The organism is Streptomyces sp. NPDC051567, assembly GCF_044454165.1.
Classification (GTDB): domain Bacteria; phylum Actinomycetota; class Actinomycetes; order Streptomycetales; family Streptomycetaceae; genus Streptomyces.
Genome location: NZ_JBITDK010000024.1, coordinates 1 through 54,891, shown reverse-complemented (window position 1 = coordinate 54,891; position 54,891 = coordinate 1). Strand labels below are relative to the sequence as shown.

Below are 54,891 nucleotides of genomic sequence, written 5' to 3'. Positions count from 1 at the left end.
CGGGTGGCAAGGGCGGCAAGGTCGTCCTGAAGTCCGCCGAGGGCGCGGGCAAGATCACCGTGCCGGCCGGCGGCTCCGTCGTGATCGGCGGCAAGGGCAACGCCTCCGCCGTCATCGAGGGCGGCCGTACGGCCGTCGAGGACGGCAACGTGCAGGAGGTCGTCTTCCAGCTCAGCAGCGCCGGCGCCGTCCCGCTGGGGGCGTTCGTGGTCCCGGCCACCGGCATGTTCGCGGACTTCGGCCCGAGCGCGGCCCCGGGGACCGGCGCGACCCCTTCCGGGGCGCCCACGCCCTCGCCGGGCAGCACCTCCGGGACGCCGTCGGGTTCCTCCTCGCAGAGCACGGGTCACTGAACCGCCGGGCGGCCCGACCGCTCGCCGGACGTACGGGAAGGGCCCCGGCCGCATCACAGCGGCCGGGGCCCTTCCCGTACGTCCGTGGCGGCCCTCCACGGGCCCGCCGGGGGCCGGGCCGTACCGGCCTACGGCTCGAACTTGTAGCCGAGGCCGCGGACGGTGACCAGGTGGCGCGGGGCGCCCGGGTCCGGCTCGATCTTGGCGCGCAGTCGCTTGACGTGCACGTCGAGGGTCTTGGTGTCACCGACGTAGTCGGCCCCCCAGACCCGGTCGATCAGCTGCATCCGGGTGAGCACCCGGCCCGCGTTGCGCAGCAACATCTCCAGCAGGTCGAACTCCTTGAGCGGGAGGTCCACCTTGCCGCCGGAGACGGTGACGACGTGCCGGTCCACGTCCATCCGTACCGGACCGGCCTCCAGGGCCGCCGGGGTGACCTCCTCCGGCTCGCCGCGGCGGCGCAGGACCGCGCGGATGCGGGCGACCAGCTCCCGCGAGGAGAAGGGCTTGGTGACGTAGTCGTCGGCTCCTATTTCCAGCCCGACGACCTTGTCGATCTCGCTGTCCTTGGCGGTCACCATGATCACGGGGACGTTGGAGCGGCCCCGCAGCTGCCGGCAGACCTCGGTGCCGGGCAGGCCGGGGAGCATCAGGTCGAGCAGGACGAGGTCGGCGCCGTTGCGCTCGAACTCTTCGAGCCCCTCGGGGCCGGTCGCGGCGACGGCGACCTCGAAGCCCTCCTTGCGGAGCATGTAGGACAGGGCGTCGCTGAAGGATTCCTCATCCTCGACGACGAGCACTCGGGTCACGGAAGGACCTCCGGGGCAGGGATGGCTGGTTCGGTGTGGAGCAGGGGCCGTGCGGGTGCGTGGGCCGTCGCCGGGCCCGGAGCGGCGGCTTCGGGGAGCCGCAGCGTGAAGGTGGAGCCCTGGCCCTCCGAACTCCATACCGACACCTCCCCGCCGTGCGAGGCCGCCACGTGCTTGACGATCGCCAGGCCGAGGCCGGTTCCTCCCGTGGCACGGGAGCGGGCCGGGTCCACGCGGTAGAAACGTTCGAAGATGCGCTCGCGGTCCTTCTCCGGGATGCCGATGCCCTGGTCGGTCACGGCGATCTCGATCAAGTCTCCCCCAGGTGCCGCCACCCTGCGTCCGGCGATGCCGACGCGGGTGCGGGCGGGGCTGTAGTTGACGGCGTTCTCCACCAGATTCCCCAGGGCCGCCGCGAGCTGGCCCCGGTGACCCCATACCCGCAGGTCGGCGGTGCCTCCGGCGGCCATGACGATCTGCTTGGAGGAGGCGGTGTGACGGCAGCGGTCGATGGCCTCGGCCACCAGGGTGTCCACCCGTACGGGCTCCGCGTCCTCCAGCGGGTCGTCGTTCTGGACCCGGGAGAGGTCGATGAGCTCCTGGACGAGGTTGATCAGCCGGGTGGACTCGATCTGCATCCGGCCCGCGAAGCGGCTGACCGCCTCGGGGTCGTCCGCCGCGTCCATGACGGCCTCGGAGAGCAGGGAGATCGCGCCGACCGGCGTCTTCAGCTCGTGCGACACGTTGGCCACGAAGTCACGCCGCACGGCCTCTATCCGGCGGGCCTCCGTGAGGTCCTCGACCAGGAGCAGGACCAGGCGGGAGCCGAGCGGGGCGACGCGCGCCGAGACCGCGAGGGCCTCGCCGCGCCCGGTGCCCCGCCGGGGCAGATCCAGCTCGACCTGACGTATCTCCCCGTCCCGGCGGGTGTCGCGGGCCATGTGGAGCATGGGCTCCACCGCGAGCTTGCCGCCGCGGACCAGACCGAGGGCGTACGCCGCCGAGCTGGCCTTGACGACCACGTCGCCCTCGTCCAGGACGACGGCGGAGGAGCGGAGCACGGAAAGGACGGTGTCCACGCCGGGCGGGAGCACCGCGTTGATGTCGGGGCGCATGGAGCTCCGGGTGGGGCGGGCCTGGTCGCGCTCGCTCCAGCGGAACGCCAGCATCGCGATCACACCGGTACAGAGACCGGCGATCGCGGCAGCTGCGGCGACCGCCGCGTTCACATCCATGCATCCAGGTTAAGCAGGCACGACGACACTTCCACAGCCGTACGGGTGGTGGCTCGAACACTCGTCGCCCAGAGTTCACCCTGACGACGGGGTCGATTCACTTGGCGGGCCGGAGTCGGACGCGTTGGCGGCCCACGGTGTGAGCGTGGGGCACGTGAGCGCCCCCGGCCCCTTCCGGGCAGGCCGTAGGCGAGAGAGGGACACCCATGCGGGACGCGTACCACGAGGAACTGGACTCGATCGGAGAGGGCCTGGTCGAGATGGCCCGGCTGGTCGGTTCCGCGATCGGGCGGGCCACGACGTCCATGCTCGACGCCGATCTGAAGCTCGCCGAGAGCGTCATCGCCGCCGACCAGAAGGTCGACGACCTCCAGCACGACCTGGAGGCCCGCGCCATCGCCCTGCTGGCCCGCCAGCAGCCCGTCGCCACCGACCTGCGCATCGTGGTGACCTCACTGCGGATGAGCGCCGACCTGGAGCGCAGCGGGGACCTGGCGCAGCACGTGGCGAAGCTGGCCCGGCTGCGTTTCCCGGACACGGCGGTCCCGCGCGACCTGCACGCCACGATGCTGGAGATGGGGCAGCTGGCGCAGCGGCTGATGGCGAAGGCGGCCGAGGTCATCATCACCAAGGACGTCGACCTGGCGCTCCAGCTGGAGCAGGACGACGACGAGATGGACCAGCTGCACCGCACGCTGTTCCAGCACCTGATGGACGACCGCTGGAAGCACGGCATCGAGACGGCGGTGGACGTGACGCTGCTGGGCCGCTACTACGAGCGCTTCGCGGACCACGCGGTGTCGGTGGCCAAGCGCGTCGTCTACCTGGTGACGGGCGAACACGCCGACGAGCTCCAGCCCCCGGCCGCCGCCCCGGCGCCGGCCGCGTCCGAGGGCGCCTGACCGCACGCGCGGCCGGGGGCGGGCCGTGGGCGGTGGACGGCGAGCCTCGGTGCGCCGTTGACGCGCCGGTACCGCTGGGCATGAATGGGGCGAAGGCAGTACGGGGCCCCGTACTGCGCCCGCGAGGAGGAAGCATGTCCGATTCCCCCGTTCCCATCACCCCGGAGCAGGAACAGCCGTCCAGGCCGGAGCCCCTGCGCCTCCCGCTGCTCGCGGCCTGCGGCTGCGGCTCGGGCTGCGGCTGCGGCTGCCAGTCCGGCGCCCCCTGCCAGTGCGGCTGACCCCGGCCACGAAGCCCGAAGGGCCCCGTCCACACCCTCCGGACGGGGCCCTTCGCACGCGTGCGCACCGTGCGTGAGCGTGCGTGACGTGCGTGCGTACTACTTCTTGCCCTGGTTCTTGCCGACGCTCTCAGCGGCCTCGGCACTTCCTTCGTCACCTGCGGCTGAGCCTCGCCGGAGTGGTCGCCATTGGCCGTCATCGGTCACCCTCGGCGGGCCTTTGACGGCCCACAGACGGCCCGGCCCGGAGGTCTGAGGGTAAGGGCGACAAGACAAGGGCGGGAAGGAGCGCCCTTCGGGCGCCGACCTCCAGGCGCCCACGCTGAGAGCCGCTTCTGAGGGACAGCGACAACCGCCGGCCGGACCATCACGGCCGGTCGGGATCGTCCCGCCTCGCCATCGCCTGACGCCTGACACCCCCTGACACCGTCAGGCCCCCTGACACCCAAACCCTTAGGCAGACCCGCTGTCAGAAACCCGTGACGCCGCTGCCTGACACCGCCTGACACCCGTTCCAGGTGTCAGGCTCATCAGCCCTGACATCCCTCTGGCCTCTGTTCTGTGCGACGCGATCCTTTACCTTCGGGCGGCCCGGGGACCCGGTCGACCTCCGGTCGGAACGCAATATGCCCCGGTTTGACACCCGGTCGAGAAAGGCCCCAGGGTGGTCGGCCGACCACCCTGACCCTCCATTCGACCACCCACCAGACCGGGGCAAACTGGACAGCGACCGGGGTGGACACCCCCCAGACAGGTGCCCGGAATGCCCCGGACAGTCCCCCGGACGGGGGGTGGACACGTCTGGGTCACGTCCACCCCCCGTCCACCCTCCCGTCCACCGCCTGCACCTGCTCCCCTTGGAAGGCCCCTCCTCGTCGCGGGACGTCCAGGACGGCTCTTCAAGGGAGGGGCGGGGGCCCCGTCTCCCTGAAGAGCCGCCGTGCGCCACAGGAGAGGGGCCTTCCAAGGGGCAGGTCCGTACGCGGAAGGCGGTCGGGCCACCCTCCCTCCGTACGCATCGGAGGAGGCTTTTAGCCGGGGCAGGGGCCCGCCCCTATGCCGTCCTAGAGAGTTGAGAGAAGACAGTGTCCGCAGCGTCCGCACGGCCGTCTCCGCCCCTTCTGACCTGCGGGAACAGTGCGGACGCTGAACAGAACGGCTAGCGTCCGCCAGTGTCCACAGCGTCCGCAGCCACCGCCCCCTGCTAAGAGAATCACCGCAGGTGAGAGCGCTGCCGAGGGCGAAGGCCATGCGGACGCTACGATCCGCCGGGAACTCCGGACCCGGGACATCCCGGACCGCTGGCACAGGCAAGAGGAGCACGCCGCGCAGGGTGCTCCTCTTGCCTGTCCGGCGACCCGGCAGCTCCGGAACCGGGTCCGTCCCTGGCCGACGCCCCGTGACGACCTGCGTCACGCCCCCTGTGACGCCGGGGGTCGCACCACCCGCGATCCCCGGTTCCACCAGTACGGGACGGCCCAGGCGTCACGCCCCCGTGACACGGAGACACGCAGGTCAGCACCACGGGGTGGGATTTCCGTCACGCGCCACAAGGGCCGTGACGTGACGGCGTCACGGCCGTGACGCACCACCTGCGGACACCACCCTGGCCCGACCACGTGACGCAGCCACAGGACGCGGAAACCAGGGGCTCGGCCCGCGAACCTCCGCACGGGTCAGCGTGAGGGAAGAGACCACCCCCGCCCCGGGGGAGGGTGGTCTCTTCCCCACCACGCCGCAGGGCCCTTTACCCGTAAGGGATGCGACCCCTTTAGGGCACGGCCAAGGACGGCCGTCCGGCGCTGGACTACGGGACGATTCCCGGGCGGTAGCGAGCACGAGCGAAGCGAGCTGCCAAGGATCGACGGCCGAAGGCCGGTCCTTCTCATGCACGAACCCCCGGAATCCAACTGGACTCCGGGGGTTCGGCGGTCCGCCATCGCTGGCTAGCCAGGCAGGAAGCCAGGCTTCTCCTGGCCAAGGGCCCGCAGGCTGGCGAGGTAATCCAGGGCGGCGGGTTCGGCGCTGTACCGGTTCTTCATCTCGGCCGCCAGCTCACGGCTGGTCATGATGAGAGACGGCACCGACTGACGGTCTCCCTGGAGCGCACGCTCGCCCATGATGAGGGCCTGTTCGAGGTCACCCGCCCGGGCGGCCGTCACCCCGAGCGTGACGCGCGCTTCCGCGTTCCGCATCGGCGCCCGCTCCGTCCCGTCGAAGTCCGTTCCGGCCCGCAAGACCTCTTCGGCGAGGGTGCTCGCAAGCTTGTCCTCGCCCACCAGGCGGTAACAGTCCATCGCGTAGAAGTCGAACTTGGCCGGGTCCACGACGAAGTGGTTGTCGAGGTTCTGCGGGTGCGGCATTCCTTCAAGCAAGCGCCGGCCACGGTCGAGCGCCACCTCCACCTGCCTCCGGTCCCCGAGCCGAGCCCACGCCTTTGCCTCCTGCGCGGCGAGCTGGACGGCGACGCCGTGGTGCTCCGCGACTTCCGTCCCGGCCTGGGCCGCCGTAATGACGCTGCGGTAGTCGCCTGTCGTCAGGGCGAACCAGGCGCGCATCTCGTGCGCCCAACCCGCGATCTCCCCGTGCTCCGACTCGGTCGCGAGGGAAAGTGCTGCCCGCCGGGTGGACTCAGCGGCATGCCGGTCACCAGAGTCGTACTCGACACAGCCAACCAGCAAGGCGAGCCAGCCGGAGAGGGCGAGAACCTCACGGTGCTGTGCGAGCGTGAGGCTCTTGGAGTGCAGCTCGACCACCCGACGGAGCCACTGGCGCCCCTCGATCAGGAGTTGCTCACTGGGCATGAAGGGGTACTCCGAGCACAGCCGATCGGTGGTGATGCGCAGTGCGTCCAACGTCGCGTTGTCGACGTCCGACCGGTTGAGACGGCTCACGATCTCCAGCGTTTCCATGCCGCTCGCCTCCAGGATCTCCCGGCCCCCGTCCCGTCGGCCGGGCACGGGGAAGAGTGCGTTCGTCACGGTGCCGAACACCGCCGCGATGATCGGGCGGTAGAAGTCGCTCGGGCTGGCACCGGACTCCCAGCGCTTCCACTGACGGATCAGGCTGTCATCGGATGGCAGCTCAGTCGGTGCGTGGGCTCGGAGCGCCCGTACCGCCTCACGCTGAGACCAGTCGCGTGCCGCTCTCTCAGCCGCGATCCTCCGTGCCCATGCAGGTCGGTCGTCGCCCATATGCCCTCTCTTCCGAGTGCTTACCGCGAGTCTCGCCGAAGGGCCGGGGGGACACACAAGAGGACACCCAGGGGACTTCGGGGATGTCCCCAGCTCTCGACCAGCGCCACCAGGGGTGTCACTTACCGATCACCTCCCTGCGCCTCCAAGGTGTTCACAGATCACCCACCACTTACGCCGCAGCGCGATTCCAGCTCTGCGACACGTTCTGTCAACGCCTGAATCTGGGAGCGGATTTCCTTGATCTCGTCCTGCTTATCGCCCTGCTCCTCGCCACCGGCGGCGAAGTTCCCCAGGTTGCCCGCAGACACGATCACCCCTTCGGCCCGCAGGACGGCCAGACCGTTCTGGATGGTCTGGCCCGCGTACCCGAACCGCTCGACCAGCTCTCGCTGCGTGGGAAGCCGCTCGCCCGGCTTCATCGCCTTCACTTCGGCGCGCAGGACGTCGGCCACCTGCGCCGCCTTCGACTTGGGTCCTCCTGTGATTGCCATGCCCTGAGCCTACCCACCAGAGCGAACTAGTGCACGCCACTCCATGTCTTGACTACTAGCGTGGACTAGTGCACGCTAGTTCATAGCTGAGGCACCGAGAAGGTGACCAAAAGCCAAAAAGCCCTGGTCATAGCCAGGGCTTCAACAGGGAGCGGCCACCTACCGCCAAGCAGTCAGCCGCTCCCCGACCCTCTAGGGGTACATCCATGATGCACGGAATGATCCCGGTGCAGCGTGTTTCCGGGGCACTGGTTCCCTCCCGTACCGACTTGTTCGGGGACCCGTACCCCGACGAGGACGTGCGGGTTCCGATCCAGCTCACGGTGTGCGTGTCCTTCGCTGAGATCCTGGGCCTGTTGGCCTACTCGGGTGGCCTGGCCATCACGTACGGCGACCTGGAGAACGACGACTTCCTGCGGGAGACGCTGCGGTTCGCGCTGGTCATGTCCGACCAGCGCGCCATCGAGTACGGCGCCGCACGGGCCATGGCCGTCCTGGACGGCGCCAGCGGGACGCCCGCCGAGTTCGAGTTCGCCGTCTGCCTGGGCGCGGCTGTGACGCGGGTCTTCGGGGTGAGGGCATGACCGCGTTGATGCCTGAGCGCCGGTGGATGAGCCCTGAGCCCGTCCGTAGTGTGGCGGTGTCGTTCGAGGGGGAGGCACCGGCTCAGCCCCTGCCCCTGCGGGCGCCGGACACCCCCCTGGGCAGGGCGAGGCTGGCGCGTGGCTGGTCGCGGGAGCGGACTGTGCGGGCCCTGCTGGCCCTGGCGGAGCGCTGGGGGTGGCAGGTGGCCGCCGAAAGCTCTCTGAAAGTCCAGCTTCACCGCTGGGAACACCAGCAGGGACTGCCGGGTGAGACGTACCGCGTTCTGCTGTGCGCCCTGTTCCAGGCGCCCCCGGCGGAGCTGGGCTTCACACAGGCCCCTGCCCCTGCTCCTGGGGCAACGGCGCCCAAGGACAGCTCTGCGGAGCTGAGTGCGCGCGTGGATCATCTGGAGTCGCTGCTGGGGCGTCTGACCGATGCCCTTACCCGGTCCCTGGGGGTCGGCGCGTGAGCTACCAGCACCTGAACTCCCGGCGGCGGCGGGCCCGCAAGTACCAGCTCGCCGTCCGTGACGGGGCCTACTGCGCTTACTGCGGGTGCCCGTTCACCAGCCTGAGGCACGCCACCCTCGACCACGTGGCGCCGGTCTCGGTGTTCCGGACGTGGTCTGCCGATCACCTCGTACTGGCCTGCGGGGCCTGCAACCACGCCAAGGCCGACCGGTTCCCCCTTCTGCTGGCCCTCCTGCTGATCGGGGCGATGGTCGGGGCGGAAGTCCAGGACGTTCAGCAGACGTCCGCCCTTGATCGATCGACCACCCCGGCTGTGGGAGATCGGCCGATCGAGCCGGGTGGACGCACGGCGGATCGGGCCGATGTTCACCCGTTCACCGACGCGTTCACGGTGTTCACCGGCGGGTGCCCGCCGGTCGACGTGCGGCTGCTGGCCCGGCTGGCACACGCCCGCCGGTCGGCCGACCGCACGGCCTGCGAGTCGGGGGGACAGTTGGGTGTTCACCAGCGCGTTCACCGCGTTCACGAGCACACCCGCGCGGCTGTTCATCGCAGCTCAAGCGGTGGACGGGAAGTCGATCGACCCGCCCGCACAGGGCTGGGCGCCGACCTGCACGGGTCCGTCCGTACGGCCCCGGGGGAGGCGGCGTGAACACTGCCGTGAACGCCGTGAACAGCCACGTCCGTACGCCCGGTCCGCAGGCACCCGTACTTGCCCGCACTCCTGATCCGCGCACCCCGTCCGGGCCCCGGAAGACGGTCCGGTCGGCTCCAGCTGAATCGGCCGGCGGGGAGGGGAAGAAGCCCTCGGCCGCCGCCCGGCTCGTCGCGCTGGCACGGGAGAGGTACGAGTTCGTCACCTCGACGGACGGCCGCCCGTACGCGGTCGCCCTGGACGGGCCGAACATCGCGCTCCCCCTGCGGGGCCGGGCCGGACTGCGCCAGCGGCTGGCCCGGCAGTACGCGGAGACCTTCGAAGGGGATGTGGCCTCGCAGTCCGCGCTGGCCGATGCCATGACCGTGCTGGAAGGGATCGCCGAGAGCGACGACCCCGTCCTTGTAGACCTGCGGGTCGGGGGCGGCCCCAAAGGCATCGTGGTGGACCTGGGCACCGCCGACGGCCGGGCCGTGACGGTCTCGCCCGGCGGCTGGCACATCGTGGCCCGCTCCCCGGTCCTGTTCCGCCGGTCCGGGGCGATGTCGCCCATGCCCGCACCCGTCCTGGACGGTGACGGACTCGCCAAGCTGCACGCCCTGCTGAACATGGACGAGCCGACCTTCCACCAACTCGTCGGGTGGCTGGTCGCGGCCTGGATTCCGCACATCCCGCACCCGATCCTGACCTTCAAGGGTGAGCAGGGAACGGGGAAGTCCGCCGCCGCGCAGATGATGGTGAACCTGGTCGACCCCTCCCCCGCGGCAAGGCGCTCACAGCCCCGGGACATCAAGGCGTGGTCGGCCCAAGCCTTCAACTCGTGGGCCCTGTGCCTGGACAACATCAGCACGATCCCACCGTGGCTGTCCGACACCCTGTGCAAGGCCGTGACCGGGGACGGGATCGTGGACCGCGCCCTGTACACCGACGACGACGTGGTGGTGCTCTCCTTCCGCCGGGTCCTCGCGATGACCACCATCGACGCCGGGGCCCTGGCCGGGGACCTCGCCGAACGCCTCCTCATGCTCGATCTGCAGCTCATCGAGGAGGACCGACGCCGCACGGAGGAGGAACTCGACGCCGCGTTCGAGGCGGTAAGGCCGTCCGTCCTGGGCGCCCTGTTCGACCTCCTCGCCGCCGTCCTCGCCGTCCTGCCCGGCATCCGGCTGGATTCCATGCCGCGCATGGCGGACTTCGCCCGGGTCCTGGCCGCCGTGGACCAGGTCCAGGAGTGGCGCACCCTGGACTCCTACCTGGCCACCTCCGCCAACGTCGCAGGCGATGCACTCGAAGGAGACCCCTTCGGAACCGCCGTCGCCACCCTGGTCGAGGAGACCGGGACCTGGCGCGGGACCGCCGCACAGCTCCTGGAACAGCTCCCCGTCCCCGGAGGCTTCCGGCCCCAGGGCTGGCCCAAGGACGCCACCCGCGCCAGCGGACGCATCAAACGGCTCGCACCCCTGCTCCGGTCGATCGGGGTGACCGTGGACGACACCCAGCGCAGTCAGGACAGGCACCGCAGCCGCCTCCTCGTCCTCTCCCGCACCGACACCACACCGCCCGCAGCGTCCGCACCTCCACAGGACCCCTTGTGGCCCGACGTGGCCCCGATCGCGCAGGGCCGCACCACCGCTGACCAGGACTGACATCGCCGGACACCCTCCGGGCCGGGCCGCAGACCAGCGGCCCGGACACGTCAGCCCTGCGGACGCTAACCCCTCCCAGCGTCCGCAGCGTCCAACCCAGCGTCCGCACCCTTCACCGCCACTGACCTGCCCATTTTCCTGGGTGCGGACGCTGGGGCGCTGCGGACGCTGCGATACGGCAACTCTCTAGGACCGCGACGGCACGACCCTCCCGACCCTGCTCCACGGACACGAGGAGTCACCCAAGCCATGCCCCGCAGCACGCCGAGCGGCGACCCGCGCGACATCCTCCGCGCCGGACTCCCCGACCGCTACCTCACGCCCGAAGACCTCGCCGCCATGTTCGTGGTCCCCCTCGAAACCGTCTACGGCTGGCGCAAGAAACGGACCGGCCCGCCCGGATTCCGCGTCGGCCGCCACATCCGCTACGACCCCGCCGCCGTCCGCACCTGGACCGAGCAGCAGACCGACCGCGACGCCGCCTGACACCCCTGACAGGTATCTGACGCGTCAGACACCCCCAGCACCGGAACAGCCCCAAACCCAGGTCATACGCGTGCGCGAGGGGTGTCAGACGCGTCAGACACCCCGTCTGACACCCGGACCTGACACCCCTGACACCCGCCCCGCGACCGGCGGTCGGCCCAGGGAAGCGCCCCGGGAACCGCCAGGGAGGCAGGGAGGTACCCCGCCAACCACCCCCAGAAGCCCCCTGGAACACTGCCCGGCCGACCCCGCCCGGCCTCCCTGCCCCACCCAACCGAGAGGACTCGGCCCACATGGCTGGCCACATCCAGGACCGCTGGTACAAGACCCAGCCCGACGCCGACGGCAAGCCCGTCCGCACCAAGACCAGCCGCCACGGCACCGGCCTGCGCTACCGCGCCCGCTACATCGGCCCCGACGGCACCGAGAAGAGCAAGTCCTTCCGCGACCGCGAAAAGCGTCTCGCCGAGAACTGGCTCACGAACATCGAGACAGACATGTCACGCGGCGCCTACATCGACCCGCAGGCCAGCCGAACCACGTTCCAGCAGTACGCCGAGAAGTGGCTCAGCCACCACGGCGCGGACCCCAACACCGGCTTCTCCATGGAATCGCAGCTCCGGCTGCACGCGTTCCCGTACATCGGCGCGCGGCCCCTCGGCTCCTTTCAGCCCGCGCACATCCGCGACTGGCTGAAGCAGCTGGACACGGCCGGGGTTCGCGGTTCGTACGCCCGCGTCATCTACTCCAACGTGCGCAGCGTGCTGAGCGCGGCCATGGACGACACGCTCCTTGCCCGGAACCCCTGCGCGGCCCGGTCGGTCCGTCCGCCGACCGTGGACATCAAGCGGGTGGAGCCGTGGCCGGCGGAACGCGTCTTCGCCGTCCAGGCCGAGTTGCCCGAGCGCTACCGCGCGATGGTCGACCTGGGCGCCGGGTGCGGGATGCGACAGGGCGAGATCCTGGGGATCGACGTGGACGGAATCGACTTCACGGCCGAGACGGTCCACATCGTCCAACAGCTCAAGCTGAGCCGGAGCAAGGCCGTGTTCGCACCGCCGAAGGGCGGGAAGCTGAGGGACGTGCCGTTGCCGGGCCCCGTGGCCAACGCGTTGCGCGCCCACATCAAGCTGTTCCCGCCTGTGACCATCGCCCTCCCTTGGAAGACGGCCACCGGGCCGCTGGTGACGCGACGGATCATCTTTACCGGGCCCCAGGGTGGGCACGTCTGGCGCAGCTCGTTCAACCCGGACTCCTGGAAGCCCGCGCTCGCAGCCGCAGGCATCATCCCTGAGCCCGAGGAAGGCGAGCACTACGCCGCCGCCCGTGAACACGGGATGCACGCGCTCCGGCACTTCTACGCGTCGGTGCTCCTGGACGCCGGAGAGAACGTCAAGGCCCTCGCCGAGTACCTCGGGCACTCCGACCCCGGTCTCACCCTGCGGGTGTACGCCCACCTGATGCCCACCAGCCAGGAGCGCACCCGGAAGGCCGTGGCATCGGTTTATCCGGGCCCAAAAGAGCCCCCCGCCACGGCCTGACGGCCCACAGACGGCCCCAGGACGACGGACAGCCCCTCACCAGCGGAGAAACCGCAGGTGAGGGGCTGTTCCGTACGTGAGTACTACTTCTTGCCCTGGTTCTTGACCGCCTCGATGGCCGCCGCGGCGGCGTCCGGGTCGAGGTAGGTGCCGCCCGGGTTGAGGGGCTTGAAGTCGGCGTCGAGCTCGTAGGAGAGCGGGATGCCGGTCGGGATGTTCAGGCCGGCGATGGCCTCGTCGGAGACGCCGTCCAGGTGCTTGACCAGGGCGCGCAGGGAGTTGCCGTGCGCGGCGACCAGGACGGTGCGGCCGTCCAGCAGGTCCGGGACGATGCTGTCGTACCAGTACGGCAGCATGCGGACGACGACGTCCTTGAGGCACTCGGTGCGCGGGCGCAGCTCCGGCGGGATCGACGCGTAGCGCGGGTCGCCGGACTGGGAGAACTCCGTGCCGTCCTGGAGCGGCGGCGGCGGGGTGTCGTACGAGCGGCGCCACAGCATGAACTGCTCCTCGCCGAACTCGGCGAGGGTCTGGGCCTTGTCCTTGCCCTGGAGGGCGCCGTAGTGGCGCTCGTTCAGGCGCCAGGAGCGGTGGACCGGAATCCAGTGACGGTCGGCGGCCTCAAGAGCCAGCTGCGCGGTGCGGATCGCGCGCTTCTGGAGCGAGGTGTGCACGACGTCGGGAAGCAGGCCGGCGGACGCGAGCAGCTCGCCGCCGCGGACGGCCTCCTTCTCCCCCTTCTCGTTGAGGTTGACGTCCACCCAGCCGGTGAACAGGTTCTTCGCGTTCCACTCGCTCTCGCCGTGGCGGAGGAGGATCAGCTTGTACGGTGCGTCGGCCATGCGTACGAGCCTAATGGACGCGCGGGCCCCCTCGCGCGCGGTGCGCGGGCCCGCCGATTGACGCCGGGCGTCAATCGGGTGGCGGCGGACAGCCCTCACTCGTAATGTGCGGAAAGCCAAGGCAGTGCTTACATTTCCGGGGGGATTCCTTATGTCCGTTGCCAGTCTGAGACGGGCCGCCCGGGAGAGCGTCGGCGGCCTGCCGCGCGCGTTCTGGTGGCTGTGGGCGAGCACGCTCGTCAACCGGCTCGGGGCCTTCGTCGCCACCTTCATGACCTTGTACCTGACCCTGGACCGGGGCTACTCGGCCTCCTTCGCGGGTCTGGTGGCGGCTCTGTACGGGCTCGGCGGTGTGATCTCCTCACTGGGCGCGGGCGTGATGACGGACCGGCTGGGACGGCGGCCCACCCTGCTGGTGGCCCAGGCGTCGACCGCCTTCTCGGTGGCCCTGCTCGGCTTCATGGAGCACCCGGCGGCGATCGCGGCCGTGGCGCTGCTGGTGGGCATGGCGTCGAGCGCCTCGCGCCCGGCGGTCGCGGCGATGCTGGCGGACATCGTCCGTCCGGAGGACCGGGTACGGGCCTTCGCGCTCAACTACTGGGCCATCAACCTCGGCTTCGCGGTCAGCTCGATGGCGGCGGGGCTGATCGCGGAGTACAGCTACCTGGCCGGTTTCCTGGGCGAGGCGGTGCTGACGCTGGCCTGCGCGGTGCTGGTCTTCATCAAGCTGCCGGAGTCACGGCCGGTGCGGAGCGCGGCGGAGAAGGCCGTGGACGAGTCCGGGACCGGGGCCGGTCTCGGGACGGTGCTGCGGGACCGCCGGTTCATGAGCGTGGTCGGGCTGTCGTTCCTGATCGCGCTGATCTTCACGCAGGGGTCGGTGGGCCTGCCGGTCGCGATGGGTTCCGCCGGGTTCTCGCCCGGGGAGTACGGCATGGTCATCGCCGTGAACGGGCTGCTGATCGTGGTCCTGCAGATCCCCGTCACCCGGTTCGTCGAGCACCGGGACCCGCGGCGGCTGCTGGTGATCTCCTCGCTGCTGGCGGGGTACGGGTTCGCGCTGACGGCCTTCGCCGGGCCGCTGTGGGCGTACGCGCTGACCGTGTGCGTGTGGTCGCTGGCCGAGATCGTGCACTCCCCGATCCAGATGGGCCTGGTCGTCCGGCTCTCCCCGGTCCACGGGCGCGGGCGCTACCAGGGCATGTACACGATGTCCTGGGCGGTGGCCTCGCTGGTGGCGCCCCTGATGGCGGGCATCGTGATCGACCGGCACGGGGCGGTGTGGCTGTGGGGGACCACCGGCGTCCTGGGCACGGTGGCCGCGCTGGGCTACTGGCTGCTGATGCGCGGGCCCCGCCTGGACGAGCCGACGCCGCCGGTGATCACGCAGGGGCCCGTGCCGGGAGCCGGGGCCCCCGGGGACGACGGCCCGCAGGAAGCCCGCGCGGCGGACGCCCGCGCGGTCGCCCCGTAGCGCCGGACGGGATCAGACCGCGGGCGGCGCGGGCGGGGACGGCTCCGCCGGGGCCTCAGCCGGGGCCTGCGCCGGGCCGGCCGACGCAGGTGACGGTGACGGCCGGGTCAGGTGCGTGAACGCGTCCAGGTTGCGGGTCGACTCGCCGCGGGAGACGCGCCACGCGTACTCGCGGCGGATCGCGCTCGCGAAGCCCAGCTCCAGCAGGGTGTCGAAGGCGCCGTCCGCCGCCTCCAGGACCGTGCCCAGCAGCCGGTCCAGCTCCTCCGGCGTGACGACCGCCAGGGGGAGCCGGGCCGTCAGGTAGACGTCGCCGAGGCGGTCCACGGCGTAGCTCAGCCCGTAGAGCCTGAGGTTGCGTTCCAGCAGCCAGCGGTGGACGCCGGCCTCGTTCTCGTCGGGATGGCGGATGACGAAGGCGTTGACCGACAGAGAATGGCGGCCGGCCCGCAGCGAGCAGGTGGTGCTCAGCTTGCGGGTGCCGGGGAGCTGGACGACGTACGAGCCCGGCTCCGGGCTCTCCCAGACCAGGTCGGCGCCGCCCAGCGTGGACTCGATGATCGCGGCGGTGTCAGCCATGGTGGGAGCGTACGCGACGGCGGTGATCATGCATGGCGGCGGTGTAGACGTCCGCCGTGCCGCTCGCGGCCGTGTCCCAGCCGAAGCGCTGCGCGTGGCGCGCGGCCCGGTCGCCCATCCGCTCCACGAGCCCGGGCTCGTCCACGAAGCGCCGCAGCAGCCGGGCGTAGTCCACCGGGTCGTGGCCGGGGACGAGGAGGCCCGTGACCCCGTCGTCGACGGCGACCGGCAGCCCGCCGACGGCGGCGGCGAGGACCGGCGTGCCGGTGGCCTGGGCCTCTATCGCGACGAGCCCGAAGGACTCGCTGTACGAGGGCATGACCAGCACGGACGCCGCCCGGAACCAGTCGGCGAGCCGGTCCTGGCCGACCGGCGGGTGGAAGTGGACGAGGTCGGCGATACCCAGCGCGGCGGCGAGTTTCTGGAGCCCCTCGGGCTTGGCGAGACCGCTGCCGCTGGGGCCGCCGACGACGGGGACGAAGAGCCGGCGGCGCAGCGCGGGGTCCTGGCCGACCAGCTCGGCGACCGCGCGCAGCAGGATGTCGGGGGCCTTGAGCGGCTGGATGCGCCCGGCGAAGAGCGGTATGACGGCGTCCTGCGGCAGCCCGAGGCGGGCGCGGGCGGCGGCCCGGCCGTCGCCGACGGTGAAGCGGTCGAGGTTCACGCCGGGGTGGACGACGGCCACCTTGCCGGGGGCGGCGTCGTAGTGGCGGACGAGTTCGCCCGCCTCCTCGGCGGTGTTGGCGATGAGCCGGTCGGCGGCGGTGACGATCTGGGTCTCGCCGATGACGCGGGCGGCGGGCTCGGGGGTGTCGTCCCGGGCCAGCGCCGCGTTCTTGACCTTGGCCATGGTGTGCATGGCGTGCACGAGCGGGACGCCCCAGCGCTCGGCGGCGAGCCAGCCGACGTGGCCGGAGAGCCAGTAGTGGGAGTGGACCAGGTCGTAGTAGCCGGGCCGGTGACCGGCCCACGCCTGCATCACGCCGTGGGTGAAGGCGCACAGCTGGGCCGGCAGCTCCTCCTTGGCGAGCCCCTCGTACGGGCCCGCGTCCACGTGCCGGACGAGGACCCCGGGGGCCAGTTCGACCACGGGCGCCAGCCCGCCGGCCGTGGCCCGGGTGAAGATCTCGACCTCGATGTTGATGGCGGCGAGGCGGCGGGCCAGCTCCACGATGTAGACGTTCATCCCGCCCGCGTCGCCGGTGCCGGGCTGGTGCAGCGGTGAGGTGTGCACGCTGAGCATCGCGACGCGGCGGGGCTTGCGGTGACCGCCGACGGCCGGCAGGCGCAGTCGTGGCGTGTCGTGGCGGGGGCCGCGGGCGGCGGCGAACCTGCCGCCGATGCTGCCGCCGATGCGGGACACGTACTGACTCAAGGGAGCGGTTCCTCTCGGCGCGGACGGTCGGACGGCACGGGCTCGGACGGCATGGCTGCGGGGACGCGGTCGGCGTCCTGCACGCAGTGCAACCCGGACGGCCGCGTCCCGCATTCCGGCGGGCAGGTTTTTCCTCCTCGGTTTGCCGGATTTTTATCCTGCGCGCGCACCCGGCTTACGCTCGGTCCATGGTCACCGCCCCCCGCACCCCTCCCCCGGGCCGTCCCGGCCGCACCGGCCGGCCGGTGGGCACGGTGACGCGCGGGACGACGAACCCGAACCGGCTGCGCCGGATGGACCGCTGGATCGCGGCCACCCACGGGGCCGCGCTGCGGCGCGCGCAGGCGCCGGTCGCGGTGGACCTCGGCTACGGGGCCGCCCCCTGGACGGCGGTCGAGCTGCTGGCCCGGCTGCGGGAGGCGGCTCCCCGGGTGCGGGTGGTCGGCATCGAGATCGAGCCCGCGCGGGTGGCGGCGGCGAAGCCGTACGAGCGGGAGGGGCTGAGCTTCCGGCACGGCGGCTTCGAGGTGCCGCTGGACGGGCTGGACCCGCTGGACGGCCCGGACGCGGGGGACGCGGCGCGCGGACCGGGCGCCCCGGGCGGGGGCAGCGGCGGGGCCGGTGGCGGGCCGGTGCGCCCGGCGCTGATCCGCGCGGCGAACGTGCTGCGCCAGTACGACGAGGAGCAGGTAGCCGAGGTCTGGCAGCGGCTCCGCGCCCGGCTGGCCCCGGACGGGCTGCTGGTGGAGGGGACCTGCGACGAGATCGGGCGGCGGCACGTCTGGGTCGCGCTGGGCCCCGAGGGGCCGCGCACGGTGACGTTCGCGACCCGGCTGGGCTCCCTGGAGCGCCCCTCGGACCTGGCGGAGCGGCTGCCGAAGGCCCTGATCCACCGGAACGTCCCGGGCGAGCCGGTCCACGCCTTCCTGCGCGACTTCGACCGGGCGTGGGCGGCGGCGGCCCCGTACGCCTCGTACGGGGCGCGGCAGCGCTGGATCAGGACGGCGCGGGCGCTGGCGGGCGACTGGCCGCTCGCGGACGGACCCCGGCGGTGGCGGCAGGGCGAGCTGACCGTCCGGTGGGAGGCCCTGCGCCCGGCGGGGTGAACGCGGCGCGCCGGGAACCGGCGCCCGCGCGGCCGGGCCGGAGGATGTCCACAAGGGTGTTGGATTCCACCGGCTCGTGGCAACATCCCCGGGACAGTGAAAAGTTACTGACGAATAGTCAGATCTGATGCGGGGTCTGACTCGGGGTGCCTGGGGGGACCATGGGGACCGGACAGCGACCGAGGAACGCGCGCGCACTCGTCCTGCTGTGCGCGCTGGCGCTCCTGACGGGCCCCGGCCTCGCGGCGGGCACGGCGTACGCGGCGCCCGCACCACCCCCGCCGGCCGCGTCCCCCTCCCCGCCTCCGGCCGCGCCCGCGCCGGGGGCCGGGGCCCTGGAGCAGGTCCACCGGGAGATCGAGGAGCTCTACCGCCAGGCGGGCAGCGCCACGGACGCCTACCACCTCGCCGAGGGCCGGGCCAAGGCCCAGTCCGACAGGATCGCCGAGCTCGCCCGGCTCGTCGTGGCGGGCCAGGAGCGGATCGCCGTCCTGAGGGACCGCGCGGGCGCCGCCGCCCGCGCCCAGTACCGCGCGGGCGGGCTGCCGCCGGGCGCGCGGCTGGCGCTGAGCGACAGCCCGGACCAGTTCCTCGACGGCGCGGACCGGCTCCGCCGGGGCGAACGGGCCACCTCGAACCTGCTCGGCGAACTGGACCGGACCCAGGCCGAGCTGGAGCGGTACGCGCGGGACGCGAGCGCCCACTGGCAGTCGCTGGAGGCCGACCGGATCACGCGGGAGGAAGCGAAGAAGCGGATCGAGGAGAAGATCAAGGCCGCCGAGGAACTGGAGAACAAGCTGGCGGCCGAGGAGAAGGCCCGGCTGATCCAGCTGGAGCGGGAGGCGCAGCACCGGGCGCAGACGGCCTGGCTGGCGGCGGGCGCGCTGAAGGACGTCACCGGCGGGCCGACGGAGGCCGGGACGCGGGCCGTCCGGTTCGCCACCGCCCAGCTGGGCAAGCCGTACCTGTGGGGCGCCGAGGGCCCGGGCTCGTACGACTGCTCCGGCCTGACCTCCCAGGCATGGCTGGCGGCGGGCCGGACCATCCCGCGCACCTCGCAGGAACAGCTGCGGCTGCTGCCGAAGGTGGCGCTGAAGGACATGCGGCCGGGTGATCTGATCATCTACTTCGACGACGCGAGCCATGTCGCGATGTACGTCGGCGACGGCGCGATGGTCCACGCCCCGAGGCCGGGCCGCAACGTGACGACGGCGGGCGCGGGCTCGATGCCGATCAAGGCGATCGTCCGTCCGGACGCCTAGACCGCCCGGACGTCTGCACCGTCCGGATGTCTGGACCACCCGGACGCCCGGACCGCTCCCACGCGCACCCGGCCGGCCGCCGGTGTCCGCCCGGCCCACCGCCCCCGACCTGCGGGTCCCCGGACGGCGGTGGCCCGGGCGAGGCAACCCCGGGGGCCGTGGCGACGTCTTGTCACAAGGGACGGGTTCCGGCTCCCGCCGGGCCGCCGGCCGTCCGACGGGCGGATTTCCCGGGACTCCGGCATATGACACGGTCCCTGGCCCGGAACACCATTCCGCTCACGGGGCGGGCCCGCTAGGTTCTGTCGCACGAGCGCACCCTCGGGGAGAGGGAAGGAAACCGGAGACGATGCCCGCACCCGTACCGCGGCAGAGGGAGACCCCGGCCGCGGAGAGCGGTCAGGCCGTTCTGCCCACCGCCGCCACGCACACCGCCGCCGCCCACCTCACGGCCGCCGCGCCGCCCGCGCCGCCCGCGCCGCTGAACCTGCTCGTCATCGAGGACGACCCCGAGGGCGGGCTCACCGTCCCCGAGATCCTCGACGCCGACGGCCACCGCGTCCGGCTCCGCACCGCCCGCAACCTCACCGAGGCCGCGCGGCTGCTCACGCCCGACGTGCACTGCATCCTGCTGGACCTGACGCTCCCGGGCACGGGTCCCCGTACCGCGGCCGACGCGCCCGCCACCGCGACCGTGACGGCCGCGACCGCCACCGGGTCCGACCCGCTGGCGGCCCTGCGGCAGGTGCTCCGGATCGCCCCCGGCCACGCCGTCCTCGTCCTCACCTCCGCGGCCGACGCCGAACGCGCCGCCGAGGCCGTCCGCGTCGGCGCCCAGGACTTCCTCTTCCGGGACGAGCTCGACGGGCGGCTGCTCAACCGGGCCATCCGCTACGCGGTGGAGAGAAAGCGGGCGGACATCGCCCAGCACAAGCTCGCGGAATCGAAACTGCGGGCCCAGGAGAACGCCCGGCTGGAACGCGGTCTGCTCCCCGTCCCGCTGCTGGCGGGCTCCGACCTCCGCTTCGCCGCCCGCTACCGTCCCGGCCGCAGCCGGGCCCTGCTCGGCGGCGACTTCTACGACACCGTCCGCACCCCCGACGGCACCGTTCACGCCATGATCGGCGACGTCTGCGGCCACGGCCCCGACGAAGCGGCCCTCGGCGTCGAACTCCGCATCGCCTGGCGCGCCCTGACCCTGGCCGGCCTCTCCGGTGACGACCTGCTGGCCACCCTCCAGCAGGTCCTGGAGGTGGAACGCCCCTGCGAGGAGATCTTCGCGACGCTGTGCACGGTGGACATCGCCCCGGACGGCCGCCGCGCGGGCCTCTGCCTGGCCGGTCATCCGGCCCCGCTCGTCTCCCGGCCGGGCCACCCCGCGCGGCTGCTGCCCTACGAGGACAACGGCCCGGCGCTCGGACTGCTGCCGGGGGCCCGCTGGCCCCGCCGCCAGATCGAACTGGGCGGCACCTGGAGCCTGGTGCTCTACACCGACGGCCTGATCGAGGGCCGGACCGGCCCCGGCCGGGAGCGGCTCGGCCAGGAGGGCCTGACCGAGATGATCAATCGCCATCTGGCGCTGGGCCTGAGCGGCGAGGCCCTGCTGGAGGCGTCCGTCACCGAGGCCCGCCGCCTCAACGGCGGCGAACTCACCGATGACGTGGCCCTGCTCTGGCTCTCCCGCACCGAGGGCTGACCCGGCCGGGACCGGCCGCGCCGGGGCACGGCGTACGGCCGACGGCCGCGCTCCGCGCCGGGTCTACCGCCCGCCGTTGTACGGCCCGTACGGACCGTCGCTGCTGCTGCCCTTGGACCGGCCGCCACCGCCGCCCGAGACCTGCTTGAGGGCCGGGCGGACGTCGACGAGGAACACGATGGTGGCCACCAGACCGATGATCTGGAGGAACAGCATCGGCAGGAAGGAGTCCACGAGAACGGTGACCCCGAGGATGACCAGCCAGAAGGTCTTGGTCTGCTTGTCGGCCGCCGGGTACGCGTCCACCCGCGCCACCAGCGCGAGGACGAAGGCCACGACCGCGAGCGCGAGCATGGCGAACCCCAGCAACGGGATCACCCCTTGGTTGAACCCTTCCATCAACATCGCTTCGCCCGCCTTCTCACACTTCTCGTACTTGGCGCACTTCGCACATGTCGCACACGTCGCACGCTTACGGCCCTGCTGCCGGCTGACTCCACGCTACTCGCAGAGCCGCCCTCCACGACGACGACAACGGCCGGACACCCGACAGGTGCCCGGCCCGCCGCCCCGCACCGCGGTTCAGCTCGCGTCGGCCGGGGCCTCGGCGGCCTTCTTGGCCGGGCTCCGGCGCGCCGTGGTCTTCCGGGCGGCAGGCGCCTCCCCGTCCCCGGCGGCCCCGGCGGCCGGCTCGACCACCGGCTCGGATTCCGCCGCGGCCTCGGCCGCAGGCTCGGCGGCGACGGGCTCGGCCTCCGGCTCGACGGCCACCGGCTCGGCCGCGACCGGCTCCGCCTCGGGCTTCTTCGGCTCGACGGCCACCGCGATGTCCACGGACTCCTCGGAGCCCTCGCCGCGCCAGGCCCGTACGGCCTGCTCGCCGTGTTCGGCGACCTTCTCGTAGGTCTCCTTGGCGCGGACGGCGTACTCCGCGGCCACCCCGACACCGCGCAGCGCCAGGTCCTGGGCGGTCTCCCCGAGCTTCTTCGCGTCGATCGTGTCGATCGCGCCGAGCACCTCGGCGACCTTGGCGGTGACCGCCTCCTGCGCCTCCTTGGCCTTCTCCTGCACGACCTTCGGGTCGGTCTTCCTGACGGCCTCGATACGCGCGGGGGCCTCGGCGCGCAGCTGCTCGATACGGGCGGGGGCCTCGGCGCGCAGCTGCTCGATGAGCCCCGGCACCTTCTTGGCCTGTCGCACGGCCAGGTCGGCGGTGCCCGCGGCGAAGTAGAGCGGGGTCGGGTCGGTGAGGGTCTTCTTCAGGTCATCGGCGATGGCCATGTGCGGGTCCTCCCGGATCACAGTTCAGTTCGTTGAGGGCATCTCGTCGGCGCCGGGCTTCCCGCCCGCGCGGTGCGTCCCGTCGGCGCGGTGCGTCCCGTCGGCGCGGTGCGTCCCGTCGGCGGGCACGTTCTCCTTGCGGAAGGACTCGTAGACCTGGAGCAGTACCTGCTTCTGCCCCTCGGTGAGGGACGGGTCGGCGAGGATCGCGGCTCGCGTCTCCACCTCGTCCCGGTCCCGCTCGTCCAGGATTCCGGCCTGCACGTACAGCGTCTCCGCGGAGATCCGCAGCGCCTTGGCCAGTTGCTGGAGGATGTCCGCGCTCGGCTTGCGCAGCCCGCGCTCGATCTGGCTCAGGTAGGGATTCGACACCCCCGCCGCCTCGGCCAGCTGCCGCAGCGAGAGCTGGGCCTGCCGACGCTGCTCACGGAGGTATGCGCCGAGGTTTCCGACGTTGAGCGATGCCATGCCCCGATCCTGCCCCACCCTGCTAACTATTGCAAGCATTTGCTTGCAGGATCTCCCACCCGGGCCGGGTGAGCGCGTACTCGACCTCACCGTGCTCGGAGCCGGGGATCGTCTCGGGCCAGTCGCCGGTGAAGTTCCGGACGAAGGACAGGCCCGACTTCTCCATCACCCGCCGCGATCCGGTGTTGACCGCCATGGTGTTCGCGGTCACCCGCTCCAGCCCGGGAGCGGTGAAGCCCCGGCGGATCAGGGCCCGGGAGCCCTCGGTGGCGAGGCCGCGGCCCCACGTGGCCCTGGTGAGCCGGTAGCCGAGTTCGACGACGGCCGGGCCGTGGTCGTCCAGCGGGCGGAACTCGAACCAGCCCAGGAAGGCCCCGGTCCCCCGCTCCTGCGCGGCCCAGTACCCGCGGGTCCCGGTGCACGGGTGGTCGTGCAGGAGCCGGGGCAGGGTCCGCGACCGGATCTCCCCGGGGCTCGTGGGCCGGCCGCCGTTGATGAAGCGCATGACCTCGGGGTCGCCGTCGAGCGCGAGCAGGTGGCCGGCGTCGGCGGCGGTGAACGGCCGCAGCACGAGCTGGCCGGTCTCCAGAAAGATGTCCATGCCGGCCATCCTCGGCGCCGCCGCCCGCCCGGCGCCATCGCATTCCCGCGGCGCCCGGCCCCACCCGTCGGCCGGTGTCGGCCGGTGTCAGTCGGTGTCAGTGCCCGTCGGCGGGGTCCGCCGACGCGATCACCACCGTCGCGCCCAGTGCGCGCGAGGTCACCTTACGGACCGCGAGACCGGCCGACGACAGGGCCGCGGAGGTCGCCGGGGCCTGCCGGGCGCTCGTCTCGATCAGCAGGCGGGCGCCGGGGGCCAGCCAGGGCCGGGCGCCCGCCGCGATCCTGCGGTGGACGTCCAGGCCGTCCGCGCCGCCGTCCAGCGAGACCCGGGGTTCGTGGTCCCGGGCCTCCGGGGGCAGCAGCCCGATCTCGTCCGTCGGGACGTACGGGGCGTTGACCACCAGGAGGTCCACCCGCCCCCGCAGGGACGCGGGCAGCGGCTCGTACAGGTCGCCCTCCCACACCGAGCCCCCGTACGCGGCCACGTTGCGCCGCGCGTACGCCAGTGCCACCGGGTCGATGTCCGCCACGTGCAGCTCCGGCCCGCCCGGCACCCGGGCCGCCACCGCCGCGCCCAGCGCGCCCACGCCGCAGCACAGGTCCAGGACCACCGCGCCGGGCCGGGCCGGCGCCACCGCGCGCCGGACCAGGAACTCGGTGCGGCGGCGCGGTACGAAGGTGCCCGCGCCCACCGCCATCCGCAGCCCGCAGAACTCCGCCCAGCCCACCACGTGCTCCAGCGGCTCACCGGCCGCCCGGCGGGCCACCAGGTCCGTCAGGTGCCCGTCGCCGGTGGCCGTCCCGGCCAGCAGCTCCGCCTCCTCCTCCGCGAAGACGCAGCCGGCCGCGCGCAGCGTTTCGACTATCGAAGCCAAGTAGCCCAGTCCTCAGGTCGCGGTCTCGGGTAGCGGTCTCACGTCACACAGGCCGGGCGTCACGGGTGGGACGTCACGGGCCGGGCTCCGGTCAGACCAGCAGGTCGTCCACCTGGGCCTCGCCCTCCCGGTACCGCCGGGTGATCTCCGCGCTGCAGTCGTCCGCCGTGCGCTGGAGCTGCGAACGCCGCGACGAGACCTGCTGTTCGTACCCGACCAGCCGGCCCATCCCCTCGTGGAGTTCGCCGTCGGTGCGGGCGGCGAGGTCCGAGAGCTCCACGTCGGCCAGCATCTCCGCCGCCAGCAGCCGGAACTCCTCGCTGTGCGGGGTGCCGAGCGTGACGTGCCGGGCGGAGGCGCTGCGGCGGGAGGGGGCGTCGGCGAGGATCTCCGAGAGCCGGTCCACCACGGGCGCCTCGGGATCGGTGCGCCGGGCCAGCTCGGCCCGCAGGATGTCGATCCGGCCCTGGAGCAGGCGTCGGACGTAGCTCAGGTCGGCCTCGTCGCGCTGCGCGTCCCGGCGCAGCGCCCGCAGTTCGGGCAGGCCCAGCGCGGTGGTCGCCGCCGAGGGCGCCTGGGGCGCCTGGGGGTCGCCGGTGCGCTGTGCGGGCGGCCGTCCCGGGGAGACGGGTACGGACGCGGACGCGGATGGGGGCGCGGGCGATACGGGCGATACGGATGGCGCGGGTGACGCGGGTACAGGTACGGAGGTACCAGAAGTATTCATACGAACGTGTCCGTCCCCTCGACCGGTGCATGGGGTCTCCCCGGGCCCGGAGGGCCGAGGGGAAGCACCGCCTGCGTGCATCGTGCCACTCTCCGTGGTGCGGGTGCAGTCCCACTCCACCCGATCGGCCCCGGACGGGTGCACGCCTGATACACAGGGGTCATGCGAGCAGTGGTGCAGAGGGTGGACGGCGCGAGCGTCGTCGTGGCCGGTGAGACGGTGGGCGAGATCGTCGGCGAGGGGCTGTGCGTGCTGGTGGGGGTGACCCACGACGACACCCCGGAGAAGGCGGCGCAACTGGCCCGCAAACTGTGGTCCGTCCGCATCCTGGAGGACGAGAAGTCCTGTAGCGACACCGGGGCGCCGCTGCTGGTGATCTCCCAGTTCACGCTCTACGGCGACGCCCGCAAGGGCCGCCGCCCCACCTGGAACGCCGCCGCGCCCGGTGAGGTCGCCGAGCCGCTGGTGGACGAGGTCGTGGCGCGGCTGCGGGCCCTGGGCGCGACGGTGGAGACGGGCCGGTTCGGCGCGGACATGCGCGTCTCGCTCACCAACCACGGCCCGTTCACCCTCGTCGTCGACGTCTGAGCCCCGGGGCCGCGCGCCGCCGGCCCCACGGCCTACGGCGCGACGACGACCTCCTGTGCGGCGGCCGTCGTCCCGGCCAGCAGCGGTGCGTCGACCGGGACGTTCCGCTTGACCAGCGCGAGCGCGATCGGGCCCAGCTCGTGGTGGCGGACCGCGGTGGTCACGAAGCCCAGCTGACGGCCCTCGGCCCCGTCCGCGGCCAGCCGTACGGGGGCGCCGTGCGGCGGGAGCAGCACCTCGGAGCCGTCCAGGTGCAGGAAGACCAGGCGGCGCGGCGGCTTCCCCAGGTTGTGGACGCGGGCCACCGTCTCCTGGCCCCGGTAGCAGCCCTTCTGGAGGTGGACGGCGGTGCCGATCCAGCCCAGCTCGTGCGGGATGGTGCGGTGGTCGGTCTCCAGGCCCAGGCGCGGCCGGTGCGCCTCGACGCGCAGGGCCTCGTAGGCGAGGAGCCCGGCCGCCGGGCCGTGCTCGGAGGCGAACTCCTCCAGCTCGGCGCGGGGCAGGAAGACGTCACGGCCGTACGCGGTCTCCCGTACGGCGAGCCCCTCACCGGTCCCCGCGATCGAACCGGCCGGGAGGTGGACGACCGCGAACTCGCCGGTGCGGTCGGCGACTTCGACGCGGTAGAAGAACTTCATGGACTCCAGGTAGGCGATCAGCGCCTCCTGGGTGCCGGGCTCCACGTGCGCCCAGGTGGTCTCGCCGTCGTCCACGAGGTAGAGCGCGTGTTCGATGTGGCCGTTGGCGGAGAGGATCAGTGCCTCGGTGGCCTGACCTGCGGGCAGCTCGGTGACGTGCTGGGTGATCAGCAGGTGGAGCCAGCTCAGCCGCTCCGGTCCGGTGACGGTGACGACTCCGCGGTGGGAGAGGTCGACGAAGCCGCGGCCGTCCGCGAGGGTCCGCTGTTCGCCGTACAGCTCTCCGTAGTGGGCGGCGACGCCCGCGTCGGAACCTTCGGCCTGCACGGCGCCGGGGAGATGGAGCAAGGGGCTGGTCATGAAAACAAGCCTACGACCCGGCTACGCGGGCCCGTCACGGTGTCCGGCGGCGCACTTCCCGCAGAGCCCGAAGATGGCGAAGTGCTTCATGTCGGTCTCGAAACCGAAGGTGTCGCGGAGCTTGGCGGTGAAGTCGGCGGCGATGTCCACGTCCGCCTCGATGACCCCGGTGCAGTCGCGGCAGACCAGGTGGATGTGGTGGTGCCGGTCGGCGAGGTGGTAGGTGGGGGCCCCGTGGCCGAGGTGGGCGTGCGAGACGAGCCCGAGCTCCTCCAGCAGCTCCAGCGTCCGGTAGACGGTGGAGATGTTGACCCCGGAGGCGGTCCTGCGCACCTGCACGAGGATCTCGTCCGGGGTGGCGTGCTCCAGGGTGTCGACGGCCTCCAGCACAAGCTGGCGCTGCGGAGTCAGCCGGTATCCGCGCCGCCGCAGGTCGGTCTTCCAGTCGGTGCCCTCGGTGCCCACCACCCGGCCAGTGTAAGCGCGGGAGACGGGCCGCCGGTGCCCCCGGACCGGTGTCCGGGGGCAGCCGTCCGTCAGACCGGCTCACGGGTGGCTCCCGGGTCCCTCAGCGGTCCCTCGGCGCCCTCTCCGTGCTCTCTCAGCGGAAGAAGGCGATGCCGTCGTCCGGCATGTCCGGGAGGTTGCGCGCCATCTCGGCGACCTCCTCGGGCGTGACGACCTTCTTCAGCTGGGCCGACATGTACGGGCGCAGCTCGACCTCGGGGGTGGCCTTCTCGCCGACCCACATCAGGTCGCTCTTCACGTACCCGTAGAGCCGCTTGCCGCCGCTGTAGGGGCCGGAGGCGGCGGTGCGGGCCACCGCGTCCGTGGCCACGTCGATCTGCGGCTTCTGGTGGGCCAGCTCGCCGTACCAGACCTCCACGACGCCCTGGTCGCGGACCATGACGATCTCGACCTTGCGGTCGGCGTCGATGCGCCAGTAGCCCGACTCGGACTCCAGCGGGCGCACCTTCTCGCCCTCGGCGTCGAGCACCCAGGTGTGCGAGGTGTACTCCAGGAAGTCCCGGCCGTCGTGGCGGAAGACGACCTCCTGGCCGAAGTTGCACTTCTCCTCACCGGGGAAGTCGAAGACGCCCGCGCCCTCCCAGGTGCCGAGGAGGAAGGCGAGGGGGACGAGGCCCGGGTTCAGGTCGGACGGAATCTGGATCATGAATGGCTGCTCAGGCGATCTGTGGGAGGGACATCCGGAATATCCGGGATGTCCCGGACGGGCGGCGACGGCCGGTCGGGTAACCGGGCGATCAGGTGATCAGGTGATCAGCGCTGGCCCTGGTACAGCTTCTTGACGGTCAGGGCGGCGAAGGCCGTCACGCCGACGCAGACCAGGACCAGCAGGGAAGTGAAGACTGCCTCAAGCACGGGGTGCTCCTCGGAGGTTTCGGTCGGGTCCCCCGGACGGAGACCGGGGGGCGGTACAGGGCCGGTCCCCAAGCCTACTGGCCCGGGGACCGGCGCACTCGGTGAGGTGGGCCGCACCGAGGACGCGGTACGTCAGCTCAGGAGCTGGCTCTGGAGCAGCACCGTCTGGTGGAAGGGGACGGACCGCACCGCGCCCTTGCGGGTCTGGACGATCACGCCCTGGACGTCACCCGCCTGGAGGCAGCCGAGCCGGGTCTCCTCGTCGCCGAGGGGCTTGGCCTCCTGGTAGACGCTGATGTCGCTGTTGCCGAGGATTCCGGAGCCCTGGAACCCCTTGCCGGCCAGCGTGCTCCGCTGCGAGGTCTCGGCCTTGTTCCAGTCCGTGTCGCCCTCCAGCCGCCCCGCCCCGGCGAGCCGGGTGGTGGTCTCACAGCCGCGGAAGCCGTCCACGAAGCCGTCCGAGTGGAAGCGCAGCAGGTAGAGCCTGGTCCGGGTGCCGTCCGGCATGGTCCAGCCGCGGGCGGCGATCTGGCGCAGCCCGTCGTTCTCCAGCCGCTGCTTCAGCTTCTCCCGGTCCTCGGGGGCGTACTCCGTCAGGAAGGTGTCGGCGGAGACCGCCCCGTCCTGGCCGGGCGTGAGGCCCTGGTCGGGCCCGGCGCCCTGCGGCGCGGGCAGGAGCAGCTTGTCCAGCGGCGCGTAGTGGATGCGCCGCGGGTTGTCCGGGCCCTGGGGCAGGGGCGCCCCTGCGGGCAGCTCGGGCCGGGAGAGCACCGGATAGACCCAGCGCCCGTCACTCACGGTGGACAGCCCGGGCAGCTCGGTGCGCTCGGCCTGGACCAGCCCGTACGCGACCCCCGTGCCGGTGGCGGCGAAGGCGAGGACGGCGGCGGTCCAGCGCAGGCCCGCGAACAGCCTCCGGCGGTCCTTGACCGGCGCGGGAGCCTCCGGGGCTGCCGGGGCTGCCGGGGTCTCCGATACGGGAGCCTCGGCCGGGGTGGCCTGCGGGGCGGGCCCGTCGGTCTTCTGCTCGCTCACACGGACTCCCCGGGGGACTTCAGGTGGTTCAGCTGGCGCGTGAACAGGCTGACGGCGTCGGAGGCGGAGAGGAACAACGACGTGGACCCGTACGCACGGAAGTGCACCAGGACATCACCCTGGACCGCCACGCAGCTGATGCTCTCGATCTTGACCCGCTCCTCCAGCCGGTCCGGGCCCTCGCGAAGCAGCACGCACGTCGCGTCGGGGAACCCGTCCGCCTTCGGCCCTTCCCGGCCGTCACCGGTCACCTTCAGGAACGTCTTGGTGAACTCGGCGATCTTGGCGAGGAACTGCGGCTCGGCCTGGGTGAGCTCGATCTCCACGGCCGGCTCCCCGAGAACCCTGGAGACGTAGCTGCGTCCGGCCGTGCCCTTGAGCTTCAGACCGTCCAGCACCTTGTCCCGCTGGGCACGCTGCTCACCGCTGAGACCGGACGCCTTGTCCTTGTACTCCTGGACCGCCCGCGCGCCCGGGACGGAATAGTTGTTGCCCTCACGGTGGATGTCCGGGCCGGGGTAGTAGCCGGACGGAATCGGCAGGAGCTTGGCCATGAGTTCGTTCGGCGGCACGGTCGGGACGGGCTCGGCCGTGCCGGAGGACCCGGGCCCGTCGGCGGTCCAGTAGTGGGTCGGCGCGCTCCGGTCCGCCCTGCCGAGCAGGTCCGACACCCAGAAGCCGCCACCCGCGAGGACGGCGACGGCGAGCACGCCCGCCACCAGACCCACGGCCTTCCGGTTCGCCCTGAGCGCGGGCACTACGGGCTCGGGCCGTCCGGACGCCAGAACCTCCGGGCCGGTCCCTCCGAAAGCGGGATCTCCGTATGCGGTCTCTTCGGACACGGGCCCTATGGCCGTGCCCTTCTTGTCGTCGCTCACAGCCGCTCCCACTGCCGCTTGGCCAGGTCGGCGAAGACCCGCTCGTCGATCACACCGCTGTAGTCCCTGGAGGAGATGTCCATCACGATGTCGCCGCGCCGGGCAATGGCCCGCGCCCCGCGTACCGGCTCGTACCCGGGCTCCCGCGTCGCCTTCGAGTCGATCCACAGGTGGCCGTAGTCGGCGGGCACGCCCGGGATCTCCTTGCCCGCGTCCCCCGCGCGCGTCTCCTGCCCCTCGGAGAAAGCCCGGCGGTCCTCGGCATCCCTGAACGACTGGTACTGGAACAGCCGGATCGAGACGGAGTTCCGGCCGTTCCCGGACCACCGGAGGAGGACGATCCGTCGGACATCGTCCCTGAGCAGGAAACGGAGGCCGTCGTCGGGGTTGTCGTAGTAGTCGGTGGCGTGTTCGTCCAGGGACATCGGGCCGGAGCGTTCGATCTCCGCCCCGGCCGGGGCCTCCAGCAGGAGGGTGGACAGGTCGTCGTCGGTCTTGTGCCAGCGGTGGGCGTTGACCGAGCGCAGGCTCGTGTTCCCGTCCGCGGCGAGCGGCTTCAGCGCGGCCATCGACTGCTGCGCCAGCGGGGGCAGCGGGGTGGGTGCGCGGTGGTACTGGACCGCGTAACCGGTGACCGTTCCGGCCAGGACCCCCAGGGCCACGGCTGCGGCGATCAGGAGGGTCGTACGGCGCGGGTGCCGGGTGCGTGGTGCGGCGGCGGTTTCCGGCGCGGCCTCGGGGGCCGGCGCGGTGCGTGCGTCTTCCAAAGGTGTCCCCCCACAGGACTGGAGGCGCGGGATGGGTACCCGCGCGCAGTCCAAGACCCTAAGGGGGGACGAGCAGTTGTACGCACGCTCATAACGATCTTATGCACGGGCGGGCGGCACGGGCCCGCCCGATCGGCGCCGTACGGTGTCACTCCTCGTGGCGGTGCCACTCCTCGGCGGTGTCACTCCTCGTGGCGGTGCTTCCCGTCCAGCTCGTCCCACCACTCGTCCGACTTCGGGTCGCCCGAGGGATCGTCCCACCAGCGGTCGTCCGGGCCCCGCCGGTTCGCGGTGATCGCGGCGATCGGCGGGATGACCATGGCGACCACGCACATGGCCACGGCCGCGGGCACCGACCACAGGCGCACGAAGGACCAGGCGGAGACGAAGAGGAACAGGCATCCGCCCATCAGCAGGAAGTAGGCGCGGCGCCGCCGGGCGTACATGTCTCCAGCGTAGAGCGGGCCGGCGCGAAGACAACCCCGGCGGCCGTCCACCATTGCGGACGGCCCCGGACGGCCCCGGACGGCGCGAAGGGCCGCACCCCGCTCCAGTGGCGTCCAACCCCCGGGGGTGCGGCCCTTCGGCCGGTCTTGCGAAGCGATCGGACCGCGACCAGACCGCGGTCAGTCCGTGGTCGGACCGTGGCAGTCCGTGGTCAGACCGCGATCGCCACGTCCGTCACGCCGCCGGACTCGGCGACGACCACGGCGCGGTCCGCCTCGCCGCCCGGGACGAGCGCGCGCAGCGTCCAGGAGCCGGTGGCGGCGTAGAAGCGGAACTGGCCGGTCGCCGAGGTCGGGACCTCGGCGGTGAACTCGCCGGTCGAGTCCAGCAGCCGCACGTAGCCGCTGACGGGCTCGCCGTTACGGGTCACCTGGCCCTGGATGGCGGTCTCACCGGGCTTGAGCGTCGCGAGGTCGGGCCCGCCGATCTGTGCTCCACACATGTTCTCTGTCCTGTTCCTAGGGAGATCCAGCGGTCTTGCGGTCGGGTGTTACTTCGCGGCGCCCAGCTCGATCGGCACGCCGACCAGCGAGCCGTACTCGGTCCACGAACCGTCGTAGTTCTTGACGTTCTGCTGGCCCAGGAGCTCGTGCAGGACGAACCACGTCAGCGCGGAGCGCTCGCCGATGCGGCAGTAGGCGATGGTGTCCTTCGTGTCCAGCTCGACCTGCTCCGCCACGTAGAGGGCCTTGAGCTCTTCGTCGGACTTGAAGGTGCCGTCGTCGTTGGCGTTCTTCGACCACGGGATGTTGCGGGCGCTCGGCACGTGGCCGGGGCGCTGCGACTGCTCCTGCGGGAGGTGCGCCGGGGCGAGCAGCTTGCCGGAGAACTCGTCGGGCGAGCGGACGTCGACCAGGTTCAGGGTGCCGATCGCGGCGAGGACGTCGTCGCGGTAGGCGCGGATGGAGGTGTCCTGGGCCTTCGCCTCGTAGGCGGTGGCCGGGCGCGCCTTGACCTCCTTCACCAGGTCGCGGGAGTCGAGCTCCCACTTCTTGCGGCCACCGTCGAGGAGGCGGACGTCCTGGTGGCCGTAGAGCTTGAAGTACCAGTAGGCGTAGGACGCGAACCAGTTGTTGTTGCCGCCGTAGAGGACGACGGTGTCGTCGTTGGAGATGCCCTTGGCGGAGAGGAGCTTCTCGAAGCCCTCCTGGTCCACGAAGTCGCGGCGGACCGGGTCCTGGAGGTCGCTCTTCCAGTCGATCCGGACGGCGTTGGTGATGTGGTTCTTCTCGTACGCGGACGTGTCCTCGTCCACCTCGACGATCACGACGTTCGCGTCGTTCAGGTGGGCCTCGACCCAGTCGGCGTCTACGAGGACGTCGCTGCGGCTCATGGTGTTCTCCTCCGGGGCAGTGTGCGGCGGGGCGGTGCTGCTGCTGGATGGTGACGTGGGGCGGGTCCCGCGTCCGGCTGCGCTCGCCGGTCCTGAACGCGGAGGCGGTCAGGGGCAGGGGGCGGGTGCGGTCACGCGGGGAGCCGTCGTCCGGCTGAGGGAGCGGATGCGCTCACCGGTCACATGGATCGACAGAGCATGGCGGCGACGCGACACAGGTCTACTGCCCGTCGCTTCGTGAGGTCCGCCTGCTGCTTCATAGTCATGGATCGTAGGGACGAAGCAGGCACCCTGTCACCGTCGTTTCACATATCGAGACAGGATCGTCCGAAATGCGGGACGCGTGCCCTCCGGACGGCCCCTTGAGGGCCTTTCGGGGCCCTCTGGAGGGGGTCGGTGCGGCCGATCCATCTGCGGACCGGACCGCACCGTCTCACGATCCGGCCAGCGACACGTCCGTACCGCCCAGAACCAGGCGGACACCGGTCTCGTCCGAGGTCAGCGCGGAGAGCGTGAGCCCGGCGGGCAGGCCGCCGCCGAGGTCGCGGTCGAAGTCGGTCTTCTTGCGGACCAGGTTCTCGACGCCGGGGATGCCCTCGCCCGGCACGCTGTCGGCCCGCACCCGGACGGTCTTGCCGCCCTTCGTGCCCGGGGCGTCCACCAGGGAGACCGTCGCCACCACACTGCGGGTCAGGGAGGCGCCGCGGACGTTCACGGTGGCGGTGACCTTCACCTTGCCGGGGGCGCCGCCGTAGGCGAAGGCCGCGTCGCTCTGGAGGGCCTCGGCCAGGTCCGCGTAGCCGATGAGCCCGGAGCCCTCGGCCCGCCGGGCGGTGCCGCCGGAGTAGTCGGCGTCCAGCGCGACGCCGTGGAAGCCCGCGTCGATCCGGGAGATGCGGGTCTTGCGGCCCCCGGCGGTGGTCTCGACGCCGGTGAGCGTCAGGTCGACCCGTTCCAGGTCCCGGCTGAGTGCCTGGGTCAGGAAGGGGAAGCCGTGTATCCGCACGTCCGTGGTGCCCGTCGGCCCCTGCCGGGCCCGGAGCCGCTCGGCCAGCCGGTCCTCGGCGTAGCCGACCGCCCAGCGGTCCGCGCCCGTGAAGAGGGCGCCCAGCACCACACCAATGATCACTACGACGCGCAGAAGACGCACGTTCCCTCCCCCTCAGCAGACCGGTACGCGGGTCACAGTTGACCATGTACGTACGCCAGGAGGACGACGGCGGGACCCCGCAGGGTTCCGGCCCGGACCGGCCGGAACCCTGCGGAACTCAGCCCACCACCCGGCCGACCAGGTAGACGGCGGGCGCGGCGACCGCCAGGGGCAGGGCGACACCGGCCGTCATGTGGACGAACTTCGACGGGTAGTCGTACGCCGCCACGCGCAGCCCGATCAGCGCGCACACCCCGGCGGCCAGGCCGATCAGCGCGCCGCCCGCACCGACGGAGGTCAGCGCGCCGACCGCGAGGCCCGCACCGGCCGCGGCGGCCAGCGAGACGGCGACCGAGGGGGCGGCGGGCAGCGGCAGCGCACGGGCGAAGGCCGCGACGGCCACGGAGGCGGCCCCGACCGTCACGGCGGCGGGGGCGGCGGCCAGATAGCCCGCGCAGACGACGGCGAGGGCGGCGGAGGCCACGGAGGCCATCAGCCCGTACACGCGCTCGTCGGGGTCGGCGTGGCTGCGGAGCTGGAGGACCAGCGTGAGCAGCACCCAGGCCCCGAGGGTGCCGATGACCGCGGCGGGCGCGTGCGTACGGTCCACCGCGAGCACGGCCACGTCGGCGACGACGGCCCCGGCGAAGGCGAGGGCGATGCCCTGGCGGGCGGGCCACATGCCGTTGAGGCGGAACCACCCGGCCGCGGTGAGCCCCTGGAGGGCGATCAGCGGCAGGAGCAGGGCGAACTGCCCCAGGGCGGCGGCCACGGCGAGCAGCACCCCGAGGACGGCGGTCAGCAGGGCGGGCTGCGGCCCGGGGTCGATGATCGGCGACCGGCCCTCGGCGCGGGCCTGCGCCGGATCGACGACGCGGGTGCTGCCGGCGAGCGTGGGCGGGGAGAACCCGGGCTCCTCCCCCGGCACCGGGGCCGCACCACCGGCCGCGGCGGCGGGCGCGGTGTTACCGCCGCCGGGCGGCAGATCCGTGACGGGCGGCAGGTACGCGGTCCGCTCGGCCGGAGCCTCCCGGTACGGCGGCAGGTACGCCGTCTCGGCCCAGTCGGGCGCCGGAGCGGCCGCCGGGGCCTGGGCCTGGGCGGGAGCCGCGTCCGCCACCGGGACCGGGACCGGAGCGGGGTCACGGAACCAGCTCTCCGGGGCCGGACTCTGCTGCTGGGGAGCCGGGGCCTGCTGCGGGTACGGCTGGGGCTGCGCCTGCTGCGGGTACGGCTGCGCGGGGGCCGCGTACGGCTCCGGGTCCCGGTAGGGCGGCAGGTACGCCGTCGACTCGGCCGGAGCTTCGCGGTACGGGGGCAGGTACGCCGTCTCGGCCCGGTCGGGAGCCGGAGCGGTCGCCGGGGCCTGGGCGGGAGCCGCGTCCGCCACCGGGGCCGGGGCCGGGTCGCGGAACCAGCTCTCCGGAGCCGGACTCTGCTGCTGGGGCGGCTGGTACGCCTGGGGCTGCGCCTGCTGCGGGTACGGCTGCGGAGCCGGGGCCGGGGACTGCTGGTACGGCCGGGGCTGCTGGTACGGCCCCGGCTGCGCCTGCTCCGGGTACGGGTACGGGTAGGGCTGCGCCGGGGCCCCGTACGGCTGCGGCTGCTGTTCCCCGTACGGCTGCTGTTCCGCGTACGGCTGCGGCTGCGGGGCCGGGGCGGGCGGGGAGTCGTCGCGGAACCAGCCCTCGGGGGCCATCGGCGCGGGCGGCGGCGGGACCGGCCGGTAGGACGGCTGGACCGGCTGATAGCTGGTGTCCCAGGTCTCGGACTGCCAGGTCTGGGTCCCGTACGCCTCGGGCTGGACCGGCTCGGCCGGCGGGACCGGCCGGAGCCGGGGGTCCTGCTGTCGGCGCTGTTCCTCAGGAGTGCTCATCGGTTCCCGCTCACCCGCCCGCGAAGGGCGGGAGCACCTCGACGGTGCCCCCCTCGGACAGTGGTACGGCCTCGTGCGGGCGCTTGCCCACCGGCTCGTCGTTCACGAGGAAGGAGCAGCGCAGCAGGACCCGGGTCAGCTCCCCGGGGTGGCGCTCCCGCACGGCTTCGAGCGCCTCGGCCAGGTTCCGCGCCGAGTACGGCTCCTCCGCCGTCCCGGCCGCGGTTCTGGCCGCCGCCCAGTAGCGGATGGTTCCGGTTGCCACTGCTGCTCTCCTCGTTCGTCTTCGTCGTCGTCTTCTGCGGATTCTGTCTTCGTCGCTCGTCGGCTTCTTCACCGCCGGCCTCCATGATGACCCCTCGCCCCACCCCTCCCGGCGTGCCTCCGCGCGCCCCGTGTGCGCCCATGCGGCCCTCCGGAGGTCCACCGATCCGGTGAAAAACAGGTCATACGCAGGGAGGACGCGTGGTGCGGGCCACAGGGCGGAGTGACAGAGCCCCCTGCCGTGCCGGGGCCGGTGGGCTATTGTGCTGCGGGAGGACCCAGGCAATGTAGCCACCGGGTCCTTTTGTGCTTTCAGCGCGCTGTCGGCACGTTGGACGGACCGAGAACAGTGGTATCCATCCGGACTTCAGAACATGGGGACCGGGCGGCTGCCGGACACATCGTACGAAGCAGTGCCGCGAACTCCCCCAGCCGCCGCTGGGAGGTGCCCCCGGGACGGGACCGAGGAGGAACCGACGTGACGGACCACCGATCCATGCTTGACCACGGCGACGGAACAGGGCGAGGTGGTCAGGCATGAGCTCTCTCCTGCTGCTGACCAACGCACTGCAGCCGTCCACCGAGGTGCTTCCCGCCCTCGGCCTGCTGCTGCACACCGTCCGGGTGGCACCCGCCGAGGGCCCGGCCCTCGTGGACACCCCGGGCGCCGACGTCATCCTCGTGGACGGCCGCCGCGACCTGCCGCAGGTGCGGTCGCTCTGCCAGCTGCTCCGCTCCACCGGGCTCGGCTGTCCGCTGATCCTCGTCGTCACCGAGGGCGGTCTCGCGGCCGTCACCGCCGACTGGGGCATCGACGACGTCCTCCTGGACACCGCCGGTCCCGCCGAGGTCGAGGCGCGGCTGCGGCTGGCCACCGGCCGGCGCCAGCTCGGTTCGGACGACTCCCCGATGGAGATCCGCAACGGCGACCTGTCGGTGGACGAGGCCACGTACTCCGCCAAGCTCAAGGGGCGGGTGCTGGACCTGACGTTCAAGGAGTTCGAGCTGATCAAGTACCTCGCGCAGCACCCGGGCCGGGTCTTCACCCGCGCCCAGCTGCTCCAGGAGGTCTGGGGCTACGACTACTTCGGCGGCACCCGCACGGTCGACGTCCACGTACGGCGGCTGCGCGCCAAGCTCGGCCCCGAGCACGAGTCGCTGATCGGCACGGTCCGCAACGTCGGCTACCGCTTCGTCACGCCCGAGAAGGTCGAGCGCGCGGCGGCCGAGGCGGCGGAGCGGGCGGCCGTCCAGGGCCCGGCGGTGACCACCCCGGACGGCGCCCGGACGGAGCGGGCGACGGCGGGTGTTCACTCGGTGGGACGCCCTGCCCAGAGGTAGGTCACCCCGCGTAGACTTCCGCGCGTGGCCAAGGTGACGCGGGATGACGTGGCGCGACTTGCGGGTACTTCTACCGCCGTCGTGAGCTACGTCATCAACAACGGACCCCGGCCGGTCGCCCCGGCCACGCGCGAGCGTGTCCTCGCCGCGATCAAGGAACTGGGCTACCGCCCGGACCGGGTCGCGCAGGCGATGGCCTCGCGGCGCACCGACCTCATAGGCATGATCGTCCCCGATGCCCGTCAGCCGTTCTTCGCGGAGATGGCGCACGCGGTCGAACAGGCCGCCGCCGAGCGCGGGAAGATGGTGCTGGTCGGCAACTCCGACTACCGCGACGAGCGCGAGGTCCACTACCTGCGGGCCTTCCTCGGGATGCGGGTCTCCGGGCTGATCCTGGTCAGCCAGGGCATGAGCGAGCGCGCGGCCACGGAGATCGAGGCGTGGGACGCGCGGGTGGTCCTGCTGCACGAGCGCCCCGAGGCCATCGACGACGTCGCGGTCGTCACCGACGACATCGGCGGCGCCCAGCTCGCCACCCGCCACCTGCTGGAGCACGGCCACCCGTACGTCGCCTGCATGGGCGGCGTCGAGAGCACACCCGAGGTCGGCGACCCGGTGGCCGACCACGTCGAGGGCTGGCGGCGGGCCATGCTGGAGTCGGGCCGCCCGGTGGAGGGCCGCCTCTTCCAGGCCCCGTACAACCGGTACGACGCCTACCGCGTGGCGCTGGAGCTCCTCGCCGGGCCGGACCGCCCCCCGGCCATCTTCTGCGCGACGGACGACCAGGCCATCGGCGTGCTGCGCGCGGCGCGGGAGCTGCGGATCGACGTGCCGGAGCAGCTCGCCGTCGCGGGCTTCGACGACGTGAAGGAGGCGGCGCTGACGGACCCGCCGCTGACGACGGTCGCCTCGGACCGCCCGGCGATGGCCCGCGCGGCGGTGGACCTGGTCCTGGACGACGGCCTGCGGGTGGCGGGCTCCCGCCGCGAACGGCTGAAGCAGTTCCCCTCGGCCCTGGTGATCCGCCGCTCCTGCGGCTGCCGCTGACCGAGGAACCGCTCCACCTCATGGTGATGGGGCCGACTCGTCATACGCCGAGCCCAGCGCCCCGGAACACTGACCTCGGCGATTCGCCCACCACAGGACATCCACAAGTTCTAGTATGGCGGACAACTCTAATAGAAGATTGCCGAGGTGCATTCGATGCGGCCCCCCGTAATCGAGGCCATTAAGATCGAAAACTATCGCGCACTGCAAGATGTAGAAATCAAAAAACTTAAGCCTTTCACCGTGCTGATCGGCCCCAATGGCAGTGGCAAGTCAACGCTTTTCGATGTTTTCGCGTTCATGGAAACCGCATTCAGCCTCGGGGTCAGAAGCGCTTGGGATCAGCGCGGCGGCCTGCGACAACTCCACTCCCGCGGCAAAGACGGCCCCATCGCCATCCAAATCTCATACCGCGAACAGCCGAAAGCGAATCTCCTAACCTACCGGATCGAAATCAATGAGGAGCGGGGACGTCCGGTAGTCAGCAGAGAGTGGCTGCGCTGGACAGCAGGCGCCGCCCAGGGCAGGCCACGACATATTCTGGATTTTCAGAACGGGTCGGGTTACGTGGTTGATGAATCCACAGGAAAGAAATCCCAGGAGTCCCTCGACGGGCCCGACAGGCTGGCAGTGAACGCGCTCGGCCAGTTTAAATCCCATCCACGAGTCGCCGCATTGCGTCGATTCATCTCAGGGTGGTATCTTTCCTATCTTTCAGTGGCGGAGGAGAGGAAATCACCCACTGCAGGACCGCAGGAGCGCCTGTCTCAGTCGGGTGACAACATCAGCAACGTTCTTCAATACCTGAAGGAGAACTATCCGGAGAGGCTGACTTCAGTCATGGCGGCCTTGAGGGAGGCCGTGCCGACACTGGAACACGTCGATTACGAAACATCACCTGACGGCAGACTGGTGCTGTTCATCAAAGACTCGCCATTCACAGAGTCGGTACTGGCGAGCAACGCATCCGACGGAACCCTCAAGCTACTCTCCTACCTCACCCTCCTGCACGACCCCGACCCTGCACCGTTCATCGGGATCGAAGAACCAGAGAACCATCTGTACAATTCAGTTCTTCCCGGCCTCGCCCAGCAATGCCGCCTGTCGAGTGGGCATTCACAGGTCCTCGTCACGACACATTCACACGAATTTGTAAATTCCTGCAAGTCGGACGAAGTGATCGCCCTCTACAGGGGCGCAGATGGGTACTCTCGCGTCATTCGCCCCAACTCTCTCCCCCTCGTTTCCGACATGCTGGAACACGGGGCTCTGCTCGGAAGCCTGTGGCAAGAAAATTACTTCGATGAATTGCCTGAACCGAAGACGCCGGTCATTGAAGTCAGCAGGCCATGATGTCCAAACAAGGCAAGCCGCAGAAGGGCGATAAGCAGCCCGCTACTGTCTCCCTAGAAATTCTGGTCGAGGAAGAGTCTGCAGCTGAGGCACTGCGACCTGTCGTGGCCAAAATTCTGGACGGGAAAAGGGTTCGGATCGGATTTCGAAAGTTTCGCGGAAAACCCGACCTGATCAAGAATCTACCAGATCGCCTCAAAGGCTACGCTACAGCGCGCCGCCGAGGGGAAGACGTTCGCATCGTAGTCCTGGTCGATCGGGATAATGATGACCATGCCGACTTGAAAGACCAACTCGACAAGATCGCCATCACAGCGGGGCTAATCCCTCACACAGAACAACAGCCAGGGGTTTTCAATGTGCTGAGCGGCATCGCCGTCAGAGAACTGGAAAGTTGGTATTTCGGGGACTGGCCAGCAGTTCGAGCAGGCTTCCCTAAAGCTCCAGCAGAGCCGCCCCGCTCCCACAAAGGGAATCCTGATCAAACCTCAGGAAAATGTTCTGACGCGTTTGAAAAAATGTTGCTCTCGTCCGGGGTGAGGATAGCTTCCAAGCCTGAGTGGGGTAGGAGAATCGGACCTCATCTCGCACTGGATGGAAATAGGTCGCCCAGCTTCTCGGCATTCATTTCTGGCGTACAGGCCATTACTGCGGAATGACCGGTGCCCGCTCCGTTCCTGAGCGCCGAGCGGGACGGCGGGCCCCTGTACCGGTCCGGCTGCCGGGCACCATCCCGCTCGCGGGTTCCTTATATCGGGCATACGCGGTTCTGTCGGGCTTCTCAGCCGGGGCTCAGGAAGTCTTCATGATCCGCGGTCAGAGTCTGAGACATGACCGAGAGCTTCCGCCGCGAAGGCGAGTACCCGCAGGAGAACACCGGCGGTGCCCCCAGGGCCCAGAGCGCGCCGTTCGGCGAGGACTGGCAGCGGGGACGCGACCGGCTGGCCCACGACGCCGGAGGCTGGGCGGCGGCCGGTGACGGCACGGGCGCGGGGGGAGGGCCGGGCGCCGGGGCGGGTTGTCCGCCGCCGCCCGCGTACCCGCCCGGCGAGCCCGCCGCGGCCGGCGCCGGGGGTCCCGTACCCGCCCGCGCCAAGCGGCCCGTGGCCCTGCTGGCCGCCGTCGCCATCGTCGCGGCCGTGATCGGCGGAGGCACCGCCGCCGCCATCGAGCAGCTCGCCGGGAAGGGCTCCGCCGGAGGGACCGGCGTCAGCGGCACCAACGTCTCGCAGTCCGGCAACGGCACCGTCTCCGGGGTCGCCGCGCAGGTCAGCCCGTCCGTGGTGCGCATCGACACCAGCACCGGCGCGGGCCAGGGCACCGGTTCCGGCGTCATCATCACCTCCGACGGCGAGATCGTCACCAACAACCACGTCGTCGACGGCGCCTCCCGCGTCCAGGTGACGACGAGCGACGGCAAGAAGTACGCGGCGACGGTCGTCGGCACCGACCCCGCCAAGGACCTCGCCCTGATCAAGCTCCAAGGCGCGAGCGGCCTGAAGGCGGCGAAGCTCGGCAACTCCGACGCGCTCAAGGTCGGCGACGAGGTCGTCGCCATCGGCTCCCCCGACCGGCTCACGGGCACCGTCACCAGCGGCATCGTCTCCGCCCTGGACCGCGAGGTGAACGTGCCGATGTCCGAGCAGCAGCCCCAGCCCCAGCAGCGGGGCGGCGGCGGGGGCGGCTGGCCGTTCTCGTACCAGGGGCAGCAGTTCAACGGGAACACGGGCGCGCAGACCACCTCGTACAAGGCCATCCAGACGGACGCCTCGCTCAACCCCGGCAACTCCGGCGGCGCCCTCGTCAACATGAACGGCGAGATCGTGGGCATGCCCTCGGCGATCTACTCCCCCGCGAGCGGCAACTCCGCGGCGGGCAGCGTCGGCCTCGGCTTCGCCATCCCCGTCAACACGGTCAAGGCCGACCTGGACGCGCTGCGCGGCGGCGGTCCGGGCGGCGCGGGCGGCTCCGACAGCGGCGGCAACGACGGCAGCGGGTCCGCCAACGGCTTCGGCACCTCCTACCGGTCCCTCGGATAGGCCCCTCTCCCGGCTTCGCGTGCGAGGCTGGGAGGCGCCGCCGAGCACCCACCACGACCCCTGGGGACCGAGATGAATCCCGCCGAAGGCGACCCGCAGCGCATCCTCGTCGTCGACGACGAACCGGCCGTCCGTGAGGCCCTGCGCCGCAGCCTCGCCTTCGAGGGGTACGGCACGCAGACCGCGGTCGACGGGCTCGACGCCCTCGACAAGGCGGCCTCCTACGCCCCCGACCTGATCGTCCTGGACATCCAGATGCCCCGGATGGACGGGCTGACGGCGGCCCGCAGGCTGCGCGCGGCCGGCAGCGTCACCCCGATCCTGATGCTCACCGCCCGCGACACCGTCGGCGACCGCGTCACCGGCCTCGACGCGGGCGCCGACGACTACCTCGTCAAACCCTTCGAGCTGGACGAGCTCTTCGCCCGCGTCCGCGCCCTGCTGCGCCGCAGCGGGTACGCCGCCCCGGCGGCCGGCGGCGCCGAGCCGGAGGACACGCTGGGCTTCGGCGACCTGCGGATGGACCTCGCGACGAGGGAGGTGAGCCGGGCCGGGCGCCCGGTGGAGCTGACCCGTACCGAGTTCACGCTGCTGGAGATGTTCCTCGCGCACCCGCGCCAGGTCCTGACCCGCGAGCAGATCCTGAAGACGGTCTGGGGCTTCGACTTCGAGCCGAGCTCCAACTCCCTCGACGTCTACGTCATGTACCTGCGCCGCAAGACGGAGGCGGGCGGCGAGCCTCGGCTCGTCCACACCGTGCGCGGGGTGGGCTACGTGCTGCGCGCGGCCGGGGCGGGCGAGAGCGGCGGTCCGGAATGACCCTGACGGGCCCGGTCGCCAGGTTCCGCGCCCTGCCGCTGCGCTCGCGCCTGGCCCTGCTGGTGACGGTGGCGGTGACGCTCGCCGTGGCGGCGGTGGCGGCCGTCTCCTGGGTGATGGTGCGCACCCAGCTCGAACAGCAGCTGGACAGCGCGCTGCGCTCCACCAACGCCAGCGCGCAGGCCAACCAGACCCTGACCCGGCTCGGCTGCCAGGAGCAGGTGCCCGGCGCGTTCGTGAACAACCTGAGCGCCCAGGTCCAGATCGTCCTGCCCACGGGCGGGCGCTGCTGGGTGGACGGCAAGAACACCCTCCCGGTGACCGGGTACGACCTGGAAGTGGCCCGGGGCAAACACGGCGCCGTCATGTACGACGGCCGGACCACCGACGGCACCCCCGTACGGATCTACACCCAGCCGGTCGAGGCGGGCACCGGGATCGTCGCGATCTCGGTCGCCAAGCCGCTCGCCGACATCGACAAGCCGCTCTCCACCCTGGCCTGGGTGCTGGTCCTCGTCTCGGCCATAGGGGTGGTCTGCGCGGGCGCGGCCGGACTGTGGGTGGCCCGGACCGGGCTGCGGCCGGTGGACGAACTGACCGGCGCGGTCGAGCACATCGCCCGTACCGAAGACCTCACCGTGCGCATCCCCGACCACGGGGACGACGAGATCGCCCGGCTGTCGCGGTCGTTCAACTCCATGACGGCCGCGCTCGCCTCCTCCCGGGACCGGCAGGCCCAGCTGATCGCGGACGCGGGGCACGAGCTGCGGACCCCGCTGACCTCGATGCGCACCAACATCGAGCTGCTGGCGCACAGCGAGTCCACCGGCCGGGCCATCCCGCCCGAGGACCGCAGGGAGCTGCTGGCCTCGGTGAAGGCGCAGATGGCCGAACTGGCCTCACTCATCGGCGACCTCCAGGAACTCTCCCGGCCGGACGCGGCCCCGCCCGGCCCGCTCGGGGTGGTCCCGCTGCACGAGATCGCCGGGACGGCGCTCTCCCGGGCCCGGCTGCGCGGCCCGGAGCTGACGTTCAGCGCGGAGCTGGAGCCCTGGTACGTGCGGGGCGAGGCCGCCGCGCTGGAGCGGGCGGTGATCAACATCCTGGACAACGCGGTGAAGTTCAGCCCGCCGGGCGGCGCGGTCGAGGTGGCGCTGCGGGCGGGCGAGCTGACCGTGCGCGACCACGGGCCCGGGGTCCCGGCCGAGGACCTCCCGTACGTCTTCGAGCGGTTCTGGCGGTCCTCGTCGGCGCGGGCGCTGCCGGGCAGCGGGCTGGGGCTGTCGATCGTGGCCCGTACGGTGCGGCGCGCGGGCGGGAGCGCCGAGCTGCGGGCGGCGCGGGACGGCGGGCCGGGCGCGGAGGCGGTGCTCCGCATCCCGGGGGCGCCGACCCCGCCGCCCGCCGGACCGTCGGTCGCGGCGGACCGGTGAGGCGACCGGGCCGGAGCGGGTGCCGGCGGAGACGGCCGGTAAAAGGATAGAAACGGACGGAAACGGATGGAAGGGGCGCCGGTCCAGGGATGTTCCCCGGGACCGGCGCCCCTTCCGGGTCACCGCACGCGTGCGGTCACTTGACGAGGGTGATCCGGTCCGTCGCCGGCGGGGCGATCGGGGCGGTCTCCGAGGAGTTCTGTTCCAGGTAGGCGTTGAAGCAGTCCAGGTCGGACGCGCCCACCAGCTTGTTCTTGTGCTCCTTCAGGACGGTGAAGCCGTCACCGCCGCCCGCGAGGAACTCGTTCATCGCGACCCGGTAGCTCTTCGCCGGGTCGATCGGGGCGCCGTTCAGCCGCACCGAGTCCACGAGGACGCGGTCCGCGCCCGTCCGGGTCATGTCCAGGGTGTAGGTGAACCCCTTCGAGACCTGGAGGATCTTCGGGCTCGCCCCGTTCGTCGCACCGCTGACCTGCTGCTGGAGCGTGGTGATCAGCTGCGCGCCCGTCAGGTCCACCACGTTCATCATGTTGTTGAACGGCTGGACGGTGAAGGACTCGCCGTACGTCACGACCCCGTCGCCCTCGGCCCCCGACGCCTTGTGGGCCAGGTCCGAGCGGATGCCGCCGGGGTTCATCAGGGCCAGCTGCGCGCCGCCCTTGTCCGCCGGGGCGAGCGCCGCGAGCTGCGCGTCGGCGATCAGGTTGCCGAGCGGCTTCTCGATCGCCGTCGAACCGCGGCCCGGGATGTCCGCCGAGATGAAGCCCTGCGGACGGTTGGCGACCGGGGCCGCCAGCACGTTCCAGCGCTGGATCAGCTCGGTCATGTCCGCGGCCTTGGGCTGCTCGCGGCCGACGACGTGGTTGACCGGCTTGGGCGAGCTGACCGGGGTGCGGACGATGTCCTTGGTCGTGCGGTCGTAGGTCAGCTTGGTGTCCGTGTACAGCCGGCCGACCGAGGCCGCCGAGGTGACCGTGCGCGGGTTGCCCGCCGGGTCGGGGATGCTGCACGCGTACGCCTGGTGGGTGTGGCCGGTGACCAGCGCGTCGACCTTCGCGTCCACGTTCTTCGCTATGTCCACGATCGCGCCCGATATGCCGGCGCCGGCGCCCGGGGTGTCGCAGTCGTAGTTGTACGCGCCGCTCGCGGGCATCCCGCCCTCGTGGATCAGCGCGACGATCGACTTGACGCCCTGCTTGTTCAGCTCGGCGGCGTACTTGTTGATCGTCTCGACCTCGTCGCCGAACTTCAGGCCCTTGATGCCCTCGCCGTTGACGACGTCCGGAGTGCCCTCCAGGGTGACGCCGATGAAGCCGATCTTCACGTCCCCCTTCTTCCAGACGTAGGTGGGCGACATCATCGGACGCTTGGTCTTCTCGTCCGTCACGTTGGCCGCGAGGTACGGGAAGGCGGCGCCCGTGAAGGTCTTGCCGTACTCGAAGCAGCCCTCGACCGGGTGGCAGCCGCCGTACGCCATGCGGCGCAGCTCGGTGCGGCCCTCGTCGAACTCGTGGTTGCCGACGCTGGAGACGTTCAGGCCGAGCTTGTTCAGCGCCTCGATGGACGGTTCGTCGTGGAAGAGACCGGACAGCATCGGACTGCCGCCGATCATGTCCCCGGCCGCGGCCGTGACGGAGTACTCGTGGCCCTTGCGGGCCTCTCGCAGGCTGGTCGCGAGGTACTCGACCCCGCCCGCGGGTATGGCTTTGGTGGTGCCGTCTGCCTGGCGTTCGCTCACGGTGCCGGAGGAACCCTGCGGGGGCTCCAGCGTGCCGTGGAAATCGTTGATCGACAGCATCTGCACGTCGACGGTGCGGCTCTTGGCGGCACCGCCGCCACCACTCGCGGCCCCGGCCGGCAGTGCGGCGGCGACCATCGCCCCTGCCCCGGCCGTGACGGCGAGGGCGGAGAGGGTCAACCGGCTGAACCGGCGGTGCCGTTGTGGCGTCGCTGACATTTAGTCCCCTTTGCGGACAGCGAAACGAACTCGAGAAGTGCCCCGAGCCTATGGTCAACGCGCGTAGCACGACAGGGGCTGCTGGGTTACGGGGAGGTTGCGGTCGTACCGTGGTGCCATGACTGACGCAGCAGCGGCCCTGGAGCCGGGACGGCAGATCGAGATCCTCGACGAACTGACGGAGGAACAGGCGCGGGAGGTACGGGAGCTGATCGAGGACGCGGCGCGCACGGACGGCACCACCGCCGTCTCCGAACAGGGGCGGCTCCAGTTGCACGGCGGCGCGCGCGAGGGCATCCGGCACCTCCTGCTCACCGACGGCGGCCGGCTCTCCGGGTACGGGCAGCTGGAGGACACCGACCCGGTGGAGGCCCCGGCCGCCGAATTCGTCGTCCACCCCTCACTGCGCGGACGCGGCCACGGGCGGGCGCTCGGCTCGGCCCTGCTGGCCGCCTCCGGCCGGCGCCTGCGGGTCTGGGCCCACGGCGGCAAGGCGGCCGCCCGCCACCTGGCCCAGGTCCTGGGCCTGGCCCTCTTCCGCGAGCTGCGCCAGCTGCGCCGCCCGCTCGGCCCCGAGGCCCCCCCGCTCCCCGCGGCGGCCCTCCCGGCCGGGGTCACCGTACGGACCTTCGTGCCCGGCGCCGACGACGCGGCCTGGCTCGCGGCGAACGCCGCCGCCTTCGCCCACCACCCCGAGCAGGGCTCGCTCACCCAGCGGGACCTGAACGACCGGATCGCGCAGCCGTGGTTCGACGCGAAGGGCTTCTTCCTCGCCGAGCGGGACGGGGAGCTGGTCGGCTTCCACTGGACCAAGGTCCACGAGGAGCAGCGGCTCGGGGAGGTCTACGTGGTCGGCGTCCTCCCCGGCGCCCAGGGCGGCGGCCTCGGCAAGGCGCTGACCGCGATCGGCCTGCACCACCTGGCCGAGCGGGGCCTGCCCACCGCCATGCTCTACGTGGACGCCGACAACCCGGCGGCCCTCGCCGTCTACCAGGGCCTCGGCTTCACCACGCACGAGGTCGACCTGATGTACCGCACCGAGAGCTGACCCGGACGCCCCCGCCCCGGCCGCGGACACGGCCGGGCCGGGGCCGGGCGGGCTCCGGAGCCGGGCGGCATCCGGAGCCTGGCGGCCACACGCCATTCACCGGGCATTCAGCCACGCTTGCGACCCTCCCCGCATGCCGACCCGACTCCGGCCGCCCCCCGGCCCGCCCGACGCGCCCGGCGCGCCCGACCTCCCGCGTGCGCGGAAGAATGGAGTCATGAGCCACCAGCCCGGCACGGGTCCCACCGAGATCACCGCCCAGCAGCCGTCCCACCCGTCCGGCGCCCTCTCCACGGGCCCCGTCCGGCTGGGCTCCATCGCCGCGCACCGGCCGCACGTCGATCTCGACCCCGACCTCGACGCCGACCCGGACACCTACGACGGCAAGGACGGCGACGAGCTGCCCGCCGGGCGCTTCCTCGACCGGGAGCGCAGCTGGCTCGCCTTCAACGAGCGGGTGCTGGAGCTCGCCGAGGACCCGAACACCCCGCTGCTGGAGCGCGCCAACTTCCTGGCGATCTTCGCGAGCAACCTGGACGAGTTCTTCATGGTCCGCGTCGCCGGTCTCAAACGCCGGATCGCGACGGGCGTCGCCACCCGTTCGGCCTCAGGCCTGCAACCCCGTGAGGTGCTCGACCACATCTGGACCCGCTCGCGCGAGCTCATGGCCCGGCACGCCGCCTGCTACCAGCAGGACATCTCCCCGGCCCTCGCCGAGGAGGGCGTCCACCTCATCCGCTGGCCCGACCTCACCGAGAAGGAGCAGGCCCGCCTCTTCACCCTGTTCCGCAACCAGATCTTCCCGGTGCTCACCCCGCTGGCCGTGGACCCCGCGCACCCCTTCCCGTACATCTCCGGCCTCTCCCTGAACCTGGCCGTCGTCGTGCGCAACCCCGCCAGCGGCCACCGCCACTTCGCCCGGGTCAAGGTCCCGCCGCTGCTCTCCCGCTTCCTGGAGGCGTCCCCGCAGCGGTACGTCCCGCTGGAGGACGTCATAGCCGCGCACCTGGAGGAGCTCTTCCCCGGGATGGAGGTGCTCGCGCACCACATGTTCCGGGTGACCCGCAACGAGGACCTGGAGGTGGAGGAGGACGACGCCGAGAACCTGCTCCAGGCCCTGGAGAAGGAGCTGATGCGGCGCCGCTTCGGCCCGCCCGTCCGCCTGGAGGTCGAGGAGGCCATCGACCCCGGCGTCCTGGACCTCCTCGTGCAGGAGCTGAACGTCTCCGACGCCGAGGTGTACCCGCTGCCCGGCCCGCTGGACCTGACCGCGCTCTTCGGGATCTCCTCCCTGGACCGGCCCGAGCTGAAGTACCCGAAGTTCATCGCCGGCACCCACCGGGACCTCTCCGAGGTCGAGTCCGCGTCCGCGCCCGACATCTTCGCCGCCCTGCGCGAGCGGGACGTCCTGTTGCACCACCCGTACGACTCCTTCTCCACCTCGGTGCAGGCCTTCCTGGAACAGGCCGCCGCCGACCCGGACGTCCTCGCGATCAAGCAGACGCTCTACCGGACCTCCGGCGACTCCCCGATCGTCGACGCCCTGATAGACGCCGCCGAGTCCGGCAAGCAGGTCCTCGTCCTGGTCGAGATCAAGGCCCGCTTCGACGAACAGGCCAACATCAAGTGGGCGCGCAAGCTGGAGGAGTCCGGCTGCCACGTCGTCTACGGGCTCGTCGGCCTCAAGACCCACTGCAAGCTGTCGCTCGTCGTCCGCCAGGAGGGCGACACCCTGCGCCGCTACTCGCACGTCGGCACCGGCAACTACCACCCCAAGACCGCCCGGCTCTACGAGGACCTCGGCCTGCTCACCGCCGACCCGCAGGTCGGCGCGGACCTCTCCGACCTCTTCAACCGGCTCTCCGGCTACTCGCGGCGCGAGACCTACCGGCGGCTGATGGTCGCCCCGCGCTCGCTGCGCGACGGCCTGATCGCCCGCATCGACAAGGAGGCCGCCCACCACCGGGCGGGCCGCCCCGCGTACGTGCGCCTGAAGATGAACTCGATCGTCGACGAGGCCCTCATCGACGCCCTCTACCGGGCAGCGCAGGCGGGCGTCCCCGTAGACATCTGGGTCCGCGGGATCTGCGCGGTGCGCCCCGGTGTCCCCGGGCTCTCGGAGAACGTCCGGGTCCGCTCGGTCCTCGGCCGCTTCCTCGAACACTCCCGGGTCTTCGCCTTCGGCAACGGCGGCGAGCCCGAGGTGTGGATCGGCAGCGCCGACATGATGCACCGCAACCTCGACCGGCGGATCGAGGCACTGGTCAGGGTCGCCGACCCGGCCCACCGCACGGCACTGGACCGGCTGCTGGAAACCGGGATGTCCGACGCCACCGCCTCCTGGCACCTGGGCCCGGACGGCGAGTGGACCCGGCACAGCACGGACCAGGAAGGCCAGCCGCTGCGGCACGTACAGGAGATGCTCATCGACGCGCGGAGGCGCCGGCGTGGCTCAGCCAAATCATGACCCGGTCGCGGGGGACGTGCTCGGCGCGTACCTGCGCTCCCAGGCCACCGCTTTCCTGCGCGGACTGCGCCTGCACGCGACGAGCGGGCCCGACCTGGCCCGCAGCGGCCACGCGGCGCGCCGCCTGCGGGGGGCGGCGCGCCGGATCAGCGGCTCCCTGACCACGTTCCGGGGGGTGACCGAGTCCGGCTGGTCGGACGGGCTCCGCACCGAGCTGGTGTGGCTCTCCTCGACCCTGGCCGACGAGCACGCGTACGCCGACCGGCTGGCCCGGCTGCTGGACGCGCTGCACCGGCTGTCGCACCCCCCGGAACTGCCCGTACCCCGGAACACGGCGGGCCCGGCGGGGACCGGGGGCCCGGCGGGGACGGGCTCGACGGGGACGGGCTCGACGGGGGCTGCGGGGGCTGCGGGGGCGCTCACGGTGGGCTGCGCGCGGGCGGGCGCGCTGCTGGAGCGCCGGCTCACGCCGGCCCGGACGCGCGCCCACTCGGCCACCCTCCAGGCGCTCGGCTCCGCCCGCTTCCACGCGGTGGCGGACGCGGTGGCGGTACTGGCCTCGGAGGTCCCGCTGGAGCCGGTGGCGGCCCGGGGCCGGGCGCGGGAGGTGCTGGTGCCGATGGCGGCGGCGGCCCAGGAGAGGCTGGCGGCGGCGGTGGCGGCGCTGCCCGACCCCGGCGGCGCCCACCGGTACCACGCGGACCACGACGGCTCCTGGCACGAGGTACGCCGGCTCCTGCGGCTCCACCGGTACGCGCGGGAGGCGCTGGGCGAGGCCGGGGCCCGGCTGGCGGAGGCGGGCGAGGCCCTGGACCGCCACCGGGACGCGGCCGGGGCGGCGGCGGCCTCGGCGGCGGCGGCCCGGACCCCGCGCATCGCCCCGGCGACGGCGTACGCCCTCGGGGTGCTCCACGCCGACCAGCGCCACGAGGTCGAGGCGGCCCGGTCGGCCTTCCACCGGATCTGGTCCCCGCCCCCGGAGCGGAATCCGGCCACGGCCCCGGCCCCGGCGGCCTCGGTCACCCCCTGACGGCCGCGCGAGGACCACGGCGCACGACCCCGGCGGAACCGCAGTAGGACCGCGGCGGAACCCCCGTGGAGCTCCCGCGGCAGTTCCGTGGGACAACGGCGGGACAACGCGGGGTGACATCCGTGCGCGCGGCGGCCCGGCCGCACCGGTCCGCCCGCCACGGTTCACCGCCCGTTCACCCGGGCCGTTCGGCCACTTCACCTGATCTGACTAATTTCGGCTGTGCACGGTGCGCGTCGCCCGCAGGGCGGGCGACGGTCCGCGCTGACCGACGCAGCCCTCTTCGCACGCCGCCCCGGACCGGAAAACGGCCGGCGGCTTCTGGAAGGAACACCCGAAAGTGAAGCTTCAGCGCAAGAACCGGCTCCGTGCCTCCGCCCTGGGGGCACTCGTCGTGTCCGGCGCCCTGGTCCTCACGGCGTGCGGCTCGGACGACAACACCAAGACGGGCGGCGGCGCGGTCAAGCCCGCCACCGCCGCGGGGGACATCGCGTGCGAGGGCGCCAAGGGCAAGCTCCTCGCCTCGGGCTCGTCCGCGCAGAAGAACGCGATCGACCTGTGGGTCAAGAACTACATGGCCGCCTGCTCCGGCGTCGAGGTCAACTACAAGTCCGTCTCCTCCGGTGAGGGCATCGTCGCCTTCAACCAGGGCACCGTCGGCTTCGCCGGTACGGACTCCCCGCTCAAGCCCGCCGAGGTCGAGGAGTCGAGGAAGATCTGCTCCGGCGGCCAGGGCGTCAACCTGCCGATGGTCGGCGGCCCGATCGCGCTCGGCTTCAACGTCTCCGGCGTGGACAAGCTGACCCTGGACGCCCCCACCGTCGCCAACATCTTCAACGACAAGATCAAGAAGTGGGACGACGAGGCGATCAAGCGGCTGAACCCGGGCGTCTCGCTCCCCTCCACCCCCATCCAGGCGTTCCACCGCTCCGAGGACTCCGGCACCACCGAGAACCTCAGCAAGTACCTCAAGGCCGCCGGTGGTGACGCCTGGCCGTACGAGGCGTCCAAGAAGTGGCCCGCGCAGGGCGGACTGGGCGCCTCCAACTCCTCCGGCCTCGCCACCCAGGTCAAGCAGGTCGACGGCTCGATCGGCTACTTCGAGCTCTCCTACGCCAGCGCCCAGAACATCAGGACCGTCGACCTGAACACGGGCGCCGCCACCCCGGTCAAGGCCACCGGCGAGAACGCCTCCAAGGCCATCGCCGCCGCCAAGATCTCCGGCACCGGCTCCGACCTGGCGCTGAAGCTCGACTACGCCACCAAGGCCGAGGGCGCCTACCCGCTGGTCCTGGTGACGTACGAGGTCGTCTGCGACAAGGGCAACAAGCCCGAGACCCTCCCCACCGTGAAGTCCTTCCTGAACTACACCGCCTCGGACGCGGGCCAGAAGATCCTCCTGGACAACGGCTACGCGCCGATCCCGGCCGAGATCAACGCCAAGGTCCGCGAGGTCGTCGCCGCGCTGTCCTGACCACTGACCCCGCGCCGCCGGCCGGTCCCTCCCCCACGGAGACGGGGGGAGCCGGACCGGCCGGCACCCGGGGCCCTCCCCCTCCACCCGGGGGAATCCGGTGCACCGCCGCCAGGGGCTCGCCCCCACACAGACCGGAAAGACCATGGCTTCCACCACCACCGTCCAGACAGACCCGGCGCCGCCGCCGGTCCTCAGGAGCGAGAGGTCCACCGGCCGGGCCGGTGACAAGATCTTCGCCGGACTCTCCCAGGGCTCCGGCATCCTGCTCCTGGTGATCATGGCCTCGATCGCCGCCTTCCTCACCTACCGCGCGGCCATCGCCCTGTCGCGCAACGAGGGCAACTTCCTCACCACCTTCGACTGGAACGCCTCGGGCACACCGCCCGTCTTCGGCATAGCCGTCCTGCTCTTCGGCACCGTCGTCAGCTCGGTCATCGCGATGCTGATCGCGGTCCCGGTCGCCGTCGGCATCGCCCTCTTCATCTCGCACTACGCGCCGCGCAAGCTGGCCGCGCCCCTCGCCTACGTGGTCGACCTGCTGGCCGCCGTCCCCTCGATCGTCTACGGCATCTGGGGCGCCCTCGTCCTGGTCCCCTACCTCGGCGGGCTGAACCTCTGGCTCGACGAGTACTTCGGCTGGACCTACCTCTTCGAGAAGACCCAGATCGGCGTCGCCCGCTCGCTCTTCACCGTCGGCATCCTCCTCGCGATCATGATCCTGCCGATCGTGACCAGCGTCAGCCGCGAGGTCTTCCTCCAGGTCCCGCGCATGAACGAGGAGGCCGCCCTGGCCCTCGGCGCGACCCGCTGGGAGGTCATCCGGCTGTCGGTCCTGCCCTTCGGCCGCTCCGGCGTCATCTCCGCCTCGATGCTGGGCCTCGGCCGCGCGCTCGGCGAGACCATGGCCGTGGCGACCGTCCTCTCCCCGAGCTTCCTCATCTCCGGCCACCTCCTGAACCCGGGCGGCGGCACGTTCGCGCAGAACATCGCCGCGAAGTTCGACGAGGCCAACCAGTTCGGCCGGGACGCGCTGATCGCCTCCGGCCTCGTCCTCTTCCTCCTCACCCTGCTGGTCAACGGCGCCGCACGCATGATCATCGCGCGCCGCAAGGAGTACTCGGGGGCGAACGCCTGATGAGCCGCACGATCCAGGAACGGCGGCCCGCGAAGGCCGTCAGGTCCACCGCCCCCGCCGGCCTCACCCGCGGCGGCCTGCCCCGCTGGTCCCCGGCCGCCGTCGCGGTCCTCTCGGCCGCCCTCGGCTGCGGCGCCGGCGCCCTCTTCGACCTGCGCAGCAAGGTCCAGTGGGGCCTGCTCGCCGCGCTGCTCTTCGTCGCGATCACCTACACGGCCAGCGCGGTCGTCGAGAACCGCCGCCAGGCCAAGGACCGCGTCGCGACCTCCGTCGTGTGGGTCTGCTTCGTCCTCGCCGTCGTCCCGCTGCTCTCGCTGATCTGGACCACGGCCGGCCGCGGCGCGAAGGCCCTGAACGGGGACTTCCTCAGCCACTCCATGAACGGCGTGACCGGCTTCGAGCCCGGCGGCGGCGTCTACCACGCCCTCCTCGGCACCCTGGAACAGGTCGGCCTGGCCACCCTGATCGCCGCGCCGATCGGCCTGCTGACCGCCGTCTACCTGGTCGAGTACGGCCGGGGCGCGCTCGCCAAGGCCGTCACCTTCTTCGTCGACGTCATGACCGGCATCCCCTCCATCGTCGCGGGCCTGTTCATCCTGACGACCTGGAACCTGATGCTCGGCTTCGGCCCCTCCGGCTTCGCCGGGGCGATGGCCCTGTCGATCCTGATGATGCCGGTCGTGGTCCGCTCCACCGAGGAGATGCTCAAGCTCGTCCCGAACGAGCTGCGCGAGGCCGCCCTCGCCCTCGGCGTGCCGAAGTGGCGCATGATCCTCAAGGTCGTGCTCCCCACCGCCATCGGCGGGATCTCCACCGGCCTGATGCTGGCCGTGGCCCGCATCGCCGGTGAGACCGCGCCGATCATGCTGCTGGTCTTCGGCTCCCAGCTGATCAACGCCAACCCCTTCGAAGGCGCCCAGTCCTCGCTGCCCTTCTACATCTGGGAGCAGTACAAGGTCGGCAGCGACGCCTCCTACGACCGGGCGTGGGCCGCGGCGCTCGTCCTGATCGCCTTCGTCATGATCCTGAACCTGGTGGCCCGCTCCATCGCCCGCTGGAAGGCACCCAAGACCGGTCGCTGAACGCACCGATCTGCGGCTCTGCCGCGCGTGACCACATGAAAGTGAAGTGACCCCTCATGGCCAAGCGAATCGACGTCAGCGGCCTCTCCGCCTTCTACGGCGCACACAAGGCCATCGACGACATATCCATGACCGTGGAACCCCGCTCCGTGACCGCCTTCATCGGCCCCTCCGGCTGCGGCAAGTCCACCTTCCTGCGCACCCTCAACCGCATGCACGAGGTCACCCCCGGCGGCCGGGTCGAGGGCAAGGTGCTGCTGGACGACGAGAACCTGTACGGCCCCGGCGTGGACCCGGTCGCGGTCCGCCGCACGGTCGGCATGGTCTTCCAGCGCCCCAACCCCTTCCCCACCATGTCGATCTTCGACAACGTGGCGGCGGGCCTGCGCCTGAACGGCGGCTTCCGCAAGTCCGAGCTGGCGGAGGTCGTGGAGAAGTCCCTGCGCGGCGCCAACCTCTGGAACGAGGTCAAGGACCGCCTGGACAAGCCGGGCTCCGGCCTCTCCGGCGGCCAGCAGCAGCGGCTGTGCATCGCCCGCGCCATCGCGGTCGAACCGCAGGTCCTGCTGATGGACGAGCCCTGCTCGGCCCTGGACCCGATCTCCACCCTCGCGATCGAGGACCTGATCGGGGAGCTGAAGGAGCTGTTCACGATCGTCATCGTGACGCACAACATGCAGCAGGCGGCCCGGGTCTCGGACCGCACCGCCTTCTTCAACCTCTCCGCGGTCGGGCAGCCCGGCAAGCTGGTCGAGCTCGACGACACGGACCGGATCTTCTCCAACCCGTCCGTCCAGGCGACCGAGGACTACATCTCGGGCCGCTTCGGATAGTCCTGCGGCGGGGGGGGGGGGGGGGGGGGGGGGGCCGGCGCCCCCCCCCCCCCGGCCCGCGGGGGGGGGGGGGGGGGGGGGGGGGGGGGGGGGGGGGGGCGCGGGCCGCGCG

55 protein-coding genes (1 of these 55 only partly in view) are annotated in these 54,891 nt (G+C 71.9%); 28 read left to right on the top strand and 27 right to left on the bottom strand.

From position 1 onward, the window contains the following. On the top strand, positions 1 to 353 hold the 3' portion of the coding sequence (locus ACIA5F_RS23565) for a DUF461 domain-containing protein (protein WP_399356055.1). The gene continues 265 nt to the left of window position 1, outside the view; only the last 353 of its 618 coding nucleotides appear in the window; its start codon lies off the left edge, out of view; the stop codon is at positions 351 to 353. A gap of 128 nt (positions 354 to 481) precedes the next feature. Here ACIA5F_RS23565 and ACIA5F_RS23560 read toward each other — a convergent pair whose 3' ends face one another. Both ACIA5F_RS23560 and ACIA5F_RS23555 read right to left on the bottom strand, forming a co-directional pair. Continuing rightward, positions 482 to 1,162 carry a response regulator gene (locus ACIA5F_RS23560; RefSeq protein WP_399356052.1) on the bottom strand — a complete coding sequence of 227 codons (681 nt, stop codon included), beginning with the start codon at positions 1,160 to 1,162 and terminating at the stop codon, positions 482 to 484. Beyond that, entirely contained in the window at positions 1,159 to 2,397 is a 1,239-nt protein-coding gene (locus ACIA5F_RS23555; RefSeq protein WP_399356050.1) for a sensor histidine kinase, read from the bottom strand. Before ACIA5F_RS23555 ends, ACIA5F_RS23560 begins: the two co-directional genes overlap by 4 nt. 206 nt (positions 2,398 to 2,603) lie before the next feature. On the opposite strand from ACIA5F_RS23555, the gene phoU reads away from it, so the two are divergent. Together phoU and ACIA5F_RS23545 are read left to right on the top strand one after the other, a co-directional pair. Then, positions 2,604 to 3,299, top strand: coding sequence for a phosphate signaling complex protein PhoU (gene phoU, locus ACIA5F_RS23550; protein WP_399356049.1), 696 nt, complete (start codon positions 2,604 to 2,606; stop codon positions 3,297 to 3,299). A 134-nt stretch (positions 3,300 to 3,433) separates the two neighbouring features. Beyond that, the gene (locus ACIA5F_RS23545) at positions 3,434 to 3,580 is read left to right on the top strand and encodes a hypothetical protein (protein ID WP_399356047.1); all 147 of its coding nucleotides are present in this window, start codon (positions 3,434 to 3,436) and stop codon (positions 3,578 to 3,580) included. Between the two features lie 1,946 nt (positions 3,581 to 5,526). On the opposite strand, the gene ACIA5F_RS23540 is transcribed toward ACIA5F_RS23545, so the two are convergent. Next, positions 5,527 to 6,774, bottom strand: coding sequence for an XRE family transcriptional regulator (locus ACIA5F_RS23540; RefSeq protein WP_399356045.1), 1,248 nt, complete (start codon positions 6,772 to 6,774; stop codon positions 5,527 to 5,529). A 161-nt stretch (positions 6,775 to 6,935) separates the two neighbouring features. Next, the gene (locus ACIA5F_RS23535) at positions 6,936 to 7,268 is read right to left on the bottom strand and encodes a GntR family transcriptional regulator (protein ID WP_399356043.1); all 333 of its coding nucleotides are present in this window, start codon (positions 7,266 to 7,268) and stop codon (positions 6,936 to 6,938) included. Between the two features lie 218 nt (positions 7,269 to 7,486). On the opposite strand from ACIA5F_RS23535, the gene ACIA5F_RS23530 reads away from it, so the two are divergent. The 6 genes from ACIA5F_RS23530 (at position 7,487) to ACIA5F_RS23505 (ending at position 12,651) form a co-directional block, all read left to right on the top strand. Next, the gene (locus ACIA5F_RS23530; protein WP_399356041.1) at positions 7,487 to 7,852 is read left to right on the top strand and encodes a hypothetical protein; all 366 of its coding nucleotides are present in this window, start codon (positions 7,487 to 7,489) and stop codon (positions 7,850 to 7,852) included. A 26-nt stretch (positions 7,853 to 7,878) separates the two neighbouring features. Next, a complete protein-coding gene (locus ACIA5F_RS23525; protein WP_399356039.1) occupies positions 7,879 to 8,322 on the top strand; it encodes an XRE family transcriptional regulator in 444 nt (147 codons plus the stop codon). Further along, the gene (locus ACIA5F_RS23520) at positions 8,319 to 8,975 is read left to right on the top strand and encodes an HNH endonuclease (RefSeq protein WP_399356037.1); all 657 of its coding nucleotides are present in this window, start codon (positions 8,319 to 8,321) and stop codon (positions 8,973 to 8,975) included. The genes ACIA5F_RS23525 and ACIA5F_RS23520 overlap by 4 nt, the downstream gene beginning before the upstream one ends. After that, positions 8,972 to 10,624, top strand: coding sequence for an ATP-binding protein (locus ACIA5F_RS23515; protein WP_399356035.1), 1,653 nt, complete (start codon positions 8,972 to 8,974; stop codon positions 10,622 to 10,624). Before ACIA5F_RS23520 ends, ACIA5F_RS23515 begins: the two co-directional genes overlap by 4 nt. Before the next feature lie 249 nt (positions 10,625 to 10,873). After that, positions 10,874 to 11,110, top strand: a complete 237-nt coding sequence (locus ACIA5F_RS23510) for a helix-turn-helix domain-containing protein (RefSeq protein ID WP_399356034.1) — start codon at positions 10,874 to 10,876, stop codon at positions 11,108 to 11,110. A 293-nt stretch (positions 11,111 to 11,403) separates the two neighbouring features. Then, positions 11,404 to 12,651: a tyrosine-type recombinase/integrase gene (locus ACIA5F_RS23505; protein ID WP_399356032.1), complete on the top strand. Its 1,248-nt coding sequence runs from the start codon at positions 11,404 to 11,406 to the stop codon at positions 12,649 to 12,651. A gap of 83 nt (positions 12,652 to 12,734) precedes the next feature. On the opposite strand, the gene ACIA5F_RS23500 is transcribed toward ACIA5F_RS23505, so the two are convergent. Next, the gene (locus tag ACIA5F_RS23500) at positions 12,735 to 13,493 is read right to left on the bottom strand and encodes a phosphoglyceromutase (protein ID WP_399356030.1); all 759 of its coding nucleotides are present in this window, start codon (positions 13,491 to 13,493) and stop codon (positions 12,735 to 12,737) included. A gap of 151 nt (positions 13,494 to 13,644) precedes the next feature. On the opposite strand from ACIA5F_RS23500, the gene ACIA5F_RS23495 reads away from it, so the two are divergent. After that, positions 13,645 to 14,967 (top strand): MDR family MFS transporter, encoded by a 1,323-nt coding sequence (locus ACIA5F_RS23495; RefSeq protein ID WP_399356028.1) that lies wholly within the window; start codon positions 13,645 to 13,647, stop codon positions 14,965 to 14,967. Positions 14,968 to 14,979: 12 nt separating this feature from the next. Here the strand turns inward: ACIA5F_RS23495 and ACIA5F_RS23490 are convergent, their stop codons facing one another. Both ACIA5F_RS23490 and mshA read right to left on the bottom strand, forming a co-directional pair. Next, on the bottom strand, positions 14,980 to 15,546 hold the full coding sequence (locus tag ACIA5F_RS23490) for a YbjN domain-containing protein (protein WP_399356026.1): 567 nt from the start codon (positions 15,544 to 15,546) through the stop codon (positions 14,980 to 14,982). Continuing rightward, complete coding sequence (mshA, locus tag ACIA5F_RS23485; protein WP_399356024.1) at positions 15,539 to 16,921, bottom strand: D-inositol-3-phosphate glycosyltransferase; 1,383 nt, start codon at positions 16,919 to 16,921, stop codon at positions 15,539 to 15,541. Before mshA ends, ACIA5F_RS23490 begins: the two co-directional genes overlap by 8 nt. Before the next feature lie 188 nt (positions 16,922 to 17,109). Between mshA and ACIA5F_RS23480 the strand changes: the two genes are divergently transcribed. From ACIA5F_RS23480 to ACIA5F_RS23470, 3 genes are all read left to right on the top strand, one after another. Beyond that, on the top strand, positions 17,110 to 18,027 hold the full coding sequence (locus ACIA5F_RS23480) for a class I SAM-dependent methyltransferase (RefSeq protein ID WP_399356022.1): 918 nt from the start codon (positions 17,110 to 17,112) through the stop codon (positions 18,025 to 18,027). Between the two features lie 161 nt (positions 18,028 to 18,188). Next, positions 18,189 to 19,289, top strand: coding sequence for a C40 family peptidase (locus ACIA5F_RS23475; RefSeq protein WP_399356020.1), 1,101 nt, complete (start codon positions 18,189 to 18,191; stop codon positions 19,287 to 19,289). Positions 19,290 to 19,638: 349 nt separating this feature from the next. Further along, on the top strand, positions 19,639 to 20,985 hold the full coding sequence (locus ACIA5F_RS23470; protein ID WP_399356018.1) for a PP2C family protein-serine/threonine phosphatase: 1,347 nt from the start codon (positions 19,639 to 19,641) through the stop codon (positions 20,983 to 20,985). 63 nt (positions 20,986 to 21,048) lie between these two features. Here ACIA5F_RS23470 and ACIA5F_RS23465 read toward each other — a convergent pair whose 3' ends face one another. The 6 genes from ACIA5F_RS23465 to ACIA5F_RS23440 form a co-directional block, all read right to left on the bottom strand. Continuing rightward, positions 21,049 to 21,390, bottom strand: coding sequence for a DUF2516 family protein (locus ACIA5F_RS23465; protein WP_399356016.1), 342 nt, complete (start codon positions 21,388 to 21,390; stop codon positions 21,049 to 21,051). Between the two features lie 177 nt (positions 21,391 to 21,567). Continuing rightward, a complete protein-coding gene (locus tag ACIA5F_RS23460; RefSeq protein WP_399356014.1) occupies positions 21,568 to 22,266 on the bottom strand; it encodes a hypothetical protein in 699 nt (232 codons plus the stop codon). A gap of 24 nt (positions 22,267 to 22,290) precedes the next feature. Then, positions 22,291 to 22,734, bottom strand: a complete 444-nt coding sequence (locus ACIA5F_RS23455; RefSeq protein ID WP_399356011.1) for a helix-turn-helix domain-containing protein — start codon at positions 22,732 to 22,734, stop codon at positions 22,291 to 22,293. Positions 22,735 to 22,756: 22 nt separating this feature from the next. Beyond that, the gene (locus ACIA5F_RS23450) at positions 22,757 to 23,335 is read right to left on the bottom strand and encodes a GNAT family N-acetyltransferase (RefSeq protein WP_399356009.1); all 579 of its coding nucleotides are present in this window, start codon (positions 23,333 to 23,335) and stop codon (positions 22,757 to 22,759) included. Positions 23,336 to 23,432: 97 nt separating this feature from the next. Beyond that, positions 23,433 to 24,221, bottom strand: coding sequence for a putative protein N(5)-glutamine methyltransferase (locus ACIA5F_RS23445; protein WP_399356144.1), 789 nt, complete (start codon positions 24,219 to 24,221; stop codon positions 23,433 to 23,435). A gap of 82 nt (positions 24,222 to 24,303) precedes the next feature. Further along, positions 24,304 to 24,939, bottom strand: a complete 636-nt coding sequence (locus ACIA5F_RS23440; RefSeq protein WP_399356007.1) for an AmfC protein — start codon at positions 24,937 to 24,939, stop codon at positions 24,304 to 24,306. Between the two features lie 162 nt (positions 24,940 to 25,101). Here ACIA5F_RS23440 and dtd point away from each other — a divergent pair, with 162 nt between their 5' ends. Further along, the gene (dtd, locus tag ACIA5F_RS23435; protein WP_399356005.1) at positions 25,102 to 25,527 is read left to right on the top strand and encodes a D-aminoacyl-tRNA deacylase; all 426 of its coding nucleotides are present in this window, start codon (positions 25,102 to 25,104) and stop codon (positions 25,525 to 25,527) included. A 32-nt stretch (positions 25,528 to 25,559) separates the two neighbouring features. Here dtd and ACIA5F_RS23430 read toward each other — a convergent pair whose 3' ends face one another. From ACIA5F_RS23430 to ACIA5F_RS23370, 13 genes are all read right to left on the bottom strand, one after another. Continuing rightward, on the bottom strand, positions 25,560 to 26,525 hold the full coding sequence (locus ACIA5F_RS23430; protein WP_399356003.1) for a YgfZ/GcvT domain-containing protein: 966 nt from the start codon (positions 26,523 to 26,525) through the stop codon (positions 25,560 to 25,562). 21 nt (positions 26,526 to 26,546) lie between these two features. Next, entirely contained in the window at positions 26,547 to 26,993 is a 447-nt protein-coding gene (locus ACIA5F_RS23425; RefSeq protein ID WP_399356001.1) for a Fur family transcriptional regulator, read from the bottom strand. A gap of 133 nt (positions 26,994 to 27,126) precedes the next feature. Continuing rightward, positions 27,127 to 27,699: an FABP family protein gene (locus tag ACIA5F_RS23420; protein WP_399355999.1), complete on the bottom strand. Its 573-nt coding sequence runs from the start codon at positions 27,697 to 27,699 to the stop codon at positions 27,127 to 27,129. A gap of 341 nt (positions 27,700 to 28,040) precedes the next feature. Further along, complete coding sequence (locus ACIA5F_RS23415; protein ID WP_399355997.1) at positions 28,041 to 28,943, bottom strand: hypothetical protein; 903 nt, start codon at positions 28,941 to 28,943, stop codon at positions 28,041 to 28,043. Beyond that, positions 28,940 to 29,821 (bottom strand): hypothetical protein, encoded by an 882-nt coding sequence (locus ACIA5F_RS23410; RefSeq protein WP_399355996.1) that lies wholly within the window; start codon positions 29,819 to 29,821, stop codon positions 28,940 to 28,942. The genes ACIA5F_RS23415 and ACIA5F_RS23410 overlap by 4 nt, the downstream gene beginning before the upstream one ends. Continuing rightward, the gene (locus ACIA5F_RS23405) at positions 29,818 to 30,588 is read right to left on the bottom strand and encodes a hypothetical protein (RefSeq protein ID WP_399355993.1); all 771 of its coding nucleotides are present in this window, start codon (positions 30,586 to 30,588) and stop codon (positions 29,818 to 29,820) included. Before ACIA5F_RS23405 ends, ACIA5F_RS23410 begins: the two co-directional genes overlap by 4 nt. Before the next feature lie 182 nt (positions 30,589 to 30,770). Then, positions 30,771 to 31,088, bottom strand: coding sequence for a DUF3099 domain-containing protein (locus ACIA5F_RS23400; RefSeq protein WP_399355991.1), 318 nt, complete (start codon positions 31,086 to 31,088; stop codon positions 30,771 to 30,773). 158 nt (positions 31,089 to 31,246) lie between these two features. Further along, positions 31,247 to 31,537 carry a DUF1416 domain-containing protein gene (locus tag ACIA5F_RS23395; RefSeq protein ID WP_399355989.1) on the bottom strand — a complete coding sequence of 97 codons (291 nt, stop codon included), beginning with the start codon at positions 31,535 to 31,537 and terminating at the stop codon, positions 31,247 to 31,249. A 48-nt stretch (positions 31,538 to 31,585) separates the two neighbouring features. After that, a complete protein-coding gene (locus tag ACIA5F_RS23390) occupies positions 31,586 to 32,428 on the bottom strand; it encodes a sulfurtransferase (protein ID WP_399355987.1) in 843 nt (280 codons plus the stop codon). A 179-nt stretch (positions 32,429 to 32,607) separates the two neighbouring features. Next, on the bottom strand, positions 32,608 to 32,688 hold the full coding sequence (locus tag ACIA5F_RS23385; protein WP_399356142.1) for an Ms5788A family Cys-rich leader peptide: 81 nt from the start codon (positions 32,686 to 32,688) through the stop codon (positions 32,608 to 32,610). A 173-nt stretch (positions 32,689 to 32,861) separates the two neighbouring features. After that, positions 32,862 to 33,578, bottom strand: coding sequence for a DUF2993 domain-containing protein (locus ACIA5F_RS23380; protein ID WP_399355985.1), 717 nt, complete (start codon positions 33,576 to 33,578; stop codon positions 32,862 to 32,864). A 118-nt stretch (positions 33,579 to 33,696) separates the two neighbouring features. Further along, positions 33,697 to 35,454 carry a hypothetical protein gene (locus tag ACIA5F_RS23375; RefSeq protein ID WP_399355984.1) on the bottom strand — a complete coding sequence of 586 codons (1,758 nt, stop codon included), beginning with the start codon at positions 35,452 to 35,454 and terminating at the stop codon, positions 33,697 to 33,699. Between the two features lie 10 nt (positions 35,455 to 35,464). Beyond that, positions 35,465 to 35,719, bottom strand: coding sequence for a MoaD/ThiS family protein (locus tag ACIA5F_RS23370; RefSeq protein ID WP_399355982.1), 255 nt, complete (start codon positions 35,717 to 35,719; stop codon positions 35,465 to 35,467). A 536-nt stretch (positions 35,720 to 36,255) separates the two neighbouring features. On the opposite strand from ACIA5F_RS23370, the gene ACIA5F_RS23365 reads away from it, so the two are divergent. From ACIA5F_RS23365 to ACIA5F_RS23335, 7 genes are all read left to right on the top strand, one after another. After that, positions 36,256 to 37,059, top strand: a complete 804-nt coding sequence (locus ACIA5F_RS23365) for a response regulator transcription factor (RefSeq protein WP_399355980.1) — start codon at positions 36,256 to 36,258, stop codon at positions 37,057 to 37,059. Between the two features lie 24 nt (positions 37,060 to 37,083). Next, on the top strand, positions 37,084 to 38,106 hold the full coding sequence (locus tag ACIA5F_RS23360; protein ID WP_399355978.1) for a LacI family DNA-binding transcriptional regulator: 1,023 nt from the start codon (positions 37,084 to 37,086) through the stop codon (positions 38,104 to 38,106). Between the two features lie 156 nt (positions 38,107 to 38,262). Continuing rightward, positions 38,263 to 39,459: an AAA family ATPase gene (locus ACIA5F_RS23355; protein WP_399355976.1), complete on the top strand. Its 1,197-nt coding sequence runs from the start codon at positions 38,263 to 38,265 to the stop codon at positions 39,457 to 39,459. Continuing rightward, complete coding sequence (locus ACIA5F_RS23350; protein ID WP_399355974.1) at positions 39,456 to 40,118, top strand: DUF4276 family protein; 663 nt, start codon at positions 39,456 to 39,458, stop codon at positions 40,116 to 40,118. Before ACIA5F_RS23355 ends, ACIA5F_RS23350 begins: the two co-directional genes overlap by 4 nt. A gap of 171 nt (positions 40,119 to 40,289) precedes the next feature. After that, positions 40,290 to 41,498 carry a S1C family serine protease gene (locus tag ACIA5F_RS23345; RefSeq protein ID WP_399355972.1) on the top strand — a complete coding sequence of 403 codons (1,209 nt, stop codon included), beginning with the start codon at positions 40,290 to 40,292 and terminating at the stop codon, positions 41,496 to 41,498. 72 nt (positions 41,499 to 41,570) lie between these two features. Continuing rightward, a complete protein-coding gene (locus ACIA5F_RS23340) occupies positions 41,571 to 42,317 on the top strand; it encodes a response regulator transcription factor (protein ID WP_399355970.1) in 747 nt (248 codons plus the stop codon). After that, the gene (locus tag ACIA5F_RS23335; RefSeq protein WP_399355968.1) at positions 42,314 to 43,750 is read left to right on the top strand and encodes a sensor histidine kinase; all 1,437 of its coding nucleotides are present in this window, start codon (positions 42,314 to 42,316) and stop codon (positions 43,748 to 43,750) included. The genes ACIA5F_RS23340 and ACIA5F_RS23335 overlap by 4 nt, the downstream gene beginning before the upstream one ends. Before the next feature lie 136 nt (positions 43,751 to 43,886). Here the strand turns inward: ACIA5F_RS23335 and ACIA5F_RS23330 are convergent, their stop codons facing one another. Then, positions 43,887 to 45,707 (bottom strand): bifunctional metallophosphatase/5'-nucleotidase, encoded by a 1,821-nt coding sequence (locus ACIA5F_RS23330; protein WP_399355966.1) that lies wholly within the window; start codon positions 45,705 to 45,707, stop codon positions 43,887 to 43,889. 118 nt (positions 45,708 to 45,825) lie between these two features. Between ACIA5F_RS23330 and mshD the strand changes: the two genes are divergently transcribed. The 7 genes from mshD to pstB all read left to right on the top strand — a co-directional run bounded on the left by mshD (position 45,826) and on the right by pstB (position 54,779). Then, positions 45,826 to 46,755, top strand: coding sequence for a mycothiol synthase (mshD, locus tag ACIA5F_RS23325; RefSeq protein WP_399355964.1), 930 nt, complete (start codon positions 45,826 to 45,828; stop codon positions 46,753 to 46,755). Between the two features lie 217 nt (positions 46,756 to 46,972). Further along, positions 46,973 to 49,222, top strand: a complete 2,250-nt coding sequence (locus ACIA5F_RS23320; RefSeq protein WP_399355962.1) for an RNA degradosome polyphosphate kinase — start codon at positions 46,973 to 46,975, stop codon at positions 49,220 to 49,222. Continuing rightward, positions 49,203 to 50,252, top strand: coding sequence for a CHAD domain-containing protein (locus ACIA5F_RS23315; RefSeq protein ID WP_399355960.1), 1,050 nt, complete (start codon positions 49,203 to 49,205; stop codon positions 50,250 to 50,252). Before ACIA5F_RS23320 ends, ACIA5F_RS23315 begins: the two co-directional genes overlap by 20 nt. Before the next feature lie 340 nt (positions 50,253 to 50,592). Further along, on the top strand, positions 50,593 to 51,726 hold the full coding sequence (gene pstS / locus ACIA5F_RS23310) for a phosphate ABC transporter substrate-binding protein PstS (protein WP_399355958.1): 1,134 nt from the start codon (positions 50,593 to 50,595) through the stop codon (positions 51,724 to 51,726). Between the two features lie 145 nt (positions 51,727 to 51,871). Further along, positions 51,872 to 52,864: a phosphate ABC transporter permease subunit PstC gene (gene pstC, locus ACIA5F_RS23305; protein WP_399355956.1), complete on the top strand. Its 993-nt coding sequence runs from the start codon at positions 51,872 to 51,874 to the stop codon at positions 52,862 to 52,864. Beyond that, positions 52,864 to 53,946 (top strand): phosphate ABC transporter permease PstA, encoded by a 1,083-nt coding sequence (pstA, locus tag ACIA5F_RS23300; protein ID WP_399355954.1) that lies wholly within the window; start codon positions 52,864 to 52,866, stop codon positions 53,944 to 53,946. Before pstC ends, pstA begins: the two co-directional genes overlap by 1 nt. Before the next feature lie 56 nt (positions 53,947 to 54,002). Beyond that, the gene (pstB, locus tag ACIA5F_RS23295) at positions 54,003 to 54,779 is read left to right on the top strand and encodes a phosphate ABC transporter ATP-binding protein PstB (protein ID WP_399355952.1); all 777 of its coding nucleotides are present in this window, start codon (positions 54,003 to 54,005) and stop codon (positions 54,777 to 54,779) included. Positions 54,780 to 54,891 lie beyond the last annotated feature (112 nt).

What these genes read in the sequence shown, in the direction of transcription:
- ACIA5F_RS23440 (WP_399356007.1), bottom strand. Translation starts at nt 24,939, where the DNA reads ATGAATACTTCTGGTACCTCCGTACCTGTACCCGCGTCACCCGCGCCA.
- pstA (WP_399355954.1), top strand. Translation starts at nt 52,864, where the DNA reads ATGAGCCGCACGATCCAGGAACGGCGGCCCGCGAAGGCCGTCAGGTCC.
- ACIA5F_RS23525 (WP_399356039.1), top strand. Translation starts at nt 7,879, where the DNA reads ATGAGCCCTGAGCCCGTCCGTAGTGTGGCGGTGTCGTTCGAGGGGGAG.
- ACIA5F_RS23555 (WP_399356050.1), bottom strand. Translation starts at nt 2,397, where the DNA reads ATGGATGTGAACGCGGCGGTCGCCGCAGCTGCCGCGATCGCCGGTCTC.
- ACIA5F_RS23490 (WP_399356026.1), bottom strand. Translation starts at nt 15,546, where the DNA reads ATGGCTGACACCGCCGCGATCATCGAGTCCACGCTGGGCGGCGCCGAC.
- ACIA5F_RS23355 (WP_399355976.1), top strand. Translation starts at nt 38,263, where the DNA reads ATGCGGCCCCCCGTAATCGAGGCCATTAAGATCGAAAACTATCGCGCA.
- ACIA5F_RS23385 (WP_399356142.1), bottom strand. Translation starts at nt 32,688, where the DNA reads ATGAAGCAGCAGGCGGACCTCACGAAGCGACGGGCAGTAGACCTGTGT.
- ACIA5F_RS23460 (WP_399356014.1), bottom strand. Translation starts at nt 22,266, where the DNA reads ATGGCCATCGCCGATGACCTGAAGAAGACCCTCACCGACCCGACCCCG.
- ACIA5F_RS23535 (WP_399356043.1), bottom strand. Translation starts at nt 7,268, where the DNA reads ATGGCAATCACAGGAGGACCCAAGTCGAAGGCGGCGCAGGTGGCCGAC.
- ACIA5F_RS23465 (WP_399356016.1), bottom strand. Translation starts at nt 21,390, where the DNA reads ATGTTGATGGAAGGGTTCAACCAAGGGGTGATCCCGTTGCTGGGGTTC.
- ACIA5F_RS23430 (WP_399356003.1), bottom strand. Translation starts at nt 26,525, where the DNA reads ATGACCAGCCCCTTGCTCCATCTCCCCGGCGCCGTGCAGGCCGAAGGT.
- ACIA5F_RS23470 (WP_399356018.1), top strand. Translation starts at nt 19,639, where the DNA reads ATGCCCGCACCCGTACCGCGGCAGAGGGAGACCCCGGCCGCGGAGAGC.
- ACIA5F_RS23450 (WP_399356009.1), bottom strand. Translation starts at nt 23,335, where the DNA reads ATGGACATCTTTCTGGAGACCGGCCAGCTCGTGCTGCGGCCGTTCACC.
- ACIA5F_RS23455 (WP_399356011.1), bottom strand. Translation starts at nt 22,734, where the DNA reads ATGGCATCGCTCAACGTCGGAAACCTCGGCGCATACCTCCGTGAGCAG.
- ACIA5F_RS23500 (WP_399356030.1), bottom strand. Translation starts at nt 13,493, where the DNA reads ATGGCCGACGCACCGTACAAGCTGATCCTCCTCCGCCACGGCGAGAGC.
- pstB (WP_399355952.1), top strand. Translation starts at nt 54,003, where the DNA reads ATGGCCAAGCGAATCGACGTCAGCGGCCTCTCCGCCTTCTACGGCGCA.
- ACIA5F_RS23545 (WP_399356047.1), top strand. Translation starts at nt 3,434, where the DNA reads ATGTCCGATTCCCCCGTTCCCATCACCCCGGAGCAGGAACAGCCGTCC.
- ACIA5F_RS23340 (WP_399355970.1), top strand. Translation starts at nt 41,571, where the DNA reads ATGAATCCCGCCGAAGGCGACCCGCAGCGCATCCTCGTCGTCGACGAC.
- ACIA5F_RS23475 (WP_399356020.1), top strand. Translation starts at nt 18,189, where the DNA reads ATGGGGACCGGACAGCGACCGAGGAACGCGCGCGCACTCGTCCTGCTG.
- ACIA5F_RS23530 (WP_399356041.1), top strand. Translation starts at nt 7,487, where the DNA reads ATGATCCCGGTGCAGCGTGTTTCCGGGGCACTGGTTCCCTCCCGTACC.
- ACIA5F_RS23330 (WP_399355966.1), bottom strand. Translation starts at nt 45,707, where the DNA reads ATGTCAGCGACGCCACAACGGCACCGCCGGTTCAGCCGGTTGACCCTC.
- pstC (WP_399355956.1), top strand. Translation starts at nt 51,872, where the DNA reads ATGGCTTCCACCACCACCGTCCAGACAGACCCGGCGCCGCCGCCGGTC.
- ACIA5F_RS23510 (WP_399356034.1), top strand. Translation starts at nt 10,874, where the DNA reads ATGCCCCGCAGCACGCCGAGCGGCGACCCGCGCGACATCCTCCGCGCC.
- ACIA5F_RS23335 (WP_399355968.1), top strand. Translation starts at nt 42,314, where the DNA reads ATGACCCTGACGGGCCCGGTCGCCAGGTTCCGCGCCCTGCCGCTGCGC.
- ACIA5F_RS23420 (WP_399355999.1), bottom strand. Translation starts at nt 27,699, where the DNA reads ATGATCCAGATTCCGTCCGACCTGAACCCGGGCCTCGTCCCCCTCGCC.
- ACIA5F_RS23540 (WP_399356045.1), bottom strand. Translation starts at nt 6,774, where the DNA reads ATGGGCGACGACCGACCTGCATGGGCACGGAGGATCGCGGCTGAGAGA.
- ACIA5F_RS23375 (WP_399355984.1), bottom strand. Translation starts at nt 35,454, where the DNA reads ATGAGCACTCCTGAGGAACAGCGCCGACAGCAGGACCCCCGGCTCCGG.
- ACIA5F_RS23480 (WP_399356022.1), top strand. Translation starts at nt 17,110, where the DNA reads ATGGTCACCGCCCCCCGCACCCCTCCCCCGGGCCGTCCCGGCCGCACC.
- ACIA5F_RS23350 (WP_399355974.1), top strand. Translation starts at nt 39,456, where the DNA reads ATGATGTCCAAACAAGGCAAGCCGCAGAAGGGCGATAAGCAGCCCGCT.
- dtd (WP_399356005.1), top strand. Translation starts at nt 25,102, where the DNA reads ATGCGAGCAGTGGTGCAGAGGGTGGACGGCGCGAGCGTCGTCGTGGCC.
- ACIA5F_RS23395 (WP_399355989.1), bottom strand. Translation starts at nt 31,537, where the DNA reads ATGTGTGGAGCACAGATCGGCGGGCCCGACCTCGCGACGCTCAAGCCC.
- phoU (WP_399356049.1), top strand. Translation starts at nt 2,604, where the DNA reads ATGCGGGACGCGTACCACGAGGAACTGGACTCGATCGGAGAGGGCCTG.
- ACIA5F_RS23320 (WP_399355962.1), top strand. Translation starts at nt 46,973, where the DNA reads ATGAGCCACCAGCCCGGCACGGGTCCCACCGAGATCACCGCCCAGCAG.
- mshD (WP_399355964.1), top strand. Translation starts at nt 45,826, where the DNA reads ATGACTGACGCAGCAGCGGCCCTGGAGCCGGGACGGCAGATCGAGATC.
- ACIA5F_RS23365 (WP_399355980.1), top strand. Translation starts at nt 36,256, where the DNA reads ATGAGCTCTCTCCTGCTGCTGACCAACGCACTGCAGCCGTCCACCGAG.
- ACIA5F_RS23505 (WP_399356032.1), top strand. Translation starts at nt 11,404, where the DNA reads ATGGCTGGCCACATCCAGGACCGCTGGTACAAGACCCAGCCCGACGCC.
- ACIA5F_RS23345 (WP_399355972.1), top strand. Translation starts at nt 40,290, where the DNA reads ATGACCGAGAGCTTCCGCCGCGAAGGCGAGTACCCGCAGGAGAACACC.
- ACIA5F_RS23400 (WP_399355991.1), bottom strand. Translation starts at nt 31,088, where the DNA reads ATGGTGGACGGCCGCCGGGGTTGTCTTCGCGCCGGCCCGCTCTACGCT.
- ACIA5F_RS23495 (WP_399356028.1), top strand. Translation starts at nt 13,645, where the DNA reads ATGTCCGTTGCCAGTCTGAGACGGGCCGCCCGGGAGAGCGTCGGCGGC.
- ACIA5F_RS23390 (WP_399355987.1), bottom strand. Translation starts at nt 32,428, where the DNA reads ATGAGCCGCAGCGACGTCCTCGTAGACGCCGACTGGGTCGAGGCCCAC.